Source organism: Nocardia sp. NPDC058176 (assembly GCF_042883805.1).
Classification (GTDB): domain Bacteria; phylum Actinomycetota; class Actinomycetes; order Mycobacteriales; family Mycobacteriaceae; genus Nocardia.
This window is the reverse complement of the sequence record NZ_JBHVVA010000001.1, coordinates 741446-796747: the sequence shown is the minus strand read 5'-3', so window position 1 is coordinate 796747 and position 55302 is coordinate 741446. Positions and strand designations below refer to the sequence as shown.

Here is a 55302-nt window from a genome sequence, read left to right as displayed (position 1 = left end):
GAACATTCCTCGGCGAGGAGAGCGTCACGCGCCAGCAGGTGCGCGCCTGGGAAGCGCGGCGCGCCGAAGCGGTGCTCGAGAGGTTCGCCGCACGTCTGGGGCATCGCGGAGTAGCTGAACTCCTGCCCGATTTCACGATCGGAAGGGCGCTCGACGCACCCCTCGATGTCCAGTGCGAGGCCCTCACCACCATGAAGACCGCGCTGGGACACGCGGGGATCTACGCCATGCTCAAGCGCGATCTGGCGATCTCGGACCGGATGGCGCGAATCGGTGTCGCCACCAGCCGGGGCCGAGCCAAGTACTCGGTCACCCGAATCGAAGTCCCCCACTACTCCGCGCAGCGATTCGCCGACTGGTTCAACAACCTGACTCTCACCAACGCCGAGGTCGACATGGTGGCCGCCACGCCGGACCACTACCTGCTGCGCGGCCTGCCCGACGGCCGTCAGGAAGTCGTCGAAACGACCGGCGGCTCACCCACGGCGTCGCGATTCCTCGTCGACTACACCAGAAGCGAAGCGCTGTCCATCCCTATCGATCCCGACTACCCCATCCAGATCGCGGGCCAGGCTCTGCTCGACGACGGCCTGGTCATCGGCGGCGTCCGTCACCAATTCCGCGACCGCAGCGGCACTCTCGAAGCCCGGCTGACCGTTCAGTTCCCGGGCAGTCTGCCGGCCCGGCTCATCCACCAGCACCAATGGCACCTGGCCGACGAGTTCAGCAATTGGATGATCGCCGCCGCCCCCATCGCGGCGACCGCCTGACGCCCAGGACTACACAGGTCGGCCGCCCCGGGCCGAGACGCACTTCGTGCTGATCGCTCGAGATATACACCAGCCGTGGCGATTTGGCGCTGGTGACTCGGTCAGCTCTCCGCGCTAAAGCGAGATGGCCTCCCCGGAAGCGATGCGATCCAACGCTTCTCGGCAGTACGGGATCGTCTCGGCCGGCAACGAGTCCACCGCGAACCACTCCAACGCGTCGCACCTGTCCGGCTCACGGTTCTCCGGCACTCCCTGCCACCGAGCGACCCGGAAGAAGAACGCCACCCGCCCGCCCGATGACGAGTTGTGCATGACGTGCACGAACTCGACATCGCCCGGCGCGATCTCGACACCGATCTCCTCGTGTGAGCAGTGTCTCTGTCCAACGTGCGTGAAGTTTCGACGACCGGGGTGTCCATCCAGTACGTCGGCAACAGCGACGCAATCAACTCGAAGGACGGTTTCGATGTCTCTGAGCGACAAGATCAGCAACAAGACCGAGGAATTGGGCGGCAAGGCCAAGGAAACGGTCGGCGCCGCCACCGGCGATGACGAGTTGCGCGCCGAGGGCAAGGCCGATCAGGCCGAGTCCGCCGTCAAGAGCGCGGTAGAGGACGTGAAGGACGCGGTCGGCGATGCCGCGGACAAGGTGAAGAAGGCCTTCGGCAAGTAAGCCGGCTCGGAAGCAACGTGTTCGGGTCGCCCTTCGCGCGGCCCGAACACGTTCCCCGGACTGCCCGAGCAGTCATCACAGGTGCTTCGATACGGCGGTATCGGCGGTGTGCCAGCTCACGCTGGTCACCGAGGGTTCCAGGCTCAACCGGCTCACCGCCGCTTCCATCTGCCGGTCGTCGCGTTCGTCACCGATCAGGTCCGCGCGAACCTCGACCCGCCCCGACGTACCGGAGTTGGCACTGGCGATCGAGGTCAGCCGGAAATCGGTCCGGATCAACGACTGGACCAGCAATGCCCGCACATGTGCTTCATCGGCATCGTCGGTCAACGCGCAGAACACATACCGCACCGACTGCTCGGTGCCGGATTCCGGCGCGCGATCGACAGCACGTCCTGCCGCGCGCAACGCGACATTGACGACGATGATCGCGACGGTGCCCGCCACCGCGGTGGTGTACATCCCAGCCCCCGCCAACGCGCCGACAGCCGCCGCGCACCACAACGTGGCCGCGGTGTTCAGACCGCGAACACTGACCCCGTCCCGGATGATCACACCAGCGCCCAAGAACCCGATCCCGGACACGATCTGGGCCGCGACCCGCGTCGGATCGGCCGAGTCTCCGGCGAATCCGTTCGCCGACAACAGCACGAACAAAGCGGCACCGGCGGCGACCAGCGCGTTGGTGCGCAGCCCGGCCATCCGCGCCCGGTACTGACGCTCGACACCGATCAGCGCACCAAGACCGACACCAGCCCCAAGACGCAACAGCATGTCCCAAGTCGACATGGGTATCCCACCTTCGAATTTCGAATGGTGACCATGCGCATTACCGGCTGGGCGAGAACTCCCCGGATCGGGCGAACGCCGTGATGGTCACCGCGTGAACAGTGAACAAACGTCTACGACTGCCGTCGGACACGACGACCACCTCCCTTCCGAGCACGACAATGCCAAGGGAGTGGGTTCAGCACAGGGCAGGCCGATCCGGTACCACTCCTCGTAAGACCTTTGGCACTCCACGGCGTAACCCACACATTGCGCGTGTCAGGAGCCAATCGGGGCCACCCCTTAATCCGGGGAGGCCTGTCCTGACCCGGGGCGTCTCTCGACGTTCGGGGTCGCTGGCCTGTATCCGTGAAGGAGCCTCAGCGAACGACGGCACCTTGCGTGAACCAGTGGAACACCCCTCCACCAGATTCAGCAACCCAATATGGCTCCGGCCACTAGCGGCGATGCCCACCCGCGGAGCGTTGCGGGGTCAACAGCCGGGCGGCGTCGAGGCCGCGCAGGAACGCCTGGGTGACGGCCGTGGTCGACATGACATCGACGCTGGCTTCACCAATACCGTTGTACTCCAGTTGTTTTCATCGTCCTCCGGTAACCACGTCCACCGCCACGCCGATCACCGCGAGGTTGTAGAAGAAGCCGATCACCGAGTGCAGCAGCACCTGCGCGCGGACGTGACGAGTTCGGGTGGTCACATCGGAGACCGCGAACGAGACGCCGATCGTGTACGAGAAGTAGGCGAAGTCCAACAGATTCGGGTGCGGGGTGTCGGGGAACGACAGGGACTGTTCAGGCAATCGCCGATGATAGGTGCGGGCGTACTGCTCGGCATAGCCTAGATGCAGCAGGAACCAAGCCAGCAACGCCACCCCGACAGCGATGACTTCCGTCGGCAGCGCGGCGTTGTCGTCGGCTTCGCCAACCACGCTCGACAGCACCGCGGCCAAGCCGACTGCGCTGGTGATTCCCGTCAGCACCAGCGCGGTCCAGCTGTCAGGAATCGCATCCAGCCAGTCCGCGGGGTCATCGGCGTGCCGGGCAGACAGCAACAGCGTCAGCCATGCCCCGATGTAGACAGCGGCGAGTACACCCCACACGATCAACCATCCGCGTGGCTCGGCGGTCCACAGGGCGATGATGCCGACCACCACCAATCCCGCCTCGATGGCACGACTGGCGATCACTCTCAGCCTGCGCACTGCCGAACCTCCTCGAGTCGGTCGGACACGACGCGTCACCGGGGTGGCGCCGCCCTCTTCGCGAGGCATCGTAGTTTCTGTACTCATGCCAGAACCGGCTGGCCTCGTACTCGAACCCCCAGGTAGCGGGTACACAGGTGCCTTTTCACACCGCGAGGCAGTCCGGTCGTGCCGTTATGCTCGGAGGTGTGCCGCTCGACTCGGGTATCCACCCATCGCCGCCTCGCAACGGTGCGGGACTGGCCGCACTGATACTCGGCATGCTCGGGATCGCCTTGTCGTTCGTTCCCTTCCTGAGTGAAGTCGCCGCGATACCCTGCGCGATCGCCGCCCTGATCGCCTCCTACATCGGATGCGATCGGGTGGAACGCGGCCTCGCCACCAACCGGGTCGACGCGGTCGTGGGCGGAGTGCTGGGTGGTCTCGCGTTGATGTCGGCGGTGCTCATCAATCTCGCGGTGTACAGCGGGCAGTCCGGCTGACCTTCGGCCCCATTCAGCGGTGGCGCCCGATATCGAGGCATTAGGCTCGGAACCGGGATCGACACACCATGGGGTGCATATTCTCGCGAGAGGACAACGGTATGCCGGAGGGCACCATCGACATCGATCGCGCGGTAACGCGGTTCGCCACCTTGCTGCAGATCCCGACGGTCACCACCCAGGACGAGAAAGACACCGACTGGGCCCAATTCGTCACATTCCGCGAAGCACTCGACACCCTTTATCCGCTCATAGCAACAAAATTGCGCAAGCAGATCTTCGCCGACCACACCCTGATGTACCACTGGGACACCGGATCCACCGCGGACCCGATCGTGCTCATGGCACACCAAGACGTCGTCTCCCCCGGCGATCCGGACGGTTGGATGCACCCGCCGTTCGCGGGCACCGTCGCCGACGGCGCGATCTGGGGCCGCGGCGCCATCGATGACAAAGGCCCGCTGGTCTGCATTTGCGAAGCCGTCGAAAACCTTCTCGCCCAGGCCTTCACACCCGACCGCGACGTCTATCTGCTGTTCGGGCACAACGAGGAAGTCGCCGGCGACGGTGTCCCCACCGTGGTGGAGTACTTCCGCCGACAGCACATCACGCCCGGACTGGTCATCGACGAGGGCGGCGCCGTGGCCGGAGACCTCTTCCCGATCAAGAAGAAGATCGCCGCGATCGGTACAGCGGAAAAAGGCATGCTCGACCTGCAGCTGTCCGCGACAGACCCCGGCGGCCACGCCTCCATGCCCGGAAAGCATCCGGCGACCACCCGCATCGCACGCGCCCTGGTGAAGCTGGACGAATTCACCTTTCCGCCCCGGCTCACACCGCCGATCATGGAAATGCTCGCCGTCATCGGCGCCCACTCCAGTGGCCCACTCGGCGCGGTACTCACCCGAGCCGACCGGCTGCAGTGGCTGATCACCACGCTCATGCCCCGCGCCGGTGCGCTGATGAACGCGATGATCCGCACCACCGCGGTACCCACGGTGCTCGAAGGCAGCAACGGGACCAATGTCATGGCCGAATCGGCGCGCGCGGTGCTCAACATCCGCATCCTCACCGGCGAAACCGTTGCCGGAACCGTCGAGCGCGTCCGCAAGGTGATCCACGACCCCGAAATCCGGCTCGACATCCTCAACTCCGCCGAACCCACCCCGATCTCGCCCACCGACGGTCCCGCGTTCGCACGGGTCGAACACGCTGTGGCAGAAGCATTTCCCGGCACGGTGACCTCACCGTTCCTTGTCGTCGGTGCCAGCGACGCACGCCACCTCGCCCAGATCAGCGACTACGTCTATCGCTTCTACCCGTTCGAACTCGACGCCGAGACACGCAGCCTCATCCACGCCACCGACGAGCGCCTCACCGTCGACGCCCTCGAACACGGGATCCGCTTCTACGAAGCGATCCTGCGCGGGAGCCACTGATTCACACCGAGCCGATCAGCTGACGATCTCAGCGATGATCCCGCCGACGAGCGTGCCGGCCGCACCGCCGATGAACAGTCCCGCGGGGATGGTGACGATGCCCGCGAGTTCCAAGGTGGGCAGCGCGATGATGCCGCCGATCACCGCGCCGATGAAGGCCCCGGTGGAGAAACCGATGCCCATGATGCTTCTCGTGAGATCCGATTCCTTCCTCGGACTGCGCAGCGCGATTCCCGGCGCGGCGGCACCACCGGCGGGCGTTGCGGGACTGGACACGGGCTGACCATCCATCGTGGTGAGAGTGAGCTTGAGCCGCTGGCCCTCTTCCAGGATCTTCGGCGTCAAGATGAAGTCATGGCCACTCACCTGCAGGTTGAGCGGCCATTTCTCGATGACATCACCCTCCTCGTCGCTGACGAGCACATTGGTGCCCTTACGGTTCACGCTGAAGGTGCCACCGACCAGTCGAGTGACGACACTGAGCCGATCCGCCGTGTGCCCGGTGGCGTAGGAGACGCCCTGAGCATGCCCGGACATGAGCCTCTGCAGAGTGAGGTCACTGGTGCGGACCTTGGGATAGTCGACCCAGAGCTCAGGGATGACCAACCTGTTGACAGCCATCAGATGTCCTTTCGGCGTATCGGCCCCGCACCGGTGTCTCACGAGCCACGGGTCTGCCTATCGAGGTTCGCATTCCACCGGGCACTCATGGTCGGGTTTCACAGAATGTGCTCTGTTCGTGTCGGCCGGATATCACTGCACCACAACTTGTTTCATATCTCGAGCATGAGGACAACACCTATCGCAGGCCCGAGGGATCGACAGATCCGCCGGGCCCACACGCGTGTCACGATGCCCACCCTCACCCGAAGTAGGCCGCACAGTCGCCGTAAGGAACCTCTCCGGGGCCCGCCTTGATGGCGTCGGCGACCTGCGGGGGTCGGGCCTTCCCGGTGGACGGCTCGCTGCCCACCAAAAACCCCCATCTACCAGCCGATTAGTACCTAACCGGAGTGGTGCGGTAATCTTTTCGAGCACCCGGCAACGGGGGCAAGAACGGGCTGTGGCGCAGCTTGGTAGCGCACCTGACTGGGGGTCAGGTGGTCGCAGGTTCAAATCCTGTCAGCCCGACCATGCAAAAATCCCCTCCGACCTGGGTCGGAGGGGATTTTGCTGTTACTGGACCAACCTGAGTTGGGGACCATTTGGGGACCGATGCGGTGCTTGCAGGTGTTTGGACAACAGTTCGCCGTCGTTCTGCAGACCCTGAATGTCCGGGTGCAAATACCGCTGGGTGATCCGCGGGTCGGTGTGGCCGGCGATCTGCTGAAGCCGGTGCAACGGCACTCCCGCGTCGGCGAACCACGTCAGCCCCGTGTGTCGAAGGTCGTGGCGCCGCAGGTGCTCGTAGCCGAGTGCGGTGACGACTTCGTCCCAGTGGGTTGCCCGGCGCAAGACGCCCGTCTGGATTCGGCCACCGCGGGGACCGACGAACAGGCGCGCATACGGGTCGCCCTTCCGGGACTGAACTCGCCTCATCACCATCGGACGGATTTCCTCGATGATCGGGATTCGACGCGAGCGTTTTCCCTTGGTGCCCTTGTCCATCAGACCGCCCGGCCCAGGTGAGGTTTGTCGGCGCAGTGTCCATATCCACTGCTCGGTATCGATGTCCCCGACGCGGCAACCGGATACTTCGCCGACGCGAACCGCAGTGCAGGCGGCGTACATCACCACATCGCCCCACCCTTGGAAATTGTCCGCCGATCTCGCTACCAGCGCATCGCCGAGCGCAACCAGAGTCGACCAGTCCGGCAGCGCGAGAGACCTGGGGTCGTCGAGTTCGTCCTCGAACCGTTCGTACTGGCGCTGCCACCCGGAAACCTCAACGCGATTGCGTTCGATCACCTCGTCGCGGACGGCCTGGTCCATCACCCGCGCCAGCGCCGCCAAGCTGTTCTTCACCGCGGACTTGCTGACCCCGCTGGCTATCCAGTTCATGACCGCCCGGTCTGCGACACCGGCGGAAATCATCGTCACCGGCAGGTGCCCGAGCGCAGGCACTACTCGATGCTTCCACGCCGGCTTGTAAGCGTCCCCTTCCGTCTTGGCCTCGATTCCGCGCATCGCCGCCGCCCAGTTCACGGTCCCGTAGTCTTTCAACGTCGCCGTCGCGGTCTTCGGATCGACGCCCCGAGCGGCGGCCGCCTTGATCCGCTCGATCCATGCCTCAGCATCGTCTCGCGTGTCGAACGACTCCGACTTCGAAGGGCGGGCCTTCGAAACCGGGTCAGTCCACCGCACGCGCGCGCGAAACGGCTTCGCCCGGTTGCGTTCCTCGATATCCGCCCGGATCTCGACACCGAGCGGGACCACATTCACCGCTGTGGTGTCCATCAGGCAGCCGCCGGATCGATGCGGTTCCGCCGGAGGTAGGCGAGGACGTCGGAACCGAGGTAGCGCGTAACCCTGCCGGTCAAGTGGACGAAAGGCGGCCCCTGCGGCGGCGACGCGGTTCGCCAGCGTCGCAGGCTCGATGCGTCCACCTTGAGTAGCGCCGCGACCTCCTCTGTTGTGTACCAGGAGCTTTCGTTCAGTCGCGCGTCATCATTGACGTCAGCCATCCTGGTGGCGTGCTGTGTACTGTCGCTGGGGAACGTGCTGGTCATGTTTGTGCTTCTCCTTCCATGAAGTTCGGGCAGTTCATTCAGACGAGCGCAGCTGTGACCGCAGAGATGAGGTCGCGCGCGGCGGGTGGTGTGACGGCGTTTCCTGCGAGGCGGACCTGCTCGCGTCGGTTGCCGCCGAGGACGTAGCTGCGGCTGAACGCCATGGCCTGCTTGATCTCGTACGGTTCGAGCATTCGGAACTCGCAGTCCTCCAAGTTCGCCGCCACGGTCGACAGGCCGTGATGGTTGCCCGCTGCGGCGACGGTGTCGAGCGGTTCGGTCAAGGGCTTCGCCGTGTTGTGGTTACGCAGTGGAACGACCATCGCCCACCGGTCCCGCGTGGTCACCGTGCCGTGCGGCGCCTCGGCGGTGCGGGCGGTGCCGTTTCCGTAGTACGGGACGAGCACCGCGGTCTCCGACCTGGTCGTCATCGTCCGCACTGGCGCGGTGACGGGCGTCGCTACCTTGCCGTCGCGGCCTTCTACCGGCACCAGCAACGCGTCGGTCTCGCGGGTGGTGTGGGTCGGGAACGTGTCGGTCACCGGCGTACCGGCTGACCGCCGCGTCCCACCCGCTGGAATCAGGCAGGCCGTACGCGCGTGCTTGGCCAGACCGGCCTCGATGCGAGCGATTGTCTTGGCCGCCAACGGCTTCGACCGATCCCCGATCCGCTGACCTCGCAGATTCCAGTCGATCACCGACGCCGCGGGCAACCAGGCGGGTTCGACGACGCTGTTGCGGCAGGTCGTCGATGGGCACCGCCACATGTACTGCGCCCGGTAGCGACCCCACCGTCGGACGGGGTTCTTCCACGCCTGCACCGCAGCGACCTCGCGGTCGCAGCTCGCGCACCACGCGCGCGGCCTGGTCCAACGGTCCAAGTCCGGTGCCGGGGAACCGATGCGCCAGAACACGACGTACATGCGGTCGCGGCTCTGCGGTGCGGGGTCGCCGGCTGCGCTGGCGTGCATCGAGTTCAGGTAGACGACGCGGTGGCGGTAGCCCAAGGCGTCCATCGCGGTCAGCCACGGCGCGAACAGGACCCACCTCGCGGCGTCGACGACATTCTCGACCACAACGGCGCGGTAGCGGTGGTGCTCGGCGAAGCGGACGACGTCCCACATCGTCGCCCGCGAACGCTCGGCCGCGGCGTCGGGCAGCACCTCGCCGAACAGGTCCGGCGTCGCGTCGATGTTGCGGCGCCGACCGCGGGCCACCGAGTGGTTGGTGCACTCCGGCGACGCCCACAGCACATCCGTGCGCGGGTAGCGGCGCGGGTCGACCTGGGACAGATCGGCGCAGTCGTGGTCGGTGTCGGGATGGTTGGTGTTGTGGGTCTCGACTGCCAGCGGCCAGTGGTTCGCGGCCAACCGGACTTCCACGCCGGGGACCTGGGTGGCGCCGGTGCTCGATCCGCCGGCGCCGCAGAACAGGTCGGTCAGGGTGATCATGATTCGGGACTTTCTGTGCTGGTGACGATGCGCGCGACTGTCGAATGGTGCAGGCCGATTTCCGCGCCGATTTCTCGTGTGGAGAGCCCGCGCTGGTGCATTTCGCGGATGCGGGTGTCTCGATCTGCGCTGACCGAGGGAATCGGCCGGGATACCGAGGCCGATGCTCGTGGGCAGTCACCGATGCGGGCCTCGACGGCCAGCCCCGCGATCGTGAGTCGGAAATACAGCAGCGTCACCGTGCATCACCCTCGACGACCTCGGCTGCCGCGTTGAGGGTGCGGGTCACTGTCGACGCGGACACCTCGACCTGTTCGGCGATGCGGGCGTGGGACAGTCCGTCGTCGTGACGCAGTCGCAGGATCTCGGCGACCTTGTCCGGATCGCGTCGCCCGGCCGGATCTGCGTTGCACACCATTTCGGCGACCTGGGCCCATCGATCGGTGTGCACCGTGTGCACCGCGGTGGTGATCGCGGCCGGTTCGACGGTCCCGATCGCCGGTGCCGTTGGGGTTTCGGTGGTGACCGCGCGGGTTTCGGTGTGGACCTCCCGTACCGAGACGGTGCGGACCGATTCCGGGCTGTGCACCGGCTGCGCATCGGTGCGCACGACTTGGTCCGGCTCGGTGCGCTGCTTGCGGGCGAGCACCAACAGGGCGACGGTGGCCTGTCCGATCGCGCCGTCGATGATCACCGGGAACAGCCATGCCAGGTGTTCGCTCATCCCGACCTGGACGGCCAGCTCGCGCAGGGCGTCGAATGAGAGCCGGAACGCGACTACTGCAATCAGGCCGGTCAGGACCACAACGGCCCAGTAGGCCAGGCTCGCCGAGGACCGTGCGCGGACCAAGAGGCCGACGCCGTGGGTTGCTGCGAGCAACGCTATCGGTGGGAATGTCGCCACGATCGCGGCGACAACAGCCATTCCGGCCGGTGCGTTGAGCACTGCGTGCACGGCGTTGCCGCCGATCGACATCGCGGCGACCAGGATCAGCTCGCCCCAGAAGAACCGGACCGCGGCGACCTCGTTGTGGTCGCGTGCTGCGGGTTGTGCACTGCTCGGTGCGGACCGGTGCGCAGCGTCGTCGCTGTGCACTGGGTACGCACCGGCAGCTGTCGCGTTCACTGCGCACCCTGTCCGGTCGCCGTGCTGGCGACCTTCGCAGGGCGGTACGTGGCGTTGAACATGCGGGCCTTCGGGTACTCCGGATCGGGTCCGGTATAGGTGACCGACAGGGCCGCACCGAGCTCGAACTCCTCGGCGCCGGCGGCGGTGAACGCGCGGCCGATGGCCTGTTCCATGCGCCAGGACACGAACAGGTTCTTCGGCCCGGACCCGGTGTAGATGGTGATGATGAGCTGCATTACCGGCTGCCCGTCGTCGTCGAGTTCGATCTCGCCGGGTGCGCCGTCGAACTTGAGCTTGGGTTCCTCGGTGATGGCGGTGATGGTTCCGGTCACCGTGGTCCCAGGCTGGGTCTTCTTGGTGAACGCGGGCGCCGGGCGGGCGGCCTGGCGGAAACGCTGGCCGAAGTTGGTGGTGGTCATGAGGTTGCTCCTTCGTTGTGGTCGGTGTTGTTCAGCGGGCGCGGCGGCGGTCGGTGGTGGACGGGTCGCGGCCTCGGCTCGCGGGCGCCGCGGCTTGGTGCTGGTGTTGGTGTTGGAATCCGGGTCGGTCGAGGTAGCGGACCGGTTCGAGTTCGTCGATGCCGTGTCCGGCGTCGAGGTGGTCCGACAGGTCCTTGCCGTCGCGGGCCTGCAAGACCCGGACCTCGCCGACATGGCCTTCGAGGCTGTCGGCGACCTTGCCGGCGTGGCGGTATCCGGCGCGGTCACGGTCGGCGACCACAATCACGCGGCCCGCTCCCCGCAGCCACTTCGCGTGCTCGGGCGTCCACTTCCCGGCACCCATCGCGTTGCAGGTGGCGAGCTGCCCGGCCCGGCGGGCGCGCTGAACGTCCTTCTCGCCCTCGCAGACGTACAACTCGCGACCGGTGTCGAGGGCTTCACGCACATCACCCAGATGCCAGGGCAGCGGCGCGAATCCGGTGTTCTCCCACTCGGTTCCGGTCCAGTGCTTCTGGAAGAAGCTCTTGGCGGTGCCGTGTTCGTGCGGGGTGTGCATCCGCACGACCGCTCCCTCGACCTGGCCGGTGTGCCACCGGTAGACGTAGGTATCGGCGACTTCGGCCGGGCCGATCTGGGCGCCCAAGTCCGGCTTGGTCGGGCGCTCGAAATGAGCCGCGAGGATCGCTTGCTCGGCGCGGCTGAACACCTGCCGCGGCGTCCTGGCCGCGGTGGTGGTGGCCGATCGGCCGCCGAAGCTGGTGCCGCTGTTGCGGGCTCGCTCCGGCAGCCGATCCCACATGTCGCGCACCCGCAGCCCGATCCGCCCCATGACCTCGGCGTCGTCACAGCGTGTCCCGGAGAAACACCGCACGATCGTCTTGGCCTGACGCGGGTCATACCGCACACCCAAACTCGGTGTGTGGTGGGCGCCGTCGCCCTCGTGGACCGGGCACATGTACCGGTTCCACGCCTCGGGCTGCCCGGACCCTTTACCGGGGCCGTAGTGGTGGGATTCGAGCGCGTCGATGATCACCCGCCACGAGCGTCCGGCGTATTCGGGCTGCGGGTTCATCAGCGGCTCCGCTCGATCCGGCGTGGTGCCCGGTCCCGGATCGCCTGCGCGATCTGCTTGCGCAGCTGCGGATCACGGCGGGCGTGCAGTTCGCCGGCCTGCAGAACATTGCGTTGCTGGATCTCGGTCAGCCCGCGTGCCTGACCGTGTCGCAGATCGGCGTTGAGCTCGGTCAAGTCCAGCCAGTCCCACGCGGCGTACGCGCCTTCGAGGTGGCCCCAGTGCTCGGCGTGCGGCCCGCTCGCCCAGCTCTTGCGGATACGGGCATGCTCGCCACCGAGCACGTCGAGGCTGAATTCGACGTCCTCGGACACCTCTGGCCCGGACCGATCCGCGATCTGTTCTTCTAAGCGCACGACGCGGGCGAAGTCCTCGCGCATCATCTCTTCGTCGTTGTGGTCCACCTCAGCGCCCCCGCTCGATACCGGAGCGGGCCTGCTTGCTCACACGCCGCTCGGGCTGACGCTCGGCCGAACGCGCGACCAGCGCGGCGGCCTGGGCCTGGCTGCGTTCCTCGACCTCGCTGACCCCGGCACCGCCGTTGTGGGCGATGTCGTCGAGCATTCGCGCCATGACCTTCGGCGAGCGCTTCCAGTCGTCGTGGGCGTCGGACAGGTAGTTCCAGTGCTCGGCGTGCGGGCCCTGCTCCCAGCGACCACGCAGCTCGTCCTGCTGGGCGTGCAGCGCGTCACGCTGCTCGGTGGGGATCGGGTTGTCGCGGTCGAACAGACCCTGCTCGACCTGCTCGGACAGCCCGATGTAGCGGGCGAAGTCGTCGCGCATCAGCTCTTCGTGTTCGCGCTGCATGGTCAGTGGCTCCTTTCACGGCCGTTGCGGGCCTGGCCGTTGAGGTTGGGGTTGGGCATTTCCTGGGTGTTGGTGGCCGCGGCGGCGACGCGTTCGTTGCTGCCGAACCGATCCCGCGCCGGCGTCTGCTTGATCAGCCGGGCCACGGCCTCGTCGCGTTCGGTCTTGAACTGGTCGCGCTCGGCGCGCAGGGGCTCCTGGTCGCGGCGGACCTCATCGATCTCGGCGGCCAGCCGCTGGTTGCGGTTGGTCAGCGAGGCGATCCGGCCCTCGGCGGCGTCGAGCTTGGAACGCATGTCGTCGCGGTCGGCGGTAACAGAGTCCAGACCGCGCTGCAGCATCAGCACCCGCGAGGTCATCTGGTCCCGGTCCTCGGCGATCTGCTTGAGCTGCTTCTCGACCGCGGCCAACCGATCCGCCTCGGGCGTGGGTTCCGCTGTCGCCGTGCGGGTTTCGTTCTGGCGTTCTCGTGGCGGTTTCGTCCACTGCTCGGTCTGCGCGCTGACCTGCTCGCGGGTGCCGTCGATGGTGTGGACGGGCTCGACGACGTCGCGTTCGTGGACCACGGCCTTGAGCGCGGTCCCGGGCGCCCACTCGGTTGCGGTGACCGTGCGGTGTGTCCAGGCCGCGGCGTCGCGCTGGGTCGGGTGCAGGCTCTGGGCCAGCTCGACCTGGTCATGGTCGGGGCGCAGCGCGTACACGCTCGCGGTGAACTTCGAGTTCTCGACCGCGTGTTCACGTTCGTGAGCGATCCGCTCGGGCGAAACTCCCGCCTCGGCAGCCGCGCGCGCGGCTGTCTTGACCCAGCGGTCGTAGCGGCGCCACGCCTCTGGATGTGCGTCGGGTGCGTTGATATCCCAGGTGAGCTGCGCCTGACGCAGGCGCTGGACGGCAGCCTCCTGCTGCTCACGGGTCGTCGACCGAGGCCGGTCGTTGACCGTGTCGCGGTTCATCGGACGAATGGAGGCGGGTGCGTCGGTCCGAGCCCTTCGCATCGCGGAGAGTTCGCGGTGCTGCTGGTTGAGTTCCCCGCGGCGCTGGGGCATCTCGGCCTTCGTGCGCGCCACACTCGCCCGGTAGCGCAGGGCGTCGATGCCCTTGACCCGCTTGGCCCCGGCGAACAGCGCCTTGTTGCCCCGCAGGCTGTGGTTGGGGAACGCGGTCGCGGCGTCGATGCCGTCGAGGGCGATGCCCTGCTCGACCGGGGTCAACCCGCGGCGGTCGAGTACCCGCTGTTGCAGGTCGGTGGCGTGGTCTCGCAGCGACACCTGATCACGGGCACGCCGGTCGGCGTCGACCTCGGGGTGGTTGCGGCGCACGTGCACAGCCTGGGCGTGGGCGCGGTAGCGGTTGACCGCCTGCTCGGTCCACATCCGCTCACGCTGGCGTTCGAGGTGTTCGGCGTGACGCTGCTGGCGCAGGGCGCGGCTGATCTCCTTGCGGATACGGCGCTGCTCGATCCAGGTCACGGCGCGGCCGTGCTGGGAAGCCATCGCCATCAACGCGCGCCCGAAATGGCGTGCCTGGTCGATGATCTCGTCTTCGACGGGACGTTCGGACATGGTGTTTCTCCTTCTTGTTGGGTCAGTTCTCGACGAACGGGAAGACAGTGGGCAGCGGCAGATACGGCGCACTGCGGGCGGCCTGGACTTTCTCGGCGGCGATGCGGTGGCGCAGAGCTTCGGATCGCGAGAGCTTGAGCCGGGCCTCGAACGCGTCGCGGCGGTGCCATTCGCAATCCAGAGCACGGTGATGCGCCCGCCGGGCGATGACCTGTTGCAGCGACCCGGTCGGCGCCTCGCGTTCGGTGCGTTCGGTGCGCTCGGCGGCGACGATTTCGGCGGCCAGCTCGCTGACCGTCAGCCCTGCCGCGGTCGCGACCAGCCCGGGTGTGGTGAGCAAGTCAGGGTCGAACCCGGCCAGATCGGCCGCATCGGTCTCGGCGCGCTCGGCGGCGCGCCGTGCCTGCCGCGCCTTGAACTCGCGGGACTTCTCGCGGTCCTCGTGCTGGATGCGGGCCAGCTCGGCGCGCTCGGCCGGGGTGAGCTTGCACTGGGCCAAGCGGTCGGCGATCGGGTTGACCGGGTCGTACTCGACAAGTGCGACCAGCGCGGCGAACGCAAGAACTCCGGCGCTGACACCGATCGTGACGGGATGGATGTTGTTGTAGGACATCAGGTTTCTCCTTCGTGGAGTAGGTGGGTTCAGCGCGCGCGGCGGATGTCGCGGCGGCGGTTGACTGCGGCCTGGCGGTCGGCGATGCGCTGCTCGCGCTCATCGCATGCCTGCTCGGTCAGCGACAGCCGCGTGGTGTAGGAGCGGGCGTGGCCGATGCCGTCCTCGGCCGCGGACAGGGCGCGGTCGGTGCTTTCCAGCCACATCAGCGCGCAGTTGACGGCTTCGGCCGGGGCGATCGGTCGGCCCAGGTCGTCGGTGCGCAGCGACTCCGGCTCGGCGAGCAGGTCGCGGTAACGCTGCCCGAGCTGGGCGACCTGGCGGCGTACCTCGTGCAGGGCCTCGGTGGCGTCCTCGGTGTTCAGGTGCAGGTCGGAGGGGATCGGCAGGATCGGGTCGGGGTGGTTGTCGGGCATGGCTGGTGCTCCTTCCTTGTGGTCGGGTTCGGTCAGTGGGCGGTGCGGGTGGTTTCGAACCGGTCGCGGCGAGTACCGATGCCGGTGACCAGAGCGCGGATACCGTGGGCGAACAGCGCCAGCACGGCACCGAGAAGCCCGATGACGCCGGTGACCGTGGCCTCGGCGACCTCGCGCAGCGGCGGGCGGTGGGCGGCGTTCCAGAACAGGAACCCGACCCATGCACCGGCGTAGATGTCGATCGGGATCGCGACCGCTGCGGGCTGCCCGTGGGTCACCGCGACAGCGACAGCGACCACAAGCACAGAGCCCGGCAGCGCCCGGCGTGCCCACCGCGGCATCCGGCGCCCGGCCTGGGCCAGTTCCGGAGCGGGCTGCGGGCGCAGTGCGGGCAGCAGGTTGTCGTCCTCGACCGGCACCTGCGGTGCAGGCTCGCCGGTCAGCGACTTGACCAGTCGCGCAACCGGTTTCGGCTCCGACTCGGGCTGGTGCGGGTTGGCCTGCGCCAATCCGGCGAGGAATGCCTCGGCCTCGTCGACCAGCGTTTCGGCCATCGCCGCGGCGTCGGATTCGGACGCGGGCCGACGATTCGGGCCGTGCTCGTGGTCGTGGTTGTGCTCGTGGTCGTCGTTGTTGTCGTCGCGGATGATGCGCATGGCGTGGCCTTTCTGTGGGTTGGTGGGTCGCTCAGACGGCGACGGGTTCGGCCGCGGCGTCGGTGGCGCGGGTGCCGGGAAGGGGCTTGAGTTCGGCGCGGTCGACCGGGACGACCCGGCCGTAGTAGGCGTGGCCCTGCTTGGCCCACACGACTTCGCCGGTGGCCATCTGCCGCACCCGATCCGGGTCGACCAGCCACTTCTCGCCGTAGGAGATCGAGCCCTCGTCGCCGTGGCGCTGGCCCTTGATCAGGTGCCGCGACGGCATTGCCGACCGGATCGACCCGAAGTGCTTGCAGATATCGCCCGCGTTCTCGCTGTAGCCGAGGATCAGTCCGCCGGCGCACGCCTTGAGCAGCCGGTTCAGCGACCACTGATCGCGGGCGACGCCCTCCTGGGACTGGGCAGCGAAAGTCAGCGCCACACCCTGGGAGCGGCCACGTTCGGCAACGTTCTCCAGCCCGATCGCCTGCGACTGCGTCGCCACCGCCGAGAGTTCGTCGATGATCAGCGACACCGAACGGCGCTGGTCCTTGGCCGTGCGTCCGGCACGCTGCATGACCATGCGGATGATCGCGGCGACCTGGGCGCGACCGGAGTCGGGGTCCATGCCCGGCACGGTCACGAACAGCACGTCGAGGTCGTCGAGGTCTTTGCCGCCGTCGAACACCCCGTTGCCGTTGTGGTCCTCCAACAGCGAGAACAGGTTGCTCATCTTGATCAGGGCGTCGTCGAGCTGGGGCACCTTCTCCGCCTGCAAGGCCTCGACCTGGCGCACCACATCCGGAGCACCGCCCCACGCATCGACGATGACCTGGGCGTCCAGGCGGGCGAGGAACTCCTGCGATGACCGCGGCGGGCCGATCGGGGCGTCGACGACCAAGGTGACGATGCGCTTACGCATCTCGTCGAAGTGCTGCCCCTCCGAGGTGGTGGACTCACCGCCGACCATCAGGTCGTTGAGCACACCGCGCATGTCCCGCGGCGGCATCGCCCAGATGTCGAGGCGGTCCCGCGACGGCACCAACGCGATCCGCTCGTCCTCCACCCCGAGGGCGAGTGCGTCCTGGCGCAGCGTCTCGCCCAGCACGCGGTCGTCCTCGCCGCCCTTGCACGCGATCATCACCACCAGCGGGCGCGGGTGCCGCCCGCTCATGACCGGCACGTCCTTCCAGCGCTGCCACGCCCGCCACTCCGTGGTCAGGATCGACACGAACTGCCGTTCCAGCAGCGTGGTCTTGCCCGCGCCGGTCGTGGCCACGATCCCGACGTGACGCTTGACGTCGGCGTGCGGGATGGTCAGCCACTGCATGTGCCGGGCGGTCAGCGACCGCCAGAACCCGCCCGGCTCAGCGCTCACGTGCTCCGAGAGCACACCGAGCACAATCGAATCGCCAGTGCTGTACGGGGCGCCCAGCTTCGCCGCACGGGCAGCGGCCTGGCTGCGACGGGTCGCCATCGCCGAGCGGATCCGTTCCGTCCGGGCCAGGGACTTCTGCCCAACGCTCGCGTTCTGGACCAGGAACTTCGCCCACCACAAGGTGGCGAGCAGCATCGCGGCCGGTCCGGCGACCGCCAGCATCGGCACCAGCCCGGTGAAGTCGGCCGCGGCGACCGATTCCGCGCCGGTCCACAGCAGCGTCCACGGCGTCGACCACGACCCGCCGACAACCACCGAGGACAGCGGCAACACCAAGCTCGCGACGGCGAAGTTGCGCAACCGGTGCGGGTCCAACGGCCACGCGGTGGCGACCGCGACGATGAACAGCAGCATCGCGATCACCACGAACGCCAGCACCGCCGAGGTCCCGGCCACGTGCGCCAACCCCGAAAGGTCGGGCAGCTCGGGCAGATTCAGCCCACCGGGCTCGACCGGCGGGGCAGCCGGACTGATTCCGGACACCGGCGCGGCGGGCTCGACAGGGGCTTCGGTGACGATGACCGGGGTGGTCACCGGTGAGCAGTCATTTGCGGTGATGAGGGCCTTGCACGTCATGATGCTTCCTGCTGGGTGAGATGAATGAGGGTGCGGCGGCGCCGATTCGGCGACGCGGCCTTGGCGGCTTCGCGGCGCGCGGTGTAGTTCTTGAGCCAGCGCGACCAATAGGCGTCGAAGTCGTGAATGACCAGGTCCAACGTCAACCCGCTGAACTCGGTCGGCAGCCGTCCCGCGGCGTCGTGGACGTTGTCGGACACCGACGCGGTGCGGCACAGGTAGAGCACGCCGACCATCGCCTCGGTGTCGGCATCGCGGGCGGCACGGATCGCACCGCGCAAGGCGATGTCCATCGCGGCCGGGTCCTTCTTCGACAACTCGACTTCCAGCGCCCACCAGCCGTGACGGTTCTCCACCACACCGAGGAACCGGCCATCGTGGATGTGCGGGCGGCCCGACTTCGGGTCACGGCCACTCGACACGGTCGTCTGCTTGGCCCGTGGTCCGGCCTCGGCCGACTGGACGCGGTGGCGCAGCGTGCGCTCGGAAACCCACAGCTTCGGGTCCGAACCCACCAGCATCACGCGGGCCTGGGCGACGGCGCGGTAGTGCTCGGCGAACATCAGCGGCGGCTGCCACTCGGCCGGACGCCACCCCAGATACCGGGTCGCGGTGATCCGGGTCGGCACCACCCACTTCTCGCCCGGCTGGACCTGCTTGAGCTCGAACACCTCACTCGCCCTGACCAGGTCCGCGACCAGCGAATACACGTGGTTGCGTTCCATCCCCAGGAACCAGCCCAGGGTGTCGAGCTGCATGCCGTGCATGTCCGACAACGCCGCGAGCACCGTGGTCCTGCGACTGGTCGACAGGGTCTGCTTCGTGCCCGCGATGACGTGAACAGTGCTGCGGGGCAACCCGACCCGTGCGCTGATCTCGCTCAAACTCAACCCGCGACCGTGCAGGGCGGTGATCTCGCCGAGCGTGGCCTCGACCCGACGGGCCCGGACCCCGAGCACACGCGCGATGTCCTGATAAGTCAGACCCGAATCACGCAGACCGGCGATGACCTCGTCGCGCGCTTCGACTTCCAGCGCCCCCCACCGGGCCACCTTCTGCTTGTGGTCAATCATCGTGTTCGCTCCCTTCCCGGGCGCGCCCGCTCGGCGCCCCGGTTCTGGTGACGTGCAGCCAGGTCCCGCCTGGCCGCCTCGATCAGCTCGCGCATATCGGTCGCGTCGACGCCACGGCGCTCGGCCGCGTTCGCCGACTGCGTCCACCGCGCGATCTGCAACGCCTCGCGCTGCGCGGCGGTCGGCACCCGCTTGGGCTTGGCCTCATTGACGTCGAAAAGGTGCGCCTTCAACGGGTCCCGGCCCCGCCGCGCACGCAGCACCTGCGCCTCGTACTCCCCGCCCGGTCGCCGCCCCTCGGCCGCGAGCTGGCGGGTCGTGCGCAAATGCGCCGGCGCCATGCCCCACGGATAGGTCGGCACACCGAACCGGCGCCCCTCCGGGTCCGAGTACTTGCTCATCGCGACCGCTCGATCCCCCGCGACCGCGGACGCGCACCGATCACCCGACGCTGCGGCGCCAACCGCGCCTCCACCCGCACCACCGGTTCGACCGGTGCCGCCGCGGCCTGCCAGCGCGCCGTCGCGACGGCGTGGTCGGCCTCGACCGATGGACGGACCTTGTCGACCTCAGCGAGCTTGCGCCACTCGGTCTCGGTCGCGGCGAAGTCGTCGCGTTCCATCGACTCCCAAGCCGCCTCGTGCATGTCCGCCAGCACCCCGCGCACCACGTCGAGGCGGTCACGGTCCCGCTGTGCGCGCTCCATCGCGGCGTGCTGCCGCTCGGCCGCGCTCATCGCGCCACTCCGACCGGACCGGCCGGGCACGGCTCGACCTGAGCGACGCGCACCCCGTCCTCGGCGGTGCGGCAGATGTTGAGCGAGGGCTGGTAGTGCTGCTGGTCGACCCAGGCGACGCTGCACCCGTACATCCCGACCACGACCAACCCCGCGAGCACGACCAACCGCAGCGCGGGCGGCAACAGGCCCAGCGGGCGATACACCTCACCGACACCCATGAACTCCGGACGCGTCATCGAACCCAACGCGCTCCGCCCGACCTCGTTGCGGTCCTCCGGCCGCGACCGGAACACGCCGCCGCTCACCGCGACCGCCGCCGATCCACCTCGGGCCGCGCCACCGACCGCTCCGGCTGCGGGTACTCGCGCACCTTCTCAGCCACCTCACGAGCAGGAGACAGCGCGTACTTCGTGGTCAGGCCCATGTCGTGTGCCGCGTGACCGAGCCGCTCGGCCGTATGCGCGACGTTGATCGAGCCGTACTCTTGCGGGAAGTCGCTCAGCCGGGGGTTCGGATTCGGCTGGTAGAACCGGTCAGCGACCGGCTCCAACGCCGCGTAGCGGGCCTGCAACGCGATCGTGCGCTGCCGCAGCACCTCCTGTGCGCGGATGATCGAATCCAGCTCGTCGAGCAGGTCGATCGGATCGTGGACTGGCTCCTGGCCGTGCTCGGTGCTCATCGCCGCAGCCCCGCCCGCTTCGACGCCCGCCACAGCCACACGGCACCGACCAGCATCAGGATGAACCCGAACGCGTCCGGCGCGATCAGCACCAGCGACCCGATCGACAGCAACGCGACCGCGGTCGCGAACGTCTTGGCCCGCATCAGAACTCACCGCCCCGACGACGCTCGCGGCCACGCCGGCGCGATTGCGCGGACTTGAGGGCGAGCCGGGTGTAGTGCGCCTTACGAGCCTGATCGGCCCGGTACGCGCGCTCCTCCGGGCTCAGCAGCCCATCGGGGTCGACCAGACGGTCAAACTTGCTCTGCCCCGCGGCGCGCGCGTTGTTGGTCCGCTTGCTGCGGTCACCGGTTCGCGCCCACGACTCGGGAGCGGCGATCCGCGCCTGCAAGGTGCGCTCGGTCGGCGTGCTCATGCCACACCGCCCGGGGTCAACTCGGCGGGACGGACGAGCGCCAACAGTTGAGCGCGCTCGACGCGGAGCAGACGACCGTTGATCCGGTACCCGGCGATGTCTCCGGCCGCAATCCAGTTCCGGATCGTCTTCGAGTCGACGTCGATCAGCGCAGCAGCCGTCTTCAAGCTGATCAGGTCTCGCGACTCGGTAGCGGATTTATCCACGTTCCATCTCCTGTCAAAGTGGGAAAGTTCCTGCCTTTCACCACTTTTCGGGAATTTTGGGGACCTATCGCCGCACCGTGGGATTTCCATGGACAACTCCGAGACGTCTGCCGTACAGTGAAGACGTCCCTAGACGTCCCTCGGAGGAGTGATGGTGAACGAACGGCTTCGCGAAGCGCTCCTGCGCAGTGGCCTGTCCATTGCCTACGTCGCCGACCGTGCGGGCGTCGAGCCCAAAACCGTCGAACGCTGGATCACGAAGGGGCGCATTCCGTACCCGCGCCACCGACACACCGTGGCGTCGCTACTGCAGGAACCCGAGAAGTACCTTTGGCCGGATTCCGTGTCGACGGAACGGCGAGTCGAGGTGAGCGAGTCCGAGGTCATCACCGTCTACCCGCATCGGAATGACATTCCGTCCGATCTCTGGCGGCGGTTGCTTGCCTCAACCGCAGAGCGGCTGGACATCCTCGTCCTTGCAGGACTGTTCCTCGCCGAAGAGCCCGAGTTCACCAAAGCGGTCAAGAAACGGACCAGCGAAGGGCTGGAAGTCCGGATGATGTTCGGTCGGCCGACCGCGCCGGAGGCGGATAAGCGAAGCGCCGAGGAACGCCTAGCTTCAGGAACTGTCGGCTCGCGCATCAGCAACGCGCTGGCGCTGGTGCGCCACCTGGGTGAAATCGACGGAGTAGAACTCCGCTATCACGACACCACGCTGTACAACTCGATCTTTCGGTTCGACGACGAGATGATCGTCAACATGCACACCTATGGCCAGCCCGGTGCGCACAACCCGGCAATGCACATCCGCCAGCTCCCCGCGGGCGACCTGTTCGACACGTACATGACTAGTTTTGAGCATGTGTGGGCAACAGCGACGGAGGACTGCGCAGATGGGACGAACCGACTACTTCCATGACCCTGCCGCGCCGCGGCCGAACACCATCAAGGTGGCGGTCAGCGCGGTGATACTCGACGATTCGGGCCGAATCCTGATGATCCGGCGTACGGACAACGACCGATACGCGATTCCTGGCGGCGGCCTCGAGGCGGGCGAGACCGTCAGCGAAGCGGTTGTTCGCGAGGTCCTCGAAGAGACCGGGATCAGCGTGGAGGTCACCGAACTCGTCGGGGTGTTCTCAAACCCCGACCATGTCATCGCCTACGACGATGGCGAGGTCCGGCAGGAGTTCTCGATCTGTTTCCGCGCGCTGCCGACCGGCGGAACTCTCCGCACCAGCGATGAGTCCAAGGAGGTCCTGTGGGTCACCCCCGCCGAAGCCGAATCGCTCGACATCCATCCGTCCATCAAGCTGCGAATCACGCGGGGCCTGGAATCGGGAACGCCGTACTTCACCTGACCTCGACACCCGCCAGCCGTGCAACCGTCTCGGTGCGGTCGGCTGCGGCAACCAGCTCGGGTGTTGACTCCGCGACCGACGCCGACACGATGTGGTCGGGACCGTACCGGTCGAGAACCTCCGCGATTCGACTGCGGACGGTCGTTGGCTTTCCGGTCGGAGTTGTGGTCATGTCTGCCCACCACAGGGCGTCCCGCAACGGTGTCAGCTCGTCCTCCCACAGGATCGGCACGCCGCGGCGGCGCCCCTCGACGCACGCGCATGAGTGGTTCGCTACCAGGGCGCACAACCGGTGCGGCGCACCCTGCGCGCGCAGGAACTCGGCGCCGTCGACCGGGTGGAACCCCGTCGTCGCGAGGTCAGCGCCGTATCCGATGTCGTGTAGCCACGCGGCGGCGACGAGTAGTTCCGGGTCGTCAACCGCGCCAGCCACCTCAGCAGCGCGGCGGGCCACGCCTTCGACATGCTGGAGTCGGCGCGGCAGATCACGTAGGCACATCCGGGCGACGCCCTCAGCCCAACCAACGACGTCATCGGTCATAGCATCTACGGTAGCGAGCAGCACAAGGTCCCCGTGTCGAGGGCGAACGATCCGCTTCGCCCGGCGGACCCACCCCTTGCTTGTGGTCCATACCGCCCCGAGCTGACCGCACCGCGACCTGATTGGTACCCCGGGACCGAAGCGCGTACCGAGCGCACCGCCGTCGACTCGTGATCAGATCTCACGACGCGCGTCCCTAACCGCCGCCGCTCGACAGAACGCCACCCGCGCACCCAACCACGTCGAGAACGCAACAGGCGCACCCTGACGGAACCACCCACCCAACTCAGCCCCCTTTGTGGTCCTCTCTTCTCTCTTCTCAACTCTCACATCACTTCTTAACTCCTCACCTACTTACTGGTTTTTGCCTCCCTCCCCACCCTGGCAGACACTCTCTGACAGCGAAGCGTTAGAGAGTGTCTGCCAGGGTGGGGAGGGAGGCGGCGCGAAGCGCCCAGGTCAGACACCAGATTTGACGGTGCCGTTCGGGACACGTCCCGGACTTCCCATGTCCCGGACGACTCCCGGACGTATCCCGGATGAGTCCCAGACAAGTGGCGGCGGTGTCCTGCTGTGTCGATGACTGACAATCAACGGCATTCCGCAGCACTACCGGTCTGCCATCATGATCAGCGTGAGCGAGCACACGCATGCCTCTTCCTCCGAGACCGCCGCTACCGAAACCCCCCGTGTAGTCGAAGGGCGATTCGAATGTCCCGAGGGACTTGTTGTTGCGGTCGAGTGCTTAGGCCGGTCCTACCCCACCGTCATCGGTGAGCAGGCACTGACTCTCAAGTTCCCTTCAACGCCAGAAGATCCGTCCCGAAGCCAGTCGAACCTGGTCGCCCCGGAGTCTCACTATGCGTACCCGCCACGACGGACGGACTCCGACCATGAACTACCGGATTGGGGTTCGATCAGTCATTTCTCTGCGGGGATACCTCAAAGCGCTCGGGTTGCGATGGTGGGCTTCACATTCACTACCACCGGTACGGACGAGGACGCGTCGCATACGTGCGAGATGATCGAGGGCGACCTCGACAACTGGTGGGAACGAGCTTCGATGTGGCTGGACATATACTCCGAGCTCAACCTCCTACGACACGGACGTCGAAAACCTGGCATTCTTGGCGCTCGGTACAGCGCCTACCTGCAACACGCAGATGGCAAGGTCAAGCCTGTGAGCTGGACGAGCCATGGGATCTTCCGATTTCCTAGGTTGATTCAGCTGCCGTCGCTGGAGGAGCTGACAACGTCGTTCCGCGCCGCCGGAGAAGGCGCAGTCCTTCCCCAAGAGTGGCAGTATCTCCGCGATGCCCGTTCATGGTTGGAAGCTGGTCAGACCCGGCGCGCCGTGATCGATGGATGCACTGCCGCAGAGGTTGCCCTCACTAACCAGTTAGACCGCCTGCTGCGCAGCACAGATACCGCAGTCAAGAGCGAACTATTGCTCCGATGCCCTGGCGTCGCCGAGCTGGGAAAGCTGGTGCGCGCACTCGGGGGCATTACCGCATCTCGCAACAGGCTTGAGGAGAAGCTGGCGAAGGTCCGCAATCTAGCAGTACACGCAGGAGCCGAGCCTTCGATTGACGTGGCGACGCTGGCTTTGGAGGTTGCCGCTGAGGCGGTCGAACATGCCAGACCGCTAGCGCAGCTTCACAGCACGATCTAAGGTTCGACCTCACGGCGACGTTGGGGACCAGGTGGGGACCACACGCGATGCGCGCAGGTGAACACTGCGTGGTCCACCACAGCTCGGCCCCGACGCAATCCGCGTATGACGTGCGGAAATATCTGGTCACCAGCCCTGGGGGTCAGGTGGTCGCAGGTTCAAATCCTGTCAGCCCGACAGAAGGAATCCCCCTCTGACCTCGGTCGGAGGGGGATTTCTCATTCTCCCACTACCCGGAGAGCGGGACCAGAACGGGACCGTAGCTGGTTTGACTGCTTGTCGCTCACCCCGGTGACCTCGCGCTGATCCGGGTGGAGGTAGCGCTCAGTGGTCCGGCTGGCGGCGTGACCAGCGATCTTCTGCAGCAGGTGCAAACTCACCCCGGCGTCTGCCACCCAGGTTAGTCCGGCGTGCCGGAGTCGTGGCGCCGAAGGAAGATTGGTTTTCGGCTCGATGGGTGGGTGATGCCTCACGGCGGGGTGGCTTTTGTTTGGGTGCCGGAGCGGGATGTTGTTATAGCTCGATCCCCTTCGGTGTCAGCTCGGCAGCATCCCATGGGGTTCCTGACCTGCCGTACCCGACCGGACACTCCATTATGTGGCGACTGCGTCTACGAGAACAAGCTTCGCCGGATCGGCTCGGGCGAGCGGTGTTGGACGCTCGGACAGCACCTCGTGGCTGCCCGCCTGGATCGCGCAGCGGAACCATATCGCAATGGTAGGGAGCAGAATGCTACCTGCCGCTCCAAAAGATACCGACTGCCCGGTAACAAATTTGTTGTAGCGTCAATTGGGATGTTCGCTGCGCGGTCGCTATCCTTGTCTGCGCGAATACTGCCGACTTCCACAACAGGACGTGTCTCAATGTTCATCGAGAGTGTCACACTGGTCAACTTCCAGTGCTTCGGACCCGGTCGGAATACCATTCGGTTCGATGATGGTCTAACCGCGTTCGTCGGGCCCAACGGATCTGGCAAAACTGCCGCTTGCCAGGCCCTATTGCGGTTGTTTGGTATTACGACACAAGAGCGGACTGTTCGAGTTGATGATTTTCATGTGCCGTTCGACGAGACCGTAGCTCCGGCGACACGCCAGCTGACTGTTGAGGTAGTACTTGCGTTCCCTGAGCTTGATACTGAGGAGCCGGACGACGATGACGATCAATCAACCAGTTCGGTGCCAGCAGCAAAAAACCGAGCCGTTCCTGAGTTTTTCCAGCGCATGGCTGCTACAGACGAGTCGAACCTGAAGGTCAGGATTGTTCTGGACGCCGAATGGGTGGACGACGGCACTGTAGACGGCGCGATAACCGATACACGCAAGGTCGTGAATACTTTCGTTGTTCAGTATGGCGACAATAATTGGGCACCGTTGACTCCTGCGGAACGAAGCCGTATTCAGATGGTGTATATACCCGCTTCGCGGGATGGGGCCCGCCAGGTCACAACGTTCTTGCGCAGTCGGCTTTGGCGGGCTGCGCAATGGTCCACGGAACTACGCGATTTGGTCAGCAGTAGCGCGTCTGAAGTTGCAGGAAAATTCACAAAGGAGCCGGTCGTCGAGGCTGTCGAAACAGCTCTAACCAACCGGTGGAAAGAGCTGCACGATGCAGGCACGAGTGCATCCCCAAGACTTCGGCTGCTTGACGGTGAGCTGAACCAGTTGGTTCGCAACTCTGAATTGGTCTTCGAGCCCGATCCCACGGGATCGCCTAGACCTGCGCGGCTACTGAGCGATGGTCAGCGATCACTACTGTATCTTGCACTCACGGCAGCGACTCTCGATGTCGAAGCCGCAGTGGTGAATGGCGATCATGACGACGAGTTCACTCTGGAGCCTGCCCGTCTTCCGAATCTCACTTTGATAGCTGTTGAGGAGCCGGAGAACAGCTTGTCACCATTCTTCTTGTCCCGCATCGTGAATCAGTTGCAGGATTTGAGCAATGATGACGCAACACAGGTAATTCTGTCCAGCCACTCCGCGAGCGTCTTCACCCGCATCCGCCCTGAGGTTGTGCGCCATTTCCGTCATGGATCTGATAGCGCAACTGCTGCCGTCCACGAGATTATTCTGCCGACCGACGATACCGAGGCCGGAAAGTATTTGCGGGAGGCAGTACACGCATATCCAGAGTTGTACTTTGCCAAGTTCGTTGTGCTCGGTGAAGGTGACACAGAGCAAATCGTGATCCCCCGCGTTGCCGAGGCTCTAGGGGTGTCGCTCGACTCATCGTTTGTGGCAGTAGTTCCACTCGGCGGTCGACACACGAACCACATGTGGAGACTGCTCAACGACCTTAAGATACCTCACGCAACACTGCTCGACCTGGACTACGGTCGTGATGGTGCTGGACCAGCACGGCTTCGAGACGCTTGCAACCGTTTGATCGAAAACGGCATCGAACCACTAGCCGACCTTGAGGGCTACGACAACGTCGCAGCCATTGGTGATGAATTGGAACTCGATGTGCTGCAGCCGATCCTCATGCATTTGCGCAAGTTCGGCATCTTCTTTGGCGCCCCCCTTGATCTCGATTATCTGATGCTGGAGCAATACCCCGATGCCTATAAGAAACTTGAAGACGACGAGATCGGTCCGCATAAGTCCGATGCCACTGATGCCGTAATAGGAAAGTCACCGACCCAACCAGACTACTGGAGTGACTCCATGCGTGCTGAACGACTTCGGTGGTACCGGTATCTTTTCACCAACCGATCCAAGCCCAGTAGCCACCTCCGGGCTCTCGGTCGCTTGACCGACGATGAGTTGCGGAAGAGCGGACCGGAAGCGGTGGTGGCGCTTGTCGGGCACATCCAGCGTGAGGTCGGGATATGACACACATCAGCGTATCTCCTGCTCAGCATCTACGTGCCCCGAACTCAAGTCGCTTCGTTCCGACTGAGGATTGGCTGCCGATCGAGATTGACGATCTAGAGCCGGCGGCTTGGAAGGCTCTGCGGGACAGTGGAAACGTGGCAGTCGTAGCTGGACCGGGCGCGGGCAAGACCGAATTCCTCGCCCAGAGGGCTGCGTACCTGCTACAAACCGGGATTTGCTCATGGCCACATCGGATTCTGGCAATCTCATTCAAACGGGATGCGGCCGCCAACCTCAGGCGCAGAGTCGCCACCCGAGTCCCGGAACACGCCGAGCGTTTTGTATCGATGACTTTCGATGCTTTCACAAAGGGGCTATTAGACCGATTTTCTCCCGCACTTCCTACCGATTGGCGGAAGGACGAAGATTACGAGATCCGATACGCCAAGGACTCAGATGTCGGCAGGTTCCTAAACGACACGGCTTCTATAGCGCCAGTAGCGCTTCGGCATAGAATTGCCGCACTTCAGCCAACGAGATTTCTAGCAGATATTGTCGGTGGGCACGAATTGCCAAAGTCATCTTGGACTGAGGACCCTTCAGATCCGGTTGAGTATGCGGTTCGCGCATGGTGGCATGCACGATACCTCCGGGAGGGTAGCGCATACGTTGATTTCGTTATGATCAATAGACTTTCGGAACTGATTGTACGTTCGACACCTCAGCTCAGACGTGCTTTGAGGGTTACATATCCTTTTGTTTTCATCGACGAGTTCCAGGACACGACAAGCGCTCAGTTCAATTTTGTAGAGTCCGTCTTTGGCAATGATCCCACCGTGACAGCAGTTGGCGATAGTAAGCAACGAATTATGGGCTGGGCCGGCGCTCTACCTCACGCAGTTGAACGCTTCACTACCACGTTCAAGGCCGCATCCTACCCTCTCGCTTGGAACTTCCGCTCCAGCGATGAGCTGGTCCAGTTGCAGCATGTCGTGGCGAGTGTGCTGGATGCGCAAAGCATGCCAGCAATATCGAAAGCAATTACTGAAGTTGGACACGATCCGGCTGTGATATGGCGGTTTCCGAATTCTAACCGCGAAGCTACTTTCATAGCCAACTGGATAGCTCAGGACATTGCTGCATCGGGTCGCGTGCCGGCTGACTTTGCGCTACTTGCCCGACAGAAGATCGCCGAATTTGAGCCGCTATTCCGCTCCAGTCTTGCGCTCCACGGGATAAGCGTGCGAAACGACGATGAATCGGTTGGGAAGATGAGATTGCAGGATCTCCTGAAGCACGAGGCAACCCGCTTGCTTCTGGGGTTATTCTGCTTAGCCGCCGAACCGAGGGGTCTGGTAACAGTATGGCGCGAGGCCTCGGCAATATTGACCCGTATTGACGGAGCTGCGGATGACGATCTAGCCCTCCGTCAAGTCGGCGATAAATTGGCTGAAATCACAAAATCACTGCGCAGCTGGCTCGAACTGACCCCGCCGACCAAAGAGTCCGCAGAAGAAGCTGTTTGCTACCTGCTTGAGCTCATAGATCGAGAAGCCTTGCAGCGATATGTAAAGGCAATGGCGCCCGGCGAAGAGTTAGACGTTGTTGTCGACGCTTTCATTGCACGCATAGCGAACGTAGCCGAGGCTGGAGGATTGTGGATTGATGTTTTCGAACGCTTTGAAGCATCCCAAGCAGTCGTGCTACTTACGGCACACCGCAGCAAAAGCCTTGAGTACCACACAGTCATTTTTCTAGGACTGGATGATCAACAATGGTGGAGCCACGAGCGCAATCGTAGCGAATCGATATCGACATTCTTTGTAGGTCTATCTCGGGCCGCTCATCGGCTGATTTTCACCACCACGACGACGCTTGCTCGTACCGGCAAGATTGCAGACTTGTTTAAGATGTTGGACGAAGCAGGAGTTTCCGAGATAGTCCATAAATAGAGTTGTCAAGGTACCACAGCTGTTCGGACTTTCCGTCGAACGGTAGTTTTTGGTATCTAGACCGCGTACAGCATTATCGAGTCGATGGTCGTAGCTGCACTCCTCTGTCATACAACGCCTTCCAGAAACTGCCCTTTGCCTTGCCGAGCTTGGCCGCTACGGTCCTTACGGAGTCACCCGCTTGGTAGAGGTCGGCGGCGAGATCGATCTCTTCCTTCGTCATCCGCTGGTTGCGCATCTGCACCCCGTGCTCCTGGATGATCTTGAGCAATCCACCCTTCGACAGCCCAAACCGCTCGCACAGCTGGTTCGTTGATGAGCGTCGTGATGCCCCGCAACCACCTCGGCAATGACATCAGGCGACAGCCGACGATCCAACCGCCGCCGCTTCACTGTGCTGCCACCTGCCGTCGGGTGCTTGCGGGGCGGGGCAGGATCCACCTTCGCGATGACCGTCTTCAGCCAGTCCGGTTCCCACTGTTTCAAGTACCGTCCGCTAACCTCGACAGCGAAAACCCCTCTGACCTCGGTCGGTGGGGGTTCTATCGTGTCGCGCCACTGACGTCGTTCAGCCAGGTCACACAGAACCCCACAGTTTCGGTTCGACCGGCCCGACATCGCCGTCCTACACGACGTCCTCGACACCGAACCGGTCAACGACGTCGGTTGCGGCAAGCGATCGACCGCGGCAGGTCTTCCTGCGCCGCGAGGGCCGAGCACTGCGGGTCCCGGATCCGAGCAGGACCGAGCGTCGGCACATCGTGCGCGCCTGTGATGCCTACCGGAGCAGCGGGCGTGTGCCACCGGCGCCGACGGGCGCAGAAGGCGATCTCTGATCGAGCAAGGTGGGAGGTAGGAACACGGTCGCTGTTACTCCGCCGTGGTCCGACTCGGTGAGTCGAACCTTGATCTCGTTGCGGCCGGCGAGGATCGAGACCACGATCAAACCCATGCGGGCGTCGCTGGAAAGATGCATGATGCCGAAATCCGGTGGGCTGTCGAGAATTCGATTGATTCGGTGCAGTTCCTGCCGGGACAGTCCCCGCCCCCGGTCGGCGACCTCGACGACGGCGCCACCCTTCACAAGTCCGCCCGAGACCGTGACGGGTGCGGTCGTGGAGGAGAAGTAGGTGGCGTTCTCGACCAGCTCGGCCAGCAGGTGGATGATGTCGGCGACGACGCCGCCGTTGACCGAGACATCGGGGAAACGGTGGAGTGTGACGCGCGTGTAGTCCTTGGACTCGGTGATCGCCCCCTGCACGACGTCGCTGAGCGGCACCGGATATCGCCATTGCCGTCCTGGACGTTCACCGCCGAGGATGATCAGATTCTCGGCGTTACGGCGTTCGCGCGTGGCCAGATGGTCGAGTTTGAACAGCAGCTCCATCTTGTCCGGGTCTTCCTCGTGGGCTTCCGCGGCATCCAGGACTTCCAGCTGGCGAGACGCCATGGCTTGGCTGCGGTGTGCGAGGTTCAAGAAGATCGCGTTGACCGCGCCGCGGGTCCGGGCTTCGGCCATCGCCGCGGACACCGCCGCGCGCTGTGCGGTATCGAAAGCCGCTGCCAACTGTCCGATTTCATCGTCACCGAAGTCGGACGGAGGCAGCGCCGAGGTCAGATCGATCGCCTCACCAGCATTGATCCGGGCCATGATCGCAGGCAGCTCGGTGTCGGCGACGGCCAACGTGTGCAGTCGGAGGCGTCGGAGTCGTCGAATGAGTCCGCTCGCCAACCATGAGGTCAGAACGAAGGTCACGGCGGCGATGATCAGCGCGCCGAGCACGGTCAGTGCGGAGGTGCGCACGGCGTTGTCCGCGATGTCGGTCGCTCGCTGTTGGACGCCGACGAAGTTGGTGCGCCACAGCGTCAACAAGCCGTTCACCATCAGTCCCAATGTCTGCTGTGCCGCGGCGGAATCGGTGGGCAGCGGCCCGGTGGGGTCGTCGCGCTCCGAGGGGGCGGCGCCTCTGGCCAGCACGGCGTTCTCGAACTCGACCAGTTGTCTCCACTGCGGGCTGGAGGTCAGTTGCACGAGCCTCTGCCGGATGGTGGGATCGTCCTTGTGAGCCAGTGAGTCCAGGTCGGCGTGGTAGGCGCCGACCCTGGTGGCGAACGCTTGCAAGGCGACCTGATCGAGTGCTGTCTCGGCGTCGGCGGCCGCGACGAGTGCGTGCACCGCGGAGATGGCGTCGGCGGTGCGCAACAATGTCGCGGTCGTGGTCAAGGCGATGGCGCTGTCCACGTCGGGAGCCCTGGGGACCAACGCCCCGACCGCGATTCCCCCGGTCGCGGTGAGCAGGCTGTATGCCTGGTACACCTCGTCGACTGTCGAGGTGCCGCTGTCGGTCCGCGCGCGCACGGCGCCGAGTCGGCGGACCGTGTCACGCAGCTGGTGCGCGGATGCGTCGAACGCTCCGGTGGTGAGTTCGCTGAGTGACGATGCGGCCTCCAGGAGTGCCGTCCCGGCGGCGTCGACGCGGAGGCGCTGGGCGTTGAGCTCGTCGGAGCCGAGCCCAGGGTGTGCGACGCGAACCATCGCGAGTCGACGCTCCTGCAGCATGGCCTCGCTGAAGTCCACCGCCTGCGGCGCCACGCGGAGGATGAGTTCGGCCCACGCCCGGTTCTGCCGGTTCTCCTCGACGAGGTGCAGGCCTACCGCGATCACCACGGTAGCGAACACGATGCTCGGGATGAGCACGACGGCCATCACCCGTGCGCGAATTCCTGTCAGCGGATTCGATTTTGCTGGGTGCGCGGGCGGGTCGTGGCGGATCGGAGTGTGGGTCCGGCCACCCCGGGTGCGTAGGAATCGGGCTCGTCGCACGTTCGATTCCTGCTGGTCCTTCATTGCCCACTCCCATCAGTTGATGAGAGAATCACATGCGATGCAAACATCAGTCAAGTGGCGTCGTGAGAGTGTCATGCCCGCGTCCCGGGTCGCAAGCCAGTGCGCCGGATCGCGCTCACGTGTGGGTTGCCCTTGGTGCGCTACCTGACTCGGCCGGACATCTCCGCTACGTCGGCACCTCGGGGATCGGGGCAGGCGAGGACGACGGCGAGCCGCAGGCCACCGAGCGGGCTCGTGATCAGTTCCGCGCGTCCGCCGTGTAGTTCGGCCTGCTGCGCGACCAGGGCGAGGCCGAGGCCCGATCCTTCCCGCGCCGCGCCGGAGCCCCGCCGGAATCGACCGAACACCACGTCTCGTTCGTCCTCGGGCAGCCCGGCGCCGTTGTCATCGACCGCCAGCAGGAATCCGTCGCCGGTTCGGTGGACCGAGATCTCGATTCGGGTGGCGCGGCCGTGGCGGACCGCGTTCGTGATCGCGTTGTCGAGAATCAGGCGGATCCCGGCCGGAGAACAGTGGCAGTCCGCTCGTTCCTCGCCCGAGACGACCAGGTGGAGCTCCGGATGGGTCCGCGCCGCGTCCGCGACGGCCGAGTAGGCCAGCTCGACCAGGTCGGCCGGTTCACTGATGTGGCGCGATGTCAGTTCACCGGCGGCGAGCAGTTCCAGCGCCACGAGCGTCGATTCGACCCGGCCGTGTTTGCGCAGCGCGTCGCCGAGGATCTGCGCGCGCTCGGCGGGCACCAGCTCGACATCCCGCGCGATCTCGATGTCCATCCGGATGGCGGTCAGCGGGGTGCGGAGTTCATGGGCGGCCGTGTTCGCGAACGTGCGCGCCGTCTCGAGAGCCGAGATCGTGCGCTGCTGCGCGGAGTCGATCCGCGCGAGCATCGACCGGACCGAACCGGCGAGCCGATCGGCCTCCCGCACACGGAACCACCCTTTCGCCTCGGGCAATTCATCACCCGCGTCGATCCGGCGGGTCAGGTCGATGAGTGGCCGGATCGCCCGGCCGCCGAGTAGCCAGCCCAATCCCGATGCCACCGCGATCGCCGCCACCCCGGCGAGCAGGACGTGCCTGCGCTGCTCCCGGGTCACCGATTCCGCCGCGGACAGTGGCGCGGCCACGGATACGAGGTGTGGGCCGATCGGCGACTGCTCCACCACCATGGTCTTGACGCGGTAACCGGCATCGTCGAGCACCAGGGTCTGGTGCCCGTCGGGCAGCTCCGGCAGTCGCGTGGACGTGCTGGCGAGAACGGCACCGTCCTGGTGCAAGGTGATCGCGGCGAAGCCGCCGTCGCGCACGCTGCCGATGAACAGTTGCGCGGTACCGACATTCGCTTCGACCAGGTCGGTGATGATGTCCAATTGCTCGTCGACGTGCCTGATGTTGTTCCGCTCGATCGCGACGAACAGGAAGACCGCGAGCACGCCGACGACGAGCGTCGTTCCCGTCGCCGCCGCCACCGCGACCCGCGTTCGCAGCGAGAGATTCCCCCTCACGACCTTTCCTCCCGGAGAACGAACCCGACGGCGCGCACCGTGTGCAGGAGGCGGGGCGCGCCGTCTTCTTCGAGTTTGCGGCGAATGTGCCCGACGACGACATCCACGACATTGGTCTGCGGCCGAAAGTCGTAACCCCACACCGTCTCCAGCAGCCGGTCGCGGGTCACGACCTCCCCGTGATGGGTGGCCAGGACACTGATCAGCTCGAATTCCCGCCGTGTCAGCGGAATCTCACGGCCACGGACCGTCACCCGCCGCGCCGCGAACTCGACCCGCAACATCCCGACGGCCACCGACTCCTGCGCGGTGCTCCAGCCACTGCCGCGGCGGCGCAGCAGCGCACGCAACCGCGCGGTCAATTCGACGAAGTCGAACGGCTTGGTCAGATAGTCGTCGGCGCCCAGCTCGAGGCCTTCGACCCGGTCCGATACCCGCGTGCGAGCGCTCACCACGCAGATGGGCACGTCGTTGCCGAAGGCGCGCAGCGCGGTGATGAAGCCCAACCCGTCCAGTCCCGGCATCTCGATGTCGAGCACCACCACGTCGGGCGTCTGCTCGCGGGTCGCCGCCAGCGCGGCCGCACCGTCGGCCGCGGTACACACCGCGAAGCCGTTGAGCCGCAGGCCACGTTCCAGCGATTCACGAACGTCGGCGTCGTCGTCGACGACCAGCACCGTCCCGCCCTCACCCGGAGCGGCCGAACCCTCGCGGGCGTCCACGTCGTGCGGCCGCACCGTTCGCGCCGTGGTTGCTGCGTTCACCTGAATTCACCTCCTCTGCCGGTCGAAACGCTTCCTGTCGGAGGTTTACCGATTGCTTGAGAGTTCTCTGACGACGATTGACTGATCAGTTGATCATCTGTGACGTTTTATACCACCAGGACGAAGTTCCGCCGATGACGCCGGTCACGCTCCTGCCGACCCTCAGAGACGACCGCCGAAGGAGCAAGACCGGTGCGGACGAACATGCACACCGCGGCCATCGCGTTGGCCGCCGGTACGGCCATCGCGCTCACGACCGTCCCCGGCACGGTGACGGGCAGCGCCGCCGCGGATCCGGGCTGCGCCGGTCTCACCGTCATCGCGATCCCGGGCACCTGGGAGACCGGCGAAGCCCGGCACACCACGGGCCCCGGCATGCTCGCCGGCGTCACCGACGGCCTCCCCGCGAGCCAACAGGTCGCCTATGTCGACTATCCCGCGACGGCCTTCCCCTGGGAGGGCAAGGTCTACGGCGCCTCACAGCAGGTCGCCGTCGACACCGCGCGCGAGATGATGCGAACCATCGCCGACCGCTGCTCCGGCACCGATTTCGCCCTGGTCGGCTACAGCCAGGGTGCCGACGCCGCCGGTGATCTGGCGGCGGAGATCGGCAGGGGCGGCGGGGTCGTGTCGCCGGATCGGGTGAAGGCCGTCGGCCTGCTCTCCGATCCCCAGCGGTCGCGGGCCGATACCCAGGTCGGCCCGCCCGCCCGCGGCGTCGGCGTCCGAGGGCCACGCCCCGACGGATTCGGCTCGATCACGGCTCGGGTCCGCACGATCTGCGCCGTCGGCGATCTGTACTGCTCGACCGACGACGAGGACTTCGTCACCGCCATCGCGAGCGCCCTGGCCGGGGTCTCCGCCGACCACCCCGACGATCTGCCCCGTTACCGCGGCAGAGCGGCGGACATGCTGACCGCCCTGCGATCCGCCGACGAACAGGGCGAGCTCACCGACCAGGCCCGCGACGAACGCGCGCGTCAACTCGCGCACTTCTACGGATCCGGAACGCACATGTCCTACGGCAGCTACCCCGTCGACGGCCGGCACACCGCCGTCACCTGGCTGCACGACTGGCTGTCCGCGCTCGGCTGATCAAACCCACCCACCAGACCCTCCCCGGGAAATCTCCGCCACGAAGAAGGAACAGAAATGCGCATCAAACACCTCACCGCCGTCTCAGCGATCCTGATCGGCGTGCTGGCCACCGGCACCGGGACGGCCTACGCCGGCCCGGCCGAGGACCTGGGCGTCGTGAACTACACGACGACCACGACCGACACGTCCACGCTCGTCCAGATCGACGCGGGTTCGCTGGTCGTCGAGGACGGCGCCCTGAAGGTGAAGGCACCCGACGGCAAGGTCCTCGCCGGTACCGAACTGAAGTTCCGCGTCGACGAATTCGTCTTCCCCATCGACGCGCGGATCAGCGAACGCACCGCGACGCTCACCCCGCAGTTCACCCTGGACAAGGCCCACTACGAGCCGGTCGCCCTGCCCTACGAGGACCAGGCCACCTGGAAGAACGACTACGACCGTGAGCGCGACGCCTGGGCCCGTATGACGAGCACGATCGGACTCGGCGCCTCGATCGGCGCCATGGCCGGCGGAATCGGCGGCGCGGCGGTGGGTTGCGTCATCGGTGGCGCGACCGGCGCGGCACTGACCGGCGCGCTCGCGACGATGTTCGGTGGACTCCCGTCCGAGGTGCAGGGCTGCATCGCGGGCGTGGCGGCCGGTGGTTTCCTCGGTGTGCTGGCGGGACAGTTGCTCATCGCCGCGCCCGTGGCGATCTACGCCGCGGTCCAGTACTACACCACGATCAACCAGCCGTCGGTGCAGAGCGAGCAGCAGGCGAAGTAGCGGTCGGAGGAGCCGGGCGCGCGGTGGATCCCGCGCGCCCGGCGCCCGTCGCGGGTCCCACCTCGAGGTGACCCCGAACAGAGTCGCTATGGATGGGAGGGACCGTGCCGGAACTCGCCGCGCCGATGACTGTCGAGTACCAGCCGCAGGGTCCGATCCTCGTCGTCGACGATGACGAGCACATTCGCGAATCCCTCGAGCGCGGACTGACGCTGCTCGGTTTCGAGGTGAGCACAGCCATCGACGGCATAGCGGCGATCCGCGCGTTCACGAGCCGCCCGCCCTCCGCCCTGGTCCTCGACATGCAGATGCCGAATCTCGACGGACTCGGTGTGATCCGCGCACTCCGCGCACTGGGCAGCGACGTGCCGATCTGCGTTCTCAGCGCCCGCGCCCACCTCACCGACCGGGTCGAAGGACTCGAGGCGGGCGCTGACGACTACCTGGTGAAGCCGTTCGTCCTGGCAGAACTCGCCGCTCGATTGCGGGCGGTGCTCCGGCGCGCCCACGGCCCGCGGCTGCCCCGTACGCCGATGGTCGGCATCGGACCACTGCTGATCAACGAATCGTCACGGCGGGTGACGATCTCCGGCTCGCCGGTCTCGCTGACGCGCCGAGAATTCGAACTCCTGCGGGTACTGGCCGAACATCGTGGTCAGGTCGTGAGCCGCGAGCAACTCCTCGAACTCGTCTGGGGTTACGACTTCCCGACGAAGAGCAATGTCGTCGAGGTGTTCATCTCCCATCTCCGGCGGAAGCTGGAATTCGGCGACAACGACCGATTGATCCATACCATTCACGGCACGGGGTACGTGCTACGAAGCGACATGAATTGATTCCTCCCGGTGACCGGTATCGAACCGGCTCCGACAACCCTGGAAAGAGACGAAGCGTTGATCGCGCTCTCCCGAATGACATTGTGGCTGACCCTGTTCGCCTCCCTCGCGTTTCTGCTCGTAGCGACACCACGGGCGAACGCCGCGTTCGATCCGGCCGGCGTCGACTTCTGGGTCGACTCCGATATGGGCCCCGTCAAGACCCGCGTATTCCGCGCGGCCGACGGAAACACCCAGCGCGTGGTCTACGCCCTCGACGGAATGTGGGCACGTGAGGACCTCAACGGCTGGGAGATCGAAACCGAGGTCGCCAGGACGCTGACCGAGAACAACATCAATGTCGTGCTGCCGGTCGGCGGACAATCCAGTTTCTACATGGATTGGGACCGCCCGTCCTACCTTCCGGAGGGCGCCGTATCCGAAATAGCCGGTGATTCCGCACCCGACACCGATACCGGGCCGGGGAAGTCCTACACCTACACCTGGGAAACATTCTTGACCCGTGTCCTGCCCGCCGCACTGCACGAACGGCTCGGCCTGTCCCCGACGCGCAACGGTGTCATCGGACTCTCGATGGGTGGTAGCGCCGCGTTCGCGCTCGCCGCTCATCACCCGGCCCAGTTCAGTTATGCCGCGTCCCTGTCCGGATATCTGAACCCGTCGGCTCCGGGCATGCGCGGAGCGATCTCGGCCGCCATGGTCAAAGCCGGTGGGTACAACATCTCGTGCATGATCAGCTCGCCGACCTCCGACAAATGGCAGCGGATGGATCCCATGTTCCTCGCCCCCGCTCTCATCCGGAACGGGACCACGTTGTGGGTGTCGGCCGCGAACGGCGTCCCGTCCGAGGCCGGGGAGCCGAGCAAGCAGGCCGCGGAGGGCTCGGCACTCGAAACGCTGTCCCTGACCAACTCGCGGTCGTTCCAGACACGCATGAAATCGCTGGGCGCCACCACCGTGACCTACGACTTCCCCTCCTCGGGTGTCCACGCCTGGCCGTACTGGGAAGCCCAGGTCGTAAAGATGCTGCCCGTTCTGTCCGGTGCCATCGGCTGAGCCGACCCTTCGTGATGGTCGACCGCCATCCACGCCACGAGTCGCACGCATCGGTACTGAATATCCGATCAGTTATGATTGCTGCGGCAACTCGAGGTGGAGGGCAGATGACAGCCGAGCAGACCACACCCACGCGGACCGATCGTCGCCGGGAACGCACGCGCAACGCGCTGCTCGGCGCTGCGCGGAAGTTCTTGTCCGAGGGCAAGTCAGCGGTCAGCATCAAGGAGATCACCGACGCCGCGGACGTCGGTTTCGGCTCCTTCTACAACCACTTCGACTCCAAGGAACAGCTCTTCGACGAGGCCGTGCGGTCCGCGCTGAACGTCTACAGCACGATGCGCGACCAGGTCGTGGCTCGCTACGACGACCCGGCCGAGGTCTTCGCGGTCAGCTTCCGGCTGACCGGACGGCTGCAGCGCCGACTTCCCGAGATGGTGCGCGTCATCCTGAATTCCGGCATGGGCGTCATGTTGCGCGACGAGGGGCTCGCGCCCCGTGCCCGTCAGGACATCGTGGCCGCACAGGAGGCGGGGCGCTTCGAACCGATGGATCCCGATCTGGCCGTCATGGCGGCGGGCGGAACGCTGCTGGGACTGCTGCAACTGCTCGACGCCGATCCGGATGCGGACGCCGCGGCGCTCGCCGACGACATGACGTATCGAACGCTGCGCATGTTCGGCGTGAACAAGCGGACCGCGCAGCGCCTCAGCTCCGGACCACTCCCCCAGCTGCCCGCCGACCCCGATCTGCCCCTCTAGGTCGGGGACCAGACCCGCACCTGGTCCGGACGGGACAGATGCCGACAGGTGTCACCGGTTCGGGTCGAACTCTTCGGTTCCGAGCACGAGGCGCAGTCCGGAAATCCCGGAATGCGCTCGCGCGTAGGCGAGCTCGCGGCTGATGTCGCCGACATTGTTGATGATGGGCAGCCCGAGCCCCAATGTGGAGAGCGTGCCCACCGCCCGTCCTTCGGCGTCGAGGAAGGCGCTTCCGCTGTCACCCGGGATGCCGGGCGTCGGCGATTTCAGGGCGTGGGTCCACCCGCCGAGGGAGCTGTCATCGGCCAAGCTCTCACCTCGCTGCGGCGACAGCCCGGGGAGGCCACCCCGGATTCTCGAGTTGCCATAGCTGTAGACGTGGTCGCCCTCGGGTGTGCCGGTGGTGTTGAGACCGGTGGGACCGCCCCAGTACGGCACGCTCGGATTGACCTGATCGATGAGGCCGGGGTCGATCTCGATCAGCGCGAAGTCGTTGTACGCGCAGGCATTCGGGTCCGCTTCGCCGAGTTGCTGCATCGTCAGCCAGCTGCTGTAGGCCAGCCGGCCGGTGCCGATGGTGGTGCCCTCGGACCGGAGTGAGCCACGGCGGGTGAAATCGACCGTGGTGTCGAGCGGCCGGCTGGTGGCCGTACATCCGTCGGTTTCGGTGGATCCGCCCGTTCCGGCGCAGTGCGCGGACTGGCCGAGGTAGACCCGGCCGCTGTCGTCGACGAACACGTAGTTCGTCGTGCACTGCCCGCCTCCGTGCGTGTTCGCTTGGATCCCGGGGGTCAGGGCGGCCGAACCGGCGGCCGCCCACCGATGGCCGGCGTCGTCCGGGGCGACCACCTCCGCTGCGACGGGACTCGTCGTCCGGGGCGACGTCGCGACCGAGGAACTTGCACCGGACTCCTGCGATCCTCCCGGTACGCCGATTCCGCACCCGGAGATCAACAGTGACGCGGAGCACACGACTCCGATCGCAGGCAGGGCGACTACGCGCCGCAGGTTCGACATCTCGACCCGGTCCCTTCCGCCGGTGCGGGGCATGGAGCAGCGCGCCGACCGGGCGATAGTTTATGACTGTTTCATCAATAATGATGGTCAGTTCCATAAACCGCAACGATGCCGCATCGAGAGTGACGGGAGTCATCCCGATCCAGGTCGGACGCCCGGGCATATTTTGATGATTTCATCACCAGACCGTTCCGATGGTTCTATCATCTGTGATCACATCATCATTTCTTGTAGCGCGAAGGGACCCGTTCATGCTGGGCAGAAAGAAGGCCGGGTTCCGCTGGCTGTGCGTCGCGGGCGGAGCAGCCGTCCTCACCCTCGGCGGTTGCTCCGCCCTGCCGACATCGACGCCGCCCACCAAGATCACGGCCGATTTCGAGAACATCGCGGGCATGTACGAGGGCAACGAGATCACGGTCCTCGGCCTCGCGGTCGGCAAGGTCGACAAGATCGTCCCCAAGGGCACCTACGTCGAGGTCCACATGACCGTCGACGCAGGTGTCGAGATCCCGAAAGACGCCATCGCGGCAATCATCTCGCCCTCGATCGTCACCGACCGCCACATCGACATCAGCCCGCCCTACACCGGCGGCGACACCCTCGAATCCGGCGATCACCTCCCGCTCGCGCGGACCAGGACCCCGGTCGAGCTGGACACGATGATCAAGACCATCGACCAGTTCGCCGCCTCGCTCGAGCCCGAGGAGGGCCAGGAGGGGCTCGGTCCGCTCTCGGGCCGGGCGCTCTACCCGGTGCTCGACGGCAACGGGCAGAAGATCCGCGAAACCCTCGACGCGCTCTCGAACGCGCTGAAGGTCGGTGTCGACAACAAGGACGCGATCTCCAATATCATCATCAAGCTCAACGAGCTGACCACGATGCTGGCCGACAACGATCAGTCGGTGCGCGATTTCAGCGACCGGATGACCGCCATGTCCGGGCTGCTGGCCGAGCAGGCCCCCGGTCTGCAGGCGACCCTGGATCAGCTCAACCAGTTCCTGGCCAACACCTCGACGACCTTCGGTGTGCACGCCGACGAGCTGTCCGCCTCGCTGACCGGCCTGACCAACGTCACCAATCAGCTGCGCGACAACTCCGGCGCGCTGATCGAACTGGTCGACCTGCTCCCGCTGCTCATGCAGAACCTCGATGCGACCATGGACAAGGACGGCCGCTACTTCCGCACGCACGTGCTGATCGGGTCGGCGTTGTCGGGCGAGATCATCAGCGTCTTCTGCGAGCGGATCCAGATGCGCGCGGACGGCTGCCGCTCCGGGAACATGCAGGAATTCGGCCCTGACTACGGACTCACGGCCGCCCTGCTGGGGCTGACCGAGTAGCCCGCACCCTGCGCTGACATTTTCATCACTATAGATAGGACATCATCGTAACTGATACTATCATCACATAAGTGTCGATGGTGTGGCCGCAGATCTGTCCACCATGAACGGAAGGACCCGATGAACGCGGACCGTATCGACGTGCATCAGCACATGATCCCGCCGGTCTATCGCGACGCGCTGCGCCGCCACGGCATCACCGCCCCGGGTGGCCGGGACCTGCCGGACTGGTCGCCGGAGTCCGCTCTGAGCCTGATGGCGACCGCGAGGATCGGCTCGGCGATCCTGTCGGCGTCGACACCCGGAACCACCTTCCTGACCGATCCCGCCGAGGCCACGACGCTGGCCCGGGCCCTCAACGACTACTCCGCCGAGATCTCGGCCGCCCACCCGGGGCAGCTCGGATTCATGGCCACCTTGCCCATGCCCGACGTGCGAGCGTCCCGGCTGGAAGCCGAGCGAGCCCTCGATACGCTCGGCGCCGACGGAGTGGTGCTGCTCGGGAACTCCGCGGGGCACTATCTCGGCACCGAGGGCCAGGACGAACTCTTCCGCGCGCTCGACGACCGTTGCGCGGTCGTTCTGGTGCACCCGGCGGATCTTCCCGGCGAGCCGGTTCCCGGGATCCTGCCCTTCGCCGCGGACTTCCTTCTCGACACCACCCGGGCCGCCTACCTGTTGGTGCGCAACGGGATTCGACGCCGGTACCCGAACATCAAGTTCATCCTGTCGCACGGTGGCGGCTTCGTCCCCTACGCGGCCCACCGGCTGGCGCTCACCATTTTCAGCGAAACCGGAGTGAGCCCGGCCGACCTGATCGACGAGTTCGCCGGGTTCTACTTCGACACCGCGCTGTCCTCGAGCGCGTCGGCGCTGCCGAGCCTGCTGTCGTTCGCCCGGCCCGGCCACGTCCTCTACGGCAGCGACTGGCCCTTCGCCCCCGATCCGGCGGTGCTCTACTTCGGCGGCGGCCTCGACGCCTACGCGGGTCTCGACGACACCCAGCGCCGCGGCGTCGAGCGCGTCAACGCACTCACCCTGTTCCCCCGTTTCGGTGCCGCCCCGGCCATCGCACCGTCGACGCCGGTGCTGAACCGGGTTCGGAGCACGATTCGGCGCCAGGCGTTCCGTGGCATCGCGCGGGCGATCGGTCCACGATCGTAGGCCGGGAGGAAGGTTCGATGACAGCCGAACCCACTACCAGGAATCGGGTGGACCGGCGACGGGCACGCACCCGCAACGCGCTGCTGGCCGCGGCGACCGCACTGCTGGCCGAGGGGCGGACCGCGGTCAGCATCCAGGAGATCACCGATGCCGCCGATGTCGGATTCGGGTCGTTCTACAACCACTTCTCCTCGAAGGACGAGCTGTTCGAGGAAGCCGTGCGCGCGGTGCTGAACACCTATGGCGTGCTGCGCGACGGCGTGGTCGCGGCCTACGAGGACCCGGCGGAGGTGTTCGCGGTGAGTTTCCGGATGACGGGCCGCATGCAGCGCGATTTTCCCGAAGGCGTCCGCGTGATCCTGCACTCGGGCACATCGATCCTCGTGCGCGACGAGGGCCTCGCTCCCCGCGCGCGCCGCGACATCGCGGCCGCGCAGCAGGCGGGCAGGTTCGACCCGATGGATGTCGAGATGGCCATGATGGCTGCCGGTGGGGCGCTGCTCGGACTGCTCCAGCTACTGGATCGCACGCCCGGCGCCGATGCCGGGGAACTGACCGATCAGGTGACCAGCCGGGTGCTGCGCATGTTCGGGATGTCCAAGGAGGCCGCCGAGCGGCTGGCTACGAATCCGCTGCCCCGTGATCTGCCGAAGCCCCTCGCGTAATCACCGGCATCGCCATGTTCGTCAGGAGCTCGACCAGGCTCGACGGCGGCAGCTCGCACGAGAGGCCCTCGCGCGCGACAGCGTTGACTGTCGCGGTCAGCAGCGCGACGGTGTCGTCGGACGGACGTGAACCGCTCGCCGCCAGGAAACTCTGGATGTGTCCCGCCCATCGGTGGGCGTGCGCCCGGCACTGCTGTTGCGCGAGTTCACCGACACCGCTCACCTCGAGCAGGGCGAACCTGGCGCCGTACGGCTCACTCTCGATCGCGGCGAAATAGGCGGTCAGGGCGGCGCGCAGTGCCGCGACCGGTTCGGCGGGCCCGGTCTGGTCCGCGAGCGCGCGTGCCACCGCGACGGCCGCCCTGTCCTGGATCCGGGCATAGGCCGCGACGAGCACCTCGTCGAGAGTGTGGAATTCCTCGTAGAACTGCCGCTTCGACAGCGACGCCGACGCACAGACATCGCTGAGCGAGCAGCCGAAACTGCCGCGCTCCGCGCAGATGCGGGTGGCCGCGTCCAGGAACCGACTCCGTCGCCGCGCCTTGCGCGTCGCGACGGGCTGACCGCCGTACCGCCTGACATCGGCGTGTTCCGACTCGTGGGGACGGCGGTCCCGGCCTCCTGTGACAAAAGCCGGGACCGCGTCACCTTCCGGTCCGCGCGAGCCGGAAGTCTCAGTGATCACCGACCAGGTCGAGCGCGATATCGGCGATCATGTCTTCCTGGCCGCCGACAAGCCCGCGCCGGCCGGCGACGGTGAGCAGCGTGCGCACGTCCACGCCGTAGGTGGCCGAGGCGTTCTCCGCGTGGCGCAGGAAGCTCGAGTAGACGCCGGCGTAGCCGAGCGTCAGCGTCTCGCGGTCGACCTGGACGGGCCGATCCATCAGCGGCCGGACCAGGTCGTCGGCCGCGTCGGTCAACTGGTCGAGGTTCGCACCGTGTTCCCAGCCGGTGAGGTCGGCGACCGCGACGAACGCTTCGAGCGGAGTATTGCCCGCACCGGCGCCGAGTCCGGCCAGGGACGCGTCGACTCGGGTCACCCCCTCCTCCACCGCGACGACACTGTTCGCCACCGACAGCGAGAGGTTCTGGTGGGCGTGGATGCCGATCTCGGTGCCGGATTCGAGCACATTCCGGTAGGCGCGGACGCGGTCGCGGACACCGTTCATGGTGAGCCGCCCGCCGGAGTCGGTGACGTAGACGCAGTGCGCGCCATAGGTTTCCATGAGTTTCGCCTGGTCGGCCAAACCCTCCGGGCTGTTCATGTGGCTCATCATCAGGAAGCCGGACACGTCCATGCCGAGTTCGCGCGCGTAGGCGATGTGCTGGGCGGAGATGTCGGCCTCGGTGCAGTGGGTGGCCACCCGGACCGAGCGCACGCCGAGATCGAACGCGCGGCGCAGGTCCTCGATGGTGCCGATGCCGGGCAGCAGCAGCGTCGTCAGCCGGGCGAACTGCACCGCGCCCGCGGCGGCTTCGAGCCATTCCCAGTCGGTGTGGCTGCCCGGCCCGTAGTTGAGGCTGCCGCCGTGCAGCCCGTCACCGTGGGCGACCTCGATCGCGTCCACGCCCGCGGCATCGAGCGCGGCGGCGATCCGGGCCACCGTGGCGGGATCGATGCGGTGCCGCAGTGCGTGCATCCCATCGCGCAGGGTGACGTCCTGCAGGAAGATTTCGGGGCTCATCGGACGCTCTCCTTCGTGGATGCCGCGATCCGCTCCGCGACGCGCACGGCGGCCGAGGTCATGATGTCGAGATTGCCGGCATAGGCGGGCAGGTAGTGGGCGGCACCCTCGACCTCGAGGAAGACGCTGACCTGGTGGGTGACCGGAGTGTCGCCGACGAGGGTGCGCAGCGGAGCTCCGGCTTCGACGGGCGTGATCTGCACGCCCTGCTTCAACCGGTAGCCCGGCACATACGCGGCGACGTCGGCCACCATGGCCAGGATCGACTCCTTGATCCGCGCGTGGACCTCGGTGTCGGCGGTGTCGATGAGCGCGAACACGGTGTCGCGCATGATCAGCGGCGGTTCCGCGGGGTTGAGCACGATGATCGCGCGTCCGCGCTCGGCGCCGCCCACCGCGGCGATCGCGGTCGAGGTGGTCTCGGTGAACTCGTCGATATTGGCCCGGGTGCCGGGGCCGGCGGATTTCGACGCGATCGAGGCGACGATCTCGGCGTAGGGCACCGCGGTGACCCGGGCGATGGCCGCGACCACCGGAATGGTCGCCTGACCACCACAGGTGACCATGTTGACGTTGTCGGCCGCCACGTGCTCATCGAGGTTCACCGCCGGAACGACGAACGGGCCGATCGCGGCGGGCGTCAGATCGATCAGGCGTTTGCCGAAGGGGGCGAGGGCGGCGGCGTTGGCCTTGTGCGCGCCCGCCGAGGTGGCGTCGAAAACGATCTCGATGTCATCGAAATCCGGGAGCCCGATCAGACCCTTGACTCCCTCGGAGGTGGTCTGCACACCCAACCGGCCTGCGCGGGCGAGCCCGTCGGAGTCCGGGTCGATGCCGACCATGGCGGCCATCTCGAGTGTGTCCGACAGGCGCAAGACCTTGATCATCAGGTCGGTGCCGATATTGCCCGATCCGATGACGGCGACTTTGGTGCGGCTCATCGCTGTTCCTCCAGGGTGAAGTCGACGGTGCCGAGCGGCCCCGAACGCTGTGTCAGTTCGGCGTGGACCCGCGCGCCGGGCGCCAGCGGCGCCATCGGCCCCAGCGCGCCGGAGAGCACGATCTCGCCCGCGCGCAGCGGATCTCCCAGCGCCTGGGCGGTGCGCGCGAGCCAGGCCAGCGCCAGCAGGGGGTCGCCGAGGCAGTCCACGCCTTTTCCGCGCGAGACGATCTCGCCATCGATGCGCATGGCCATCGTGATCTCGCGCGGCTCGAAATCCTCGAGCGAGAGCCGCTGTTCACCGAGCACGAACCAGCCACTGGACGCGTTGTCGGCCACCGTGTCGCCGAAGGTGATGTCCCAGCCCGCGATCCGGCTGTCCACGATCTCGAGCGCGGGTGCGGCGTAGTCGACGGCGCCACGCACGGTGATGGGATCGAGGTGGTCACCGGTCAGATCGGCACCGAGGACGAAGGCGAGTTCGGCCTCGATCTTGGGCTGCAACAGCCTCGGCCGCCCGGACAGCGCCGTCGTGCCCGCGTCCATGTCGTGGAAGAGCACGCCGAAGTCGGGCCGGTCGACACCGAGCTGGCGTTGCACCGCCGTGGAGGTCAAGCCGATCTTGCGCCCGACGACGCGGGCGCCCTCGTCGATCCGCCGGCGCGTGCCCAGGCTCTGCACCGCGTAGGCCTGGTCCACGTCGTCGGCACCGATCAGGTCGCGCACCGCGGCCACGGGCACGCCCAGCTCCGTCGCGGTCGCCAGTCGTTCGGCGGCGGCGAGGACGGCGGGCAGTTCGATGGTCGTGGTCATCGGGCTTCCTCCAGGGAGCTCGGCGCGGCGGACGCCACGACGCGCAGGGGGTTGTGGTTCGCGGTCAGCATCGCGGGGGTGACGGCGAGGCGGGCCAGCAGCGCGGTGACCAGCTCGGTGGCGTCGGATTTCGCACTGGTTCCGAACACGTACCGGTCCGGGCGGAGCAGGACCGTGCCGCCCTGGGCGACACCGGCTTTGGCGAACCACCGGGCCATGTCCCCGGTGTGGTCCTCGACGTCGGCGTAGTCGGTGGCGGCGACCCGGGCCTCGCCCGGCTCGCCCTGCGGACGGCCACCGGTCGCGTACACGGTCACGAACTGCGTGCCGAGTATCTGCAAGGCGTTGCGCTGGGCGACACTGAGTCCCGCACGCGGATCGACACCGTAGCCGACGACGGCGAAGCCGAGTCCGAGCGCGTCGTCGAGGCGCTGGTGGCGGCCGTCGAAGGTGCGGATCTCCGGCTGCGGTGCCAGCGTGCCCTCGACGCCGCGCGTCAACTTGCGCGGGAGCCCGAAGTAGGCGCCGCGCTTGAACCGCGGGGACGGCTTCATCTTCGCCTCCCGGATCCAGGTGTTGAGTCCGGGGACCTTCAGCGCGGTGGCCAGGGCGACATCGCGGGCGCCCGCGGCGAGCTTGTTGTCGATCGAGACGAGGCTCTTGTTCAGCACCGACAGATCGATCATCGCCTTGGCGTGGGGCCGCCGCTCGGTCTCGTAGCTGTCGAGGAGATCGAGACTCGCACCGTGCTGGATGATGGCGCCGAGCTTCCAGGACAGGTTGTCGGCGTCGCGGACACCGGAGTTCATGCCCTGGCCGATGAACTGGGGCGTCATGTGCGCGGCGTCGCCGGCGAGCAGGACGCGTCCCTCACGCCACTGGTCGGCGACCACGGCGTTGAAGGTGTAGACCAGTTTGCGCAGGACCTGCACTTCGTCGGGATCGACGTAGTGGGCGATGAGACTTCGGACCTGGTCGGGGTCTTCCATCTGCTCCTTGGTCTGCTCGTCGTCGAGCATGAACTCGAATCGGTGGTGTCCACCGGGTTGCGGACACGACACCGTCGGCAGCTCGGGATCACAGACGAAGTTGAAATACGGCAGATGCCGGAACGCGTCGACACCGTCGTTGGCGAGCAGATCGACCACGAGCCAGCGTTCCGGGTAGCTCGTGCCGGTCATATCGATGCCCAGTTGCGTGCGCACCACACTGCGGCCGCCATCGCAGCCGACGAGGAACTTCGCCCGTACCTCTTCCGAGGTGGCCGCATCGGTATCGGCGGCGTGTTTGCCGTACCCGGTCCCCCGGCACTCGGCATGCCGCACGAGCACACCGTCGGCGTCCTGATCGAAGCCGAGGACCTCCCGGCCGCGGCGAACCGTCACGTGCGGATACCGCTCGAGGGCGTTCTCGAGGGTGTTCTCCAGATAGGGCTGGTACAGGAAGTTGGCCACCGGCCAGCCCAGCGGGCGCGAGGCCTGGTTGAACTGGGCGAGCACCGTGCCGTCGCTGCGTACCCACTGCACGGTGCAGTCGAGGTTCATCTGCGCCGAGGCTTCGTCGGCGACACCGGCGGTCTGGAAGATCCGCATGCCTTCGTCGTCGGTGTAGACAGCCCGCGCCAGGCCGTAGAACTCCGGCTCACGCTCGAGTACCAGCACCCGCACGCCGCGACGGCCGAGCAGGTTCGCCAGGGTCAGCCCGGTGGGCCCCAATCCGACGACCACCACGTCGTAGTCGAACGATGTCATCGCGCCATGCCTCCGGTGAGTTGGGGAACTGTGATCTCGGGTGTCCGCAGGGTCCGAACGATCTGCCGGAACTGGGTGAACTTGTCCAGCACGGTCTCGCCGACCGGGGTGTGGCCCCAGATGCTGATGCCCTGGTAGGTGGTCGGCTCCCACGTCGATTCGCGTTCCGGACCGAACACGATCGGATTCCAGCCGACCTCGAGTTCGAATCCGGACGGGGTGATGCTGTAGAAGGACAGCTCACGATCATTGGAGTGCTGGCCCACCGACCACGCCATCCCGAAGCCGAGATCGGTGACCCGCTCGTAGGCCGCCAGCACGTCGTCGAGCGAGCCCGACTGAATGTTGATGTGCTGCACCCGGGTTCGGATCGGATCGATCTTCACGCCCCGGACGTTGGCGATCGCGATCGAGTGGTGCCGCTCGTTGACCCGCAGGAACCGGATCTTGAGCTTGAGGCCGGAGATGTTCTCGTCGATGTAGTCGCTGAGCCGGGAGTCGAAGACCGTCTCGTAGTAGCCTCGCAGCGATTCCGGTTCCCTCGACACGATCGCGACGTGCCCCATCCCGGCCTCGCCGGTCACCCACCCGGAGCTGAGCATGCGCAGCGGCTCGGGCGTGGTCACCGGGACGGTGAAGATCTCCTGCCAGATCCCCTTGGGGCCGGCGAACCGCCACAGACGCTCCACACCGCGGCGGGCCGCGTCCTCGGCGCTGCCTTCGGAGATCGGCACGCCGCGATCGGACACCCGCGCGACGATCCGGTCGAAGGTTTCGTGATCGTCGACCTGCCAGCCGACGGCCGTCACGTCCTCCTGCGGACCCCGCTCCACCAGGAACCGGCACGCGTGATCATCGAGCCGGAACCGCAGCGTGGAGCTGTCGACGTCGTCGGCGTGCATGCCGATCGCGTCGACGCCGAACCGACGCCACTCGCCCAGCCGCGCCGACTCCACGACGATGTAGCCCATGTGCACCGCCCCGAAGACCGACCCGTCGCCGGGGACGGGGCCGCTCATCGCTCCGCCTTCAGGTACGCGATCGCGAGGGTGTTGAACAGTTCGGCCCGCTCCCACTGCGCCCAGTGCCCGGTGCGCGCGACCAGGTACAGGTCGCAGTTGGGCATGGTCTCGGCGAGCATCCTGCCCCCGGACGGCCGGTTGACCTTGTCGTCCTCGCCCCACACCACCAGCGTGGGGTGCGCCACCTCGCTCAGGCGCGAATCCCGGGTGAGGTCCATCCGCCAGAGCGTGCGCAGGGCGAACAGACCCGAGGGCCGGCGCAGCGGCGGGTTGGCCACGACCTCGGGGTCGATGCTGGCCCGGTAGCGCTCCTCGATCACTTCGTCCGGCACCGTCGCACCGTCGTACACCAGGAACTCACGGATGAAGCGGATGATCTTCTCGCGGCTCGGGCCACTGCCGGGGTAATACGCGAGAAGCTCCTGCAGGCCCTGGGTCGGCAGGGCACGCGTGGAACCGATGCCGCCGGGGCCCATCAGGATCAGGCGGCCGACCTTGCCGGGGCGGTCCATCGCCAGCCGCAGCGCCGCCGCCCCGCCGTAGGAGTTGCCGATCAGGTGTGCCGAGTCGATCTGCAAGACGTCGAGGAACTCGCCGAGCACGCGTGCCAGGTAGCCGAAGGGATCGGACTGGTCGATGTACTTCGACGACCGGCCGTAGCCCGGCATGTCGAGCACGAGCACCCGGAAGTGCTCCGCCAGCGCCTCGATGTTGCGCGAGTAGTTCGACAGCCCGGTCGCGCCGGGGCCGCCGCCGTGCAGCAGCACGACCGCGGGGCCGGAACCGAACTCGGTGAAGTAGATCTCGCGGTTGCCGACCTGGACCGTGCGCCCGGTGTCGACTCCCTTGTCGATGCTTGTCACGATGTACCTCCCAGTGAAGTTGATAATATCATCACCTTCGATCGAGTCCACGTCAAGTGTTTCTGATGAAATACTCAGAACTGGTGGTTTGACCGGTTCTCATCCGAGCAGCGGGACACGGTTCACGGTCTGGCGATCCATCTCGTCCTGCATCACCCGACGCACCCGGTCGGCGAACTCCCCCGGCGACTCCCCACCTTCCGGCCACATCGGAGGCAGCACCGCGGTCCGAACCTTGGTCGGCAGTGGGATGTAGGGGAACAGCCCCGCGATGCCGACGGTGAGCCCCCACGGCAACGACAGCGTGATCGGGAGCCGCTTGAGTCGCAGCGCCTTGTCGAGGCGAAGCAAGCGCGCCAGCGCACGACCATCGGACAGGCAGATCAGCGACTCCCCCGCCCCCGAGGTGACCACCGGAACGATCGGCACCCCCGCCTGGATCGCCAGCCGCGCGAAGCCGGTCCGCCCGTCGAAGATGATCCGGTTGCGCTCGCCCCACGACTTGAACGCGTCGACATCACCCCCGGGAAACACGAGGACATGCTCGCCACGCGCGAGGGCCGCCCGGGCGTTCTCACCGGTCGCGGGCTCGGCCCCCATCTTGGCGAGCAACGGGCCGAGCCCGATCACCCAGGCCATGTGATGCGTCAGGACGACCGCCCGTCGCCGATCCCCGATGCGGTCATAGGCCGATCGCGCGGCCAGTACACTCAGATCGAAGACGCCGCCGAAGCCGTGGTTGGCCACGAACAGCGACGGCCCCGGTGCCGGTTCGAGCACGCCCCCTACTTCGTGGCGGTGATACCACCGGAACGCCCCGAGCAGAATCCTCACGGCAACGGGTGCCCGCGCGGATTCGACCCCCTTCCCACCCTGCGGCGCGTCGTCGAACGACTCATCGTGAAGCGGCTGAACACCACTGTCAGACACTACTTCTCACTTCCCGCGCTTGTCCCCGCGCTGTGAATTGGACACTGCACAGCACTCGTGTCGATGATCGCAACATTGATGTTTTGATCATATTTGATCGCCTCATTCATATGGCTGTGAGTTCACCCACTGGGACCGGTCGCGCACGCCATCGGACGACGAGGCCGTGCAGTGGCCGCCCCCCGACGGCACAGCCCGGGTACGCCAGACTGGGAGACGATGAGCACCAGCACCCCGGGCGACCACGCGATTCGCCGACGTCCACGCGACCGCCGCGCCACCATCCTCACCGCGGCCGCCGACGCCTTCGCCCGGGCGGGCTACCACGGCACGTCCATGGCCGAGATCGCCACCGCCGTCGGGATCTCCTCGGCGGCGCTGTACCGCCATTTCCGCAACAAGCAGGAGTTGCTCGGCCACTGCCTGATGTCCGGCATGGACGCGACGGTGTCCCGACTGGAAGCCGCCGCGGTCCAGGACGCGAGCGGGCATCGGGTCTTCGAGGAACTCGTCGCCATCGCGCTCGAGCTGCGTGGGCTGCCGAGGCTGTGGCAGCTCGAGTTCCGCAACCTCACCGCCGCGCACCGCTCTTCGGTGCTGATCCGTGCGGTGCGATTGACCGGCTACCTGCGCCGGGCGGTGCGCACGCGGCGCCCAGAGCTCCCCGACCATGATGTCGAGTTGCTGAGCTGGTGCATTCTCTCGGTGGCGGTCAGCCCGTCGTACCACCGCCAGCAGTTGCCGCCGACGACATTCGTCTCGGTGCTCGACGCCGCGATCCTGCGGCTGCTGACCACCGAGTTGCCTCCGGGCGGGACCTCGCCCCGCACGTCGCGTCCGGCACCACCGCTGTCCCCCGAGTTCGAACGAATCGCCCGGCCCGAGCGCCTCATCGGCGCGGCGGCGCGCCTGTTCAACACGCGAGGCTATGCCGCGGTCGGCATCGAAGACATCGGCGCCGCCGTCGGCGTGCGCGGACCCGCGCTGTATCACCACTTCGCGAGCAAGGCCGACCTGCTCAACGAGATCATCGTGCGCAACGAGCAGTGGATCGGCCTCTACACCTCCCGCGCGCTGGCCGAGGGCCGGGACGCGCGCGAGGCGGTACATCTGCTGATGGAATCGTTCGTGGGATTCGCGCTCCAGCAGCCGGACCTGCTCGGTACCACCGTCAGCGAGGTCGGACATCTGCCGGAACCGCAGGCCACGCGCTACCGCCGGATCCATCGCGACGGCATCCTGAACTGGGCCCGGCTGTTGCAGACGGCCCATGCCGAATTGCCGCTCCCGGAGGCCCGGGTCCTCGTCCAGGCGATCGGCACCGTCGTGATCGACGCCGTGCGCAACCCGCGCGCCCTCGGCCACCGGAATCTCTCGGGCGCGTTGATCGCCATCGGTGACCGGATCGCGCTGCACGACTGATTCGCTCTTCAGCTTAGCGATGGTCAACTTGGTGCGAGAACACCGATCTCATGATCTGGTACCAGCGGCTCTCAGATTGAACCTGCTTAGTCGCGAATAACTTACGGTTGCGTAGCGCTTCGGCGCGCACCCACAATGGCCCACGGCGCGCATCGGATCCGCGCATTCCACCTCACTCCGGTCGTCTCGACCGGCCTGTCGAAGGGACTCGGCCGTGGGCCACTACAAGAGCAATGTCCGAGACCTCGAGTTCAATCTGCTCGAGGTCTTCGGTCTGGCGGACGTGCTGGGCAGCGGCGCGTTCAGCGACCTCGACCGCGACACCGTGCGCACGATGCTGGTCGAAGCGGCGCGGATCGCCGAGGGCCCGGCCGCCGCGTCGTTCGCCGATGCCGACCGCAACCCACCGCACTTCGATCCCGCGACTCACACCGTGCGGCTCCCGGAGGGGCTCAAGCGCTCGGTCCGGGCGTGGCAGGACGGCGAATGGTGGCGCATCGCGAAATCCGAGGCCATCGGCGGCATTCCGGCGCCTCGCATGCTCGCCTGGGCGATCAGCGAGCTCATTCTGGGCGCCCAGCCGGCGGCGTGGATGTACCTCACCGGTCCCGGTATGGCCGATATCGTCGACCACATCGGCACCGAAGAACAGCGCCGCTGGGCCAGGATCGCCGTCGAGAAGAGCTGGGGCGCGACCATGGTCCTGACGGAGCCCGACGCGGGCTCCGACGTCGGCGCGGGCCGCACCAAGGCGGTCCAGCAGGAGGACGGCTCCTGGCACATCGAGGGCGTCAAGCGGTTCATCACCTCGGCCGATGCCGACGATCTGTCCGACAACATCATCCACCAGGTCCTGGCCCGCCCCGAGGGCGCAGGCCCCGGCACCAAGGGGTTGAGCCTGTTCCTGGTGCCGAAGTTCCACTTCGACTCCGAGACCGGCGAACTCGGTGACCGCAACGGTGTGTTCGTCACCAATGTCGAGCACAAGATGGGGCTCAAGGCCTCGGCCACCTGTGAACTCACCTTCGGCGGCCACGGCATCCCCGCCAAGGGCTGGCTCGTCGGCGACGTCCACAACGGCATCGCGCAGATGTTCCAGGTCATCGAGGAAGCGCGGATGATGGTCGGCACCAAGGCCATCGCGACCCTGTCGACCGGCTACCTGAACGCGCTGGAGTACGCCAAGACCCGCGTCCAGGGCACCGACCTGACGCAGATCGCCGACAAGACCGCACCGAAGGTGACCATCACCCACCACCCGGATGTCCGGCGGTCGCTGATGATGCAGAAGGCCTACGCGGAGGGCCTGCGCGCGATCTACCTCTACACCGCCGCCCACCAGGATCCCGCAGTCGCCCAGCATGTCTCCGGCGCGGACGCCGAGCTCGCCGCGCGGGTCAACGACCTGCTGCTGCCGATCGTCAAGGGTGTCGGCTCCGAACGCGCCTACCAGTACCTGACCGACTCGCTGCAGACCTTCGGAGGCTCGGGCTTCCTGCAGGACTACCCGATCGAGCAGTACATCCGCGACGCGAAGATCGACTCGCTCTACGAGGGCACCACCGCCATCCAGGCGCAGGACTTCTTCTTCCGCAAGATCGCCCGCGACCGCGGTGTGGCGCTGGCCCACATCGCCGACCAGGTCCGGGCGACCGCCCAGCCCGAATCCGGCACACCCGAGTTCAAGGCCGAACGCGCGCTCCTGCTGACCGCGCTCGACGACGTGCAGGCCATGACCGCCACACTGACCCAGCACCTGCTCGCGGCCGCGAACGACAGTCGGGAGCTGTACAAGGTCGGGCTCGAATCGGTCCGTTTCCTGCTGGCGGTCGGCGATCTGCTGATCGGGTGGCGACTGCTGGTAGCCGCGGAAATCGCCTCGGCCGCACTCCCGTCCGCCGGCTCGGACCGCGACTTCTACGCGGGCAAGATCGCGGTGGCGTCCTTCTTCCTCCGCACCGTGCTGCCCCGGCTCGGTACCGATCGTGCCGTGATCGCGGACATCGATTCCGCGATCATGGATCTCGACGAGGCCGCCTTCTGACCGCGGGACCGGCGCCCACCCTGTCCTGGTCGGCGCCGGTCCACGCAGAACTCACTGCTTTTCGGTCGCCGGGACAGCCCGGCGTTCCAGCCCCTTCCGGTCGTAGAAGATCGTCACGGCCAGGCCGATGACCAGCCCGATCAGCAGGCCGAGCAGGGCCATCCCCACGCCGTGTGCCAGGCCAGAACTCGCCCGGGCGTCGTAGTAGAGGATCGCCCGCACCGCGATGAAGATCTGGTGCATCGGTTCGAAGGTCGACAGCCAGGCCATGCCCTGCGGTGTCGCCTCGATCGGTACCGTTCCACCTGCGGAGGGCAGGCCGAGGACGATGAACACGATGAGATTCACGAGCATCCCGGCCGCACCGAAGATCGCCAGGACCGACAGCGCGGTGAC

General features: G+C 66.4%; 59 protein-coding genes, 1 tRNA gene and 1 riboswitch (2 of these 61 only partly in view). Of the genes, 20 read left to right on the top strand and 40 right to left on the bottom strand.

Features of this window, described 5'->3' with window-relative positions:
- On the top strand, window positions 1-770 hold the 3' portion of the coding sequence (locus ACFVVM_RS03850; RefSeq protein ID WP_387612672.1) for a hypothetical protein. It extends 22 nt beyond the left edge of the window; the window shows 770 of its 792 coding nt (coding positions 23-792); the start codon falls outside the window, past its left edge; the stop codon is at window positions 768-770.
- A gap of 466 nt (window positions 771-1236) precedes the next feature.
- Window positions 1237-1443, top strand: coding sequence for a CsbD family protein (locus ACFVVM_RS03845; RefSeq protein WP_387612670.1), 207 nt, complete (start codon window positions 1237-1239; stop codon window positions 1441-1443).
- 75 nt (window positions 1444-1518) lie between these two features.
- Here the strand turns inward: ACFVVM_RS03845 and ACFVVM_RS03840 are convergent, their stop codons facing one another.
- Both ACFVVM_RS03840 and ACFVVM_RS03835 read right to left on the bottom strand, forming a co-directional pair.
- Window positions 1519-2232, bottom strand: coding sequence for an MgtC/SapB family protein (locus ACFVVM_RS03840; RefSeq protein WP_387612669.1), 714 nt, complete (start codon window positions 2230-2232; stop codon window positions 1519-1521).
- 199 nt (window positions 2233-2431) lie between these two features.
- A riboswitch (M-box (ykoK) riboswitch) is annotated at window positions 2432-2610 on the bottom strand.
- A gap of 200 nt (window positions 2611-2810) precedes the next feature.
- Complete coding sequence (locus tag ACFVVM_RS03835) at window positions 2811-3380, bottom strand: DUF1345 domain-containing protein (RefSeq protein WP_387612667.1); 570 nt, start codon at window positions 3378-3380, stop codon at window positions 2811-2813.
- A 239-nt stretch (window positions 3381-3619) separates the two neighbouring features.
- On the opposite strand from ACFVVM_RS03835, the gene ACFVVM_RS03830 reads away from it, so the two are divergent.
- On the top strand, window positions 3620-3913 hold the full coding sequence (locus ACFVVM_RS03830) for a hypothetical protein (protein ID WP_387612665.1): 294 nt from the start codon (window positions 3620-3622) through the stop codon (window positions 3911-3913).
- Window positions 3914-4014: 101 nt separating this feature from the next.
- The gene (locus ACFVVM_RS03825; RefSeq protein ID WP_387612663.1) at window positions 4015-5352 is read left to right on the top strand and encodes a M20/M25/M40 family metallo-hydrolase; all 1338 of its coding nucleotides are present in this window, start codon (window positions 4015-4017) and stop codon (window positions 5350-5352) included.
- A 15-nt stretch (window positions 5353-5367) separates the two neighbouring features.
- Here ACFVVM_RS03825 and ACFVVM_RS03820 read toward each other — a convergent pair whose 3' ends face one another.
- Window positions 5368-5973 carry a hypothetical protein gene (locus tag ACFVVM_RS03820; protein WP_387612661.1) on the bottom strand — a complete coding sequence of 202 codons (606 nt, stop codon included), beginning with the start codon at window positions 5971-5973 and terminating at the stop codon, window positions 5368-5370.
- Between the two features lie 436 nt (window positions 5974-6409).
- On the opposite strand from ACFVVM_RS03820, the gene ACFVVM_RS03815 reads away from it, so the two are divergent.
- Window positions 6410-6486: transfer RNA gene (locus tag ACFVVM_RS03815), tRNA-Pro, on the top strand.
- A gap of 42 nt (window positions 6487-6528) precedes the next feature.
- Here ACFVVM_RS03815 and xerC read toward each other — a convergent pair.
- The 22 genes from xerC to ACFVVM_RS03705 all read right to left on the bottom strand — a co-directional run bounded on the left by xerC (window position 6529) and on the right by ACFVVM_RS03705 (window position 21278).
- Window positions 6529-7749, bottom strand: coding sequence for a tyrosine recombinase XerC (gene xerC, locus ACFVVM_RS03810; RefSeq protein WP_387612659.1), 1221 nt, complete (start codon window positions 7747-7749; stop codon window positions 6529-6531).
- Entirely contained in the window at window positions 7749-8021 is a 273-nt protein-coding gene (locus ACFVVM_RS03805) for a helix-turn-helix domain-containing protein (protein WP_387612658.1), read from the bottom strand. Before ACFVVM_RS03805 ends, xerC begins: the two co-directional genes overlap by 1 nt.
- 38 nt (window positions 8022-8059) lie before the next feature.
- A complete protein-coding gene (locus tag ACFVVM_RS03800) occupies window positions 8060-9472 on the bottom strand; it encodes a DNA cytosine methyltransferase (protein ID WP_387612656.1) in 1413 nt (470 codons plus the stop codon).
- Window positions 9469-9711 (bottom strand): helix-turn-helix domain-containing protein, encoded by a 243-nt coding sequence (locus ACFVVM_RS03795; protein ID WP_387612655.1) that lies wholly within the window; start codon window positions 9709-9711, stop codon window positions 9469-9471. The genes ACFVVM_RS03800 and ACFVVM_RS03795 overlap by 4 nt, the downstream gene beginning before the upstream one ends.
- Window positions 9708-10598 (bottom strand): DUF2637 domain-containing protein, encoded by an 891-nt coding sequence (locus tag ACFVVM_RS03790; protein ID WP_387612654.1) that lies wholly within the window; start codon window positions 10596-10598, stop codon window positions 9708-9710. Before ACFVVM_RS03790 ends, ACFVVM_RS03795 begins: the two co-directional genes overlap by 4 nt.
- Entirely contained in the window at window positions 10595-11020 is a 426-nt protein-coding gene (locus tag ACFVVM_RS03785; protein WP_387612653.1) for a hypothetical protein, read from the bottom strand. The genes ACFVVM_RS03790 and ACFVVM_RS03785 overlap by 4 nt, the downstream gene beginning before the upstream one ends.
- 31 nt (window positions 11021-11051) lie before the next feature.
- Window positions 11052-12113 carry a toprim domain-containing protein gene (locus ACFVVM_RS03780; protein ID WP_387612651.1) on the bottom strand — a complete coding sequence of 354 codons (1062 nt, stop codon included), beginning with the start codon at window positions 12111-12113 and terminating at the stop codon, window positions 11052-11054.
- Window positions 12113-12517, bottom strand: coding sequence for a hypothetical protein (locus tag ACFVVM_RS03775; RefSeq protein ID WP_387612650.1), 405 nt, complete (start codon window positions 12515-12517; stop codon window positions 12113-12115). Before ACFVVM_RS03775 ends, ACFVVM_RS03780 begins: the two co-directional genes overlap by 1 nt.
- A gap of 1 nt (window position 12518) precedes the next feature.
- Window positions 12519-12920 carry a hypothetical protein gene (locus ACFVVM_RS03770; RefSeq protein WP_387612649.1) on the bottom strand — a complete coding sequence of 134 codons (402 nt, stop codon included), beginning with the start codon at window positions 12918-12920 and terminating at the stop codon, window positions 12519-12521.
- Between the two features lie 2 nt (window positions 12921-12922).
- Window positions 12923-14482, bottom strand: coding sequence for a hypothetical protein (locus ACFVVM_RS03765; protein WP_387612648.1), 1560 nt, complete (start codon window positions 14480-14482; stop codon window positions 12923-12925).
- A gap of 22 nt (window positions 14483-14504) precedes the next feature.
- Window positions 14505-15095 carry a hypothetical protein gene (locus ACFVVM_RS03760; protein ID WP_387612646.1) on the bottom strand — a complete coding sequence of 197 codons (591 nt, stop codon included), beginning with the start codon at window positions 15093-15095 and terminating at the stop codon, window positions 14505-14507.
- A gap of 29 nt (window positions 15096-15124) precedes the next feature.
- Complete coding sequence (locus ACFVVM_RS03755; RefSeq protein WP_387612644.1) at window positions 15125-15511, bottom strand: hypothetical protein; 387 nt, start codon at window positions 15509-15511, stop codon at window positions 15125-15127.
- A gap of 32 nt (window positions 15512-15543) precedes the next feature.
- A complete protein-coding gene (locus ACFVVM_RS03750) occupies window positions 15544-16167 on the bottom strand; it encodes a hypothetical protein (RefSeq protein ID WP_387612643.1) in 624 nt (207 codons plus the stop codon).
- A 31-nt stretch (window positions 16168-16198) separates the two neighbouring features.
- A complete protein-coding gene (locus ACFVVM_RS03745; RefSeq protein WP_387612641.1) occupies window positions 16199-18163 on the bottom strand; it encodes a hypothetical protein in 1965 nt (654 codons plus the stop codon).
- The gene (locus ACFVVM_RS03740) at window positions 18160-19236 is read right to left on the bottom strand and encodes a helix-turn-helix domain-containing protein (RefSeq protein ID WP_387612639.1); all 1077 of its coding nucleotides are present in this window, start codon (window positions 19234-19236) and stop codon (window positions 18160-18162) included. Before ACFVVM_RS03740 ends, ACFVVM_RS03745 begins: the two co-directional genes overlap by 4 nt.
- Window positions 19233-19637, bottom strand: a complete 405-nt coding sequence (locus ACFVVM_RS03735; protein WP_387612637.1) for an RRQRL motif-containing zinc-binding protein — start codon at window positions 19635-19637, stop codon at window positions 19233-19235. The genes ACFVVM_RS03740 and ACFVVM_RS03735 overlap by 4 nt, the downstream gene beginning before the upstream one ends.
- Window positions 19634-19972 carry a hypothetical protein gene (locus ACFVVM_RS03730; RefSeq protein ID WP_387612636.1) on the bottom strand — a complete coding sequence of 113 codons (339 nt, stop codon included), beginning with the start codon at window positions 19970-19972 and terminating at the stop codon, window positions 19634-19636. Before ACFVVM_RS03730 ends, ACFVVM_RS03735 begins: the two co-directional genes overlap by 4 nt.
- On the bottom strand, window positions 19969-20211 hold the full coding sequence (locus ACFVVM_RS03725) for a hypothetical protein (RefSeq protein ID WP_387612634.1): 243 nt from the start codon (window positions 20209-20211) through the stop codon (window positions 19969-19971). The genes ACFVVM_RS03730 and ACFVVM_RS03725 overlap by 4 nt, the downstream gene beginning before the upstream one ends.
- A gap of 65 nt (window positions 20212-20276) precedes the next feature.
- Entirely contained in the window at window positions 20277-20687 is a 411-nt protein-coding gene (locus ACFVVM_RS03720; RefSeq protein ID WP_387612632.1) for a hypothetical protein, read from the bottom strand.
- Window positions 20651-20800, bottom strand: coding sequence for a hypothetical protein (locus ACFVVM_RS03715; RefSeq protein WP_387612631.1), 150 nt, complete (start codon window positions 20798-20800; stop codon window positions 20651-20653). Before ACFVVM_RS03715 ends, ACFVVM_RS03720 begins: the two co-directional genes overlap by 37 nt.
- Window positions 20800-21072 carry a hypothetical protein gene (locus ACFVVM_RS03710; RefSeq protein ID WP_387612629.1) on the bottom strand — a complete coding sequence of 91 codons (273 nt, stop codon included), beginning with the start codon at window positions 21070-21072 and terminating at the stop codon, window positions 20800-20802. The genes ACFVVM_RS03715 and ACFVVM_RS03710 overlap by 1 nt, the downstream gene beginning before the upstream one ends.
- Window positions 21069-21278: a helix-turn-helix domain-containing protein gene (locus ACFVVM_RS03705; RefSeq protein WP_387612627.1), complete on the bottom strand. Its 210-nt coding sequence runs from the start codon at window positions 21276-21278 to the stop codon at window positions 21069-21071. Before ACFVVM_RS03705 ends, ACFVVM_RS03710 begins: the two co-directional genes overlap by 4 nt.
- Window positions 21279-21429: 151 nt before the next feature.
- Here ACFVVM_RS03705 and ACFVVM_RS03700 point away from each other — a divergent pair, with 151 nt between their 5' ends.
- Both ACFVVM_RS03700 and ACFVVM_RS03695 read left to right on the top strand, forming a co-directional pair.
- Window positions 21430-22197 carry a helix-turn-helix domain-containing protein gene (locus ACFVVM_RS03700; RefSeq protein WP_387612626.1) on the top strand — a complete coding sequence of 256 codons (768 nt, stop codon included), beginning with the start codon at window positions 21430-21432 and terminating at the stop codon, window positions 22195-22197.
- Window positions 22172-22639 (top strand): NUDIX hydrolase, encoded by a 468-nt coding sequence (locus tag ACFVVM_RS03695; RefSeq protein WP_387612624.1) that lies wholly within the window; start codon window positions 22172-22174, stop codon window positions 22637-22639. The genes ACFVVM_RS03700 and ACFVVM_RS03695 overlap by 26 nt, the downstream gene beginning before the upstream one ends.
- Here ACFVVM_RS03695 and ACFVVM_RS03690 read toward each other — a convergent pair.
- A complete protein-coding gene (locus ACFVVM_RS03690; RefSeq protein ID WP_387612622.1) occupies window positions 22632-23180 on the bottom strand; it encodes an HD domain-containing protein in 549 nt (182 codons plus the stop codon). The two genes, ACFVVM_RS03695 and ACFVVM_RS03690, sit on opposite strands and share 8 nt — an antisense overlap.
- 634 nt (window positions 23181-23814) lie before the next feature.
- Here ACFVVM_RS03690 and ACFVVM_RS03685 point away from each other — a divergent pair.
- Window positions 23815-24852 carry a hypothetical protein gene (locus ACFVVM_RS03685; RefSeq protein ID WP_387612621.1) on the top strand — a complete coding sequence of 346 codons (1038 nt, stop codon included), beginning with the start codon at window positions 23815-23817 and terminating at the stop codon, window positions 24850-24852.
- Window positions 24853-25070: 218 nt separating this feature from the next.
- Here the strand turns inward: ACFVVM_RS03685 and ACFVVM_RS03680 are convergent, their stop codons facing one another.
- Entirely contained in the window at window positions 25071-25232 is a 162-nt protein-coding gene (locus tag ACFVVM_RS03680) for a hypothetical protein (RefSeq protein ID WP_387612619.1), read from the bottom strand.
- A gap of 483 nt (window positions 25233-25715) precedes the next feature.
- Here ACFVVM_RS03680 and ACFVVM_RS03675 point away from each other — a divergent pair, with 483 nt between their 5' ends.
- Complete coding sequence (locus ACFVVM_RS03675; RefSeq protein ID WP_387612617.1) at window positions 25716-27686, top strand: ATP-dependent endonuclease; 1971 nt, start codon at window positions 25716-25718, stop codon at window positions 27684-27686.
- Window positions 27683-29620: a UvrD-helicase domain-containing protein gene (locus ACFVVM_RS03670; RefSeq protein ID WP_387612616.1), complete on the top strand. Its 1938-nt coding sequence runs from the start codon at window positions 27683-27685 to the stop codon at window positions 29618-29620. Before ACFVVM_RS03675 ends, ACFVVM_RS03670 begins: the two co-directional genes overlap by 4 nt.
- Window positions 29621-30398: 778 nt before the next feature.
- Here ACFVVM_RS03670 and ACFVVM_RS03665 read toward each other — a convergent pair.
- The 3 genes from ACFVVM_RS03665 to ACFVVM_RS03655 form a co-directional block, all read right to left on the bottom strand.
- Window positions 30399-32327, bottom strand: coding sequence for a nitrate- and nitrite sensing domain-containing protein (locus tag ACFVVM_RS03665; RefSeq protein ID WP_387612614.1), 1929 nt, complete (start codon window positions 32325-32327; stop codon window positions 30399-30401).
- A gap of 281 nt (window positions 32328-32608) precedes the next feature.
- Window positions 32609-33970 carry a sensor histidine kinase gene (locus tag ACFVVM_RS03660; RefSeq protein ID WP_387612612.1) on the bottom strand — a complete coding sequence of 454 codons (1362 nt, stop codon included), beginning with the start codon at window positions 33968-33970 and terminating at the stop codon, window positions 32609-32611.
- The gene (locus ACFVVM_RS03655; RefSeq protein WP_387616740.1) at window positions 33967-34692 is read right to left on the bottom strand and encodes a response regulator transcription factor; all 726 of its coding nucleotides are present in this window, start codon (window positions 34690-34692) and stop codon (window positions 33967-33969) included. The genes ACFVVM_RS03660 and ACFVVM_RS03655 overlap by 4 nt, the downstream gene beginning before the upstream one ends.
- 234 nt (window positions 34693-34926) lie before the next feature.
- Between ACFVVM_RS03655 and ACFVVM_RS03650 the strand changes: the two genes are divergently transcribed.
- The 5 genes from ACFVVM_RS03650 (at window position 34927) to ACFVVM_RS03630 (ending at window position 39250) form a co-directional block, all read left to right on the top strand.
- The gene (locus ACFVVM_RS03650; protein ID WP_387612610.1) at window positions 34927-35829 is read left to right on the top strand and encodes a cutinase family protein; all 903 of its coding nucleotides are present in this window, start codon (window positions 34927-34929) and stop codon (window positions 35827-35829) included.
- A 57-nt stretch (window positions 35830-35886) separates the two neighbouring features.
- Window positions 35887-36597 carry a hypothetical protein gene (locus ACFVVM_RS03645; RefSeq protein WP_387612608.1) on the top strand — a complete coding sequence of 237 codons (711 nt, stop codon included), beginning with the start codon at window positions 35887-35889 and terminating at the stop codon, window positions 36595-36597.
- 125 nt (window positions 36598-36722) lie between these two features.
- Entirely contained in the window at window positions 36723-37433 is a 711-nt protein-coding gene (locus ACFVVM_RS03640; protein WP_387616738.1) for a response regulator transcription factor, read from the top strand.
- Window positions 37434-37508: 75 nt separating this feature from the next.
- Window positions 37509-38489 carry an alpha/beta hydrolase gene (locus ACFVVM_RS03635; protein ID WP_387612606.1) on the top strand — a complete coding sequence of 327 codons (981 nt, stop codon included), beginning with the start codon at window positions 37509-37511 and terminating at the stop codon, window positions 38487-38489.
- A 107-nt stretch (window positions 38490-38596) separates the two neighbouring features.
- Window positions 38597-39250: a TetR/AcrR family transcriptional regulator gene (locus ACFVVM_RS03630; RefSeq protein ID WP_387612605.1), complete on the top strand. Its 654-nt coding sequence runs from the start codon at window positions 38597-38599 to the stop codon at window positions 39248-39250.
- Between the two features lie 51 nt (window positions 39251-39301).
- On the opposite strand, the gene ACFVVM_RS03625 is transcribed toward ACFVVM_RS03630, so the two are convergent.
- The gene (locus tag ACFVVM_RS03625; protein ID WP_387612603.1) at window positions 39302-40099 is read right to left on the bottom strand and encodes a hypothetical protein; all 798 of its coding nucleotides are present in this window, start codon (window positions 40097-40099) and stop codon (window positions 39302-39304) included.
- 419 nt (window positions 40100-40518) lie between these two features.
- Between ACFVVM_RS03625 and ACFVVM_RS03620 the strand changes: the two genes are divergently transcribed.
- From ACFVVM_RS03620 to ACFVVM_RS03610, 3 genes are all read left to right on the top strand, one after another.
- A complete protein-coding gene (locus ACFVVM_RS03620) occupies window positions 40519-41607 on the top strand; it encodes an MlaD family protein (protein ID WP_387612602.1) in 1089 nt (362 codons plus the stop codon).
- Between the two features lie 120 nt (window positions 41608-41727).
- Window positions 41728-42771, top strand: a complete 1044-nt coding sequence (locus ACFVVM_RS03615; RefSeq protein WP_387612601.1) for an amidohydrolase family protein — start codon at window positions 41728-41730, stop codon at window positions 42769-42771.
- A 17-nt stretch (window positions 42772-42788) separates the two neighbouring features.
- Window positions 42789-43436, top strand: coding sequence for a TetR/AcrR family transcriptional regulator (locus tag ACFVVM_RS03610; RefSeq protein ID WP_387612599.1), 648 nt, complete (start codon window positions 42789-42791; stop codon window positions 43434-43436).
- Here ACFVVM_RS03610 and ACFVVM_RS03605 read toward each other — a convergent pair.
- From ACFVVM_RS03605 to ACFVVM_RS03570, 8 genes are all read right to left on the bottom strand, one after another.
- Complete coding sequence (locus ACFVVM_RS03605) at window positions 43393-44121, bottom strand: TetR/AcrR family transcriptional regulator (RefSeq protein ID WP_387612598.1); 729 nt, start codon at window positions 44119-44121, stop codon at window positions 43393-43395. The genes ACFVVM_RS03610 and ACFVVM_RS03605 overlap by 44 nt on opposite strands.
- Complete coding sequence (gene dmpG, locus ACFVVM_RS03600) at window positions 44111-45121, bottom strand: 4-hydroxy-2-oxovalerate aldolase (protein ID WP_387612596.1); 1011 nt, start codon at window positions 45119-45121, stop codon at window positions 44111-44113. The genes ACFVVM_RS03605 and dmpG overlap by 11 nt, the downstream gene beginning before the upstream one ends.
- A complete protein-coding gene (locus ACFVVM_RS03595) occupies window positions 45118-46062 on the bottom strand; it encodes an acetaldehyde dehydrogenase (acetylating) (RefSeq protein ID WP_387612594.1) in 945 nt (314 codons plus the stop codon). Before ACFVVM_RS03595 ends, dmpG begins: the two co-directional genes overlap by 4 nt.
- Complete coding sequence (locus ACFVVM_RS03590; protein ID WP_387612593.1) at window positions 46059-46874, bottom strand: 2-keto-4-pentenoate hydratase; 816 nt, start codon at window positions 46872-46874, stop codon at window positions 46059-46061. Before ACFVVM_RS03590 ends, ACFVVM_RS03595 begins: the two co-directional genes overlap by 4 nt.
- Window positions 46871-48625, bottom strand: coding sequence for a bifunctional 3-(3-hydroxy-phenyl)propionate/3-hydroxycinnamic acid hydroxylase (locus ACFVVM_RS03585; RefSeq protein ID WP_387612592.1), 1755 nt, complete (start codon window positions 48623-48625; stop codon window positions 46871-46873). The genes ACFVVM_RS03590 and ACFVVM_RS03585 overlap by 4 nt, the downstream gene beginning before the upstream one ends.
- Entirely contained in the window at window positions 48622-49644 is a 1023-nt protein-coding gene (locus ACFVVM_RS03580; protein ID WP_387612591.1) for a VOC family protein, read from the bottom strand. Before ACFVVM_RS03580 ends, ACFVVM_RS03585 begins: the two co-directional genes overlap by 4 nt.
- Window positions 49641-50501, bottom strand: a complete 861-nt coding sequence (locus ACFVVM_RS03575) for an alpha/beta fold hydrolase (protein WP_387616736.1) — start codon at window positions 50499-50501, stop codon at window positions 49641-49643. Before ACFVVM_RS03575 ends, ACFVVM_RS03580 begins: the two co-directional genes overlap by 4 nt.
- 108 nt (window positions 50502-50609) lie before the next feature.
- Entirely contained in the window at window positions 50610-51290 is a 681-nt protein-coding gene (locus ACFVVM_RS03570) for a lysophospholipid acyltransferase family protein (RefSeq protein WP_387612589.1), read from the bottom strand.
- 369 nt (window positions 51291-51659) lie between these two features.
- On the opposite strand from ACFVVM_RS03570, the gene ACFVVM_RS03565 reads away from it, so the two are divergent.
- Window positions 51660-52862, top strand: coding sequence for a TetR/AcrR family transcriptional regulator (locus ACFVVM_RS03565; protein ID WP_387612587.1), 1203 nt, complete (start codon window positions 51660-51662; stop codon window positions 52860-52862).
- Between the two features lie 214 nt (window positions 52863-53076).
- Entirely contained in the window at window positions 53077-54906 is a 1830-nt protein-coding gene (locus ACFVVM_RS03560; protein WP_387612586.1) for an acyl-CoA dehydrogenase, read from the top strand.
- Window positions 54907-54957: 51 nt separating this feature from the next.
- On the opposite strand, the gene ACFVVM_RS03555 is transcribed toward ACFVVM_RS03560, so the two are convergent.
- Window positions 54958-55302, bottom strand: partial view of a YhgE/Pip domain-containing protein gene (locus ACFVVM_RS03555; protein ID WP_387612585.1) — the 3' end only. Its footprint extends 945 nt past the window's final position; only the last 345 of its 1290 coding nucleotides appear in the window; its start codon lies beyond the right edge, outside the window — the gene reads right to left on this strand; it ends in the stop codon at window positions 54958-54960.

Coding starts and splice junctions, on each gene's coding strand:
- ACFVVM_RS03845 (WP_387612670.1), top strand. CDS start 1,237: ATGTCTCTGAGCGACAAGATCAGCAACAAGACCGAGGAATTGGGCGGC.
- ACFVVM_RS03840 (WP_387612669.1), bottom strand. CDS start 2,232: ATGTCGACTTGGGACATGCTGTTGCGTCTTGGGGCTGGTGTCGGTCTT.
- ACFVVM_RS03825 (WP_387612663.1), top strand. CDS start 4,015: ATGCCGGAGGGCACCATCGACATCGATCGCGCGGTAACGCGGTTCGCC.
- ACFVVM_RS03820 (WP_387612661.1), bottom strand. CDS start 5,973: ATGGCTGTCAACAGGTTGGTCATCCCTGAGCTCTGGGTCGACTATCCC.
- xerC (WP_387612659.1), bottom strand. CDS start 7,749: ATGGACACCACAGCGGTGAATGTGGTCCCGCTCGGTGTCGAGATCCGG.
- ACFVVM_RS03805 (WP_387612658.1), bottom strand. CDS start 8,021: ATGACCAGCACGTTCCCCAGCGACAGTACACAGCACGCCACCAGGATG.
- ACFVVM_RS03800 (WP_387612656.1), bottom strand. CDS start 9,472: ATGATCACCCTGACCGACCTGTTCTGCGGCGCCGGCGGATCGAGCACC.
- ACFVVM_RS03785 (WP_387612653.1), bottom strand. CDS start 11,020: ATGACCACCACCAACTTCGGCCAGCGTTTCCGCCAGGCCGCCCGCCCG.
- ACFVVM_RS03780 (WP_387612651.1), bottom strand. CDS start 12,113: ATGAACCCGCAGCCCGAATACGCCGGACGCTCGTGGCGGGTGATCATC.
- ACFVVM_RS03770 (WP_387612649.1), bottom strand. CDS start 12,920: ATGCAGCGCGAACACGAAGAGCTGATGCGCGACGACTTCGCCCGCTAC.
- ACFVVM_RS03765 (WP_387612648.1), bottom strand. CDS start 14,482: ATGTCCGAACGTCCCGTCGAAGACGAGATCATCGACCAGGCACGCCAT.
- ACFVVM_RS03760 (WP_387612646.1), bottom strand. CDS start 15,095: ATGTCCTACAACAACATCCATCCCGTCACGATCGGTGTCAGCGCCGGA.
- ACFVVM_RS03755 (WP_387612644.1), bottom strand. CDS start 15,511: ATGCCCGACAACCACCCCGACCCGATCCTGCCGATCCCCTCCGACCTG.
- ACFVVM_RS03750 (WP_387612643.1), bottom strand. CDS start 16,167: ATGCGCATCATCCGCGACGACAACAACGACGACCACGAGCACAACCAC.
- ACFVVM_RS03745 (WP_387612641.1), bottom strand. CDS start 18,163: ATGACGTGCAAGGCCCTCATCACCGCAAATGACTGCTCACCGGTGACC.
- ACFVVM_RS03740 (WP_387612639.1), bottom strand. CDS start 19,236: ATGATTGACCACAAGCAGAAGGTGGCCCGGTGGGGGGCGCTGGAAGTC.
- ACFVVM_RS03735 (WP_387612637.1), bottom strand. CDS start 19,637: ATGAGCAAGTACTCGGACCCGGAGGGGCGCCGGTTCGGTGTGCCGACC.
- ACFVVM_RS03730 (WP_387612636.1), bottom strand. CDS start 19,972: ATGAGCGCGGCCGAGCGGCAGCACGCCGCGATGGAGCGCGCACAGCGG.
- ACFVVM_RS03725 (WP_387612634.1), bottom strand. CDS start 20,211: ATGACGCGTCCGGAGTTCATGGGTGTCGGTGAGGTGTATCGCCCGCTG.
- ACFVVM_RS03715 (WP_387612631.1), bottom strand. CDS start 20,800: ATGCGGGCCAAGACGTTCGCGACCGCGGTCGCGTTGCTGTCGATCGGG.
- ACFVVM_RS03710 (WP_387612629.1), bottom strand. CDS start 21,072: ATGAGCACGCCGACCGAGCGCACCTTGCAGGCGCGGATCGCCGCTCCC.
- ACFVVM_RS03700 (WP_387612626.1), top strand. CDS start 21,430: ATGGTGAACGAACGGCTTCGCGAAGCGCTCCTGCGCAGTGGCCTGTCC.
- ACFVVM_RS03695 (WP_387612624.1), top strand. CDS start 22,172: ATGGGACGAACCGACTACTTCCATGACCCTGCCGCGCCGCGGCCGAAC.
- ACFVVM_RS03690 (WP_387612622.1), bottom strand. CDS start 23,180: ATGACCGATGACGTCGTTGGTTGGGCTGAGGGCGTCGCCCGGATGTGC.
- ACFVVM_RS03675 (WP_387612617.1), top strand. CDS start 25,716: ATGTTCATCGAGAGTGTCACACTGGTCAACTTCCAGTGCTTCGGACCC.
- ACFVVM_RS03670 (WP_387612616.1), top strand. CDS start 27,683: ATGACACACATCAGCGTATCTCCTGCTCAGCATCTACGTGCCCCGAAC.
- ACFVVM_RS03665 (WP_387612614.1), bottom strand. CDS start 32,327: ATGGCCGTCGTGCTCATCCCGAGCATCGTGTTCGCTACCGTGGTGATC.
- ACFVVM_RS03645 (WP_387612608.1), top strand. CDS start 35,887: ATGCGCATCAAACACCTCACCGCCGTCTCAGCGATCCTGATCGGCGTG.
- ACFVVM_RS03640 (WP_387616738.1), top strand. CDS start 36,723: ATGACTGTCGAGTACCAGCCGCAGGGTCCGATCCTCGTCGTCGACGAT.
- ACFVVM_RS03635 (WP_387612606.1), top strand. CDS start 37,509: ATGACATTGTGGCTGACCCTGTTCGCCTCCCTCGCGTTTCTGCTCGTA.
- ACFVVM_RS03630 (WP_387612605.1), top strand. CDS start 38,597: ATGACAGCCGAGCAGACCACACCCACGCGGACCGATCGTCGCCGGGAA.
- ACFVVM_RS03620 (WP_387612602.1), top strand. CDS start 40,519: ATGCTGGGCAGAAAGAAGGCCGGGTTCCGCTGGCTGTGCGTCGCGGGC.
- ACFVVM_RS03615 (WP_387612601.1), top strand. CDS start 41,728: ATGAACGCGGACCGTATCGACGTGCATCAGCACATGATCCCGCCGGTC.
- ACFVVM_RS03610 (WP_387612599.1), top strand. CDS start 42,789: ATGACAGCCGAACCCACTACCAGGAATCGGGTGGACCGGCGACGGGCA.
- dmpG (WP_387612596.1), bottom strand. CDS start 45,121: ATGAGCCCCGAAATCTTCCTGCAGGACGTCACCCTGCGCGATGGGATG.
- ACFVVM_RS03595 (WP_387612594.1), bottom strand. CDS start 46,062: ATGAGCCGCACCAAAGTCGCCGTCATCGGATCGGGCAATATCGGCACC.
- ACFVVM_RS03590 (WP_387612593.1), bottom strand. CDS start 46,874: ATGACCACGACCATCGAACTGCCCGCCGTCCTCGCCGCCGCCGAACGA.
- ACFVVM_RS03585 (WP_387612592.1), bottom strand. CDS start 48,625: ATGACATCGTTCGACTACGACGTGGTGGTCGTCGGATTGGGGCCCACC.
- ACFVVM_RS03580 (WP_387612591.1), bottom strand. CDS start 49,644: ATGAGCGGCCCCGTCCCCGGCGACGGGTCGGTCTTCGGGGCGGTGCAC.
- ACFVVM_RS03565 (WP_387612587.1), top strand. CDS start 51,660: ATGAGCACCAGCACCCCGGGCGACCACGCGATTCGCCGACGTCCACGC.